The sequence below is a fragment of the Ningiella algicola genome (genome assembly GCF_028401415.2).
Lineage (GTDB): Bacteria > Pseudomonadota > Gammaproteobacteria > Enterobacterales > Alteromonadaceae > Glaciecola.
On sequence record NZ_CP171821.2, the window covers coordinates 1441506 to 1499176 of the forward strand.

A 57671-nucleotide genomic window follows, 5' to 3' on the forward strand; every position below is an offset into this window, starting at 1 on the left:
ATACCTCCATCCCCTTTAATTTCGGACATAAATTTAAACCGCACGAAACGGGCGCAATGGGATGGTTACCGGAACATGAACCTAATCCGAACCCATTGGGCGCAGGTGAACACATATTTACCGCCGTTGCCACCGATAGCGAGGGACAACAAGGCGAAGCGACAATGATTCTTACAGTTAACGGCTTGCCTGAGCCACCTATTGTGTCCTTTCCAAATGAAGTCGTGACTGTGTTTGAAGGCTACGAAAAACTTTCTATTACATTACCAGCAGAATCTCCTGTACCCGGAAGAACGATAGAATCTGTGACTCTATATCGAAACGGTGAGCTTGTGAGAGTCGACACACGTCCAGTCTGGAATTTCGGACATTCTTTCGCACCCTACGAATTTGGCGCGATGGGCTGGTTAGACAGACACGAACCGAACCCAAACCCCTTAGGCGTCGGCACACACACCTTTAGAGCCCTTGCAAGAGACAGCGCTGGCCTGGAAGGTGAAGCCTTTATGACCTTAATTGTAGAGCCCTTACCAGCGCCCACAGTGAATTTTAATGAATTTGATGTGGAACTCACCGAAGGCTACGAGGCCTTTTCGGTATCAGTGGATATTCAAACCTCGACCGATTCGGTAGAAGTGGTCAGTGCCCGTTTATACACTAACGAAGTTTTCGTTCGCGAAGTGTACGAAGCCCCATTTACATGGGGCCTTGAGCCATACGCTTCGGAACTAATAGGTTTAGCCCCCGGCACTCACGATTTTAAAGTGGTAGTGACTGACAGTAATGGTAAAACGAGCGAAGCTACAATGATGACAACGGTTATCGCTATCGGGGATTTAGACCGAGATGGCGATATTGATTCGCTGGATATTAAAAGCTTTTCAGTGGCTGTTAGCCGAGGCGAAATTACAGACTTGAGGTTTGATTTTAATAACAATGGAGTGATTGACCAAAGAGACCCTGTGATGCTTGGGCGAATGTGCACTAGAAGACGCTGTGCCCCCTAATCCCATATACTTCATTCGTAGCCGGGCACTAAAAGCCCGGCTTTTTTATTATGAGCGACCGCAAAAAAGTTATATTGATATCTTCGCTCTTATGAAAAACGTCTATTTAACCTGAATCCTGTTTAAGGAATGGTGCAAGCGCTTGTTTTACATCCTCAAATTAATTTTTACACTCAGTGCTGCTAGAATTGTGAAGGACAAGGCGCAAAAGTCACGTAATAGTTATTCTATTGCTGGCTTTTGCAACGCAGTAATTCACAATTCTAGCGGTGCTGAGCGCCGTTTCTTAAACAGGATTCAGGTTATTTAACCCTTATTCAGATTTATCGCTAATAACGACAGTGTAGTCACCCGCCGTGTATAAAGAAGAACCACTAGGCAGTGTAACCAATGCTGTAGTATTGTTTGGCACGGTAAAATACCACGTCACTTCTTCCCCACTGCGCGTCCAGCGACTTTTAATTTCTCCATATCCGGTCGTGTAAGACACCGTCACTTCATCCAAGCCGCTCACAAATTGAGGCTTGAGCGCGAAGTCTTGGAAACCAACACTATCAGGCAATGGGCGAATGCCGCCTAGGCCCTCATAAAACCAACCATCATAGCCTGCATGAAAAGGATGATTAAGCGAGAAAGTCGGTGCATTTGTGCCATCTGGGTCTTTTTTGGGGTCGTAATATCCCTTGCGCTCCCATAAGGTTGTTGCGTTAAGTTCTTCAAATAAGTAGCGGTAGCCTGGATAACCTTCGGCTTTGAAAATGTTAAACGCCGTATCTTCATAGCCGTAGTCACTTAAGGCTGTGTACAAATAGCTTTGCCCGAGCGCCCCTACTGATGCGTGACCATCCCATTGTTGGAGGACGTCATCATTGATTGACTTGGCAACAAGCGCACGCTTATCGTCAGGTGCGACGTCGAACATTATCGCCATGGCATTTGCGGTTTGGCTATTGTAGCTTGCGTTCTGGGCGTCAAATAGCTCAGTATTAATTTGCGACCGTATTTGATTAAACAGCGCAGCATAATACTCGGCTTGTTCTGGTTTATTGATGATGCGAGATATTTTTGCCATTAGGTTTGCTGAGTGGGCAAACAGTATCGAGCTGGTAAAGGTTGACGTGGTATGCTGAGGGCTGCACCGCCCGTTTACGCGCGGTGTACCGGGCGTTTTTACAGGGTCGCACCAGTCGCCGTAGCCTTTGCGAATAAGTGAGTTCTCAAGGTTTTCTTCACCTGCACTCATGTATTCCTGCATGCTTTCATATTGGTTTTCAAAGAGCTGCACGTCACCATGGTGGCGATAATGCTCCCATGCGATCATCACCTCTGCGGCTGCCCAATCGAAGTTTCCACCGTGGGTTCGTTTGCCTGGCACCACCGCCGGAGCAACAAATGTGGCGGTTTTGAAATCACCCAAGTATTTATGCCAAAAGTTGTCCATATTATAATTGTAGTTACCGGTGATCATCGCCGCGTGTGCGTCACCCGTCCACCCTGCTCGCTCCCGAATAGGACAATCCATCGGCACCGCCATTAGGTTACTCTCGTAGCCCCATAACGCCATATGATGGATACGATTGAGTAGGTCGTCTGAGCTTTCAAACTTGCCTGCAGTTTCAACCGCGCTTCTGACTAAATGTGCGGTAATAGCATCAAGCGCTGGTGCTTTTGTTAAACCGCGTATTTCTAGATATCTGAAGCCGTGCCAAGTAAATATAGGAGTCCAAGTAGGATTATCACGCATGACCTCATCACCTTTGGCAATATAGGTATCTACTTGTTTGAGCAAGGGTGCTCCTCCCCCGCTCTTTTGACTAATATTACCCGCCTTATCTATCCATTCTGCATAGCGAAGATGCACACTCTGTCCATTTGTTAAGGGTAACTTGGTGAAATCAATTGTTGGTACACCCGTAAAGTTTTGACCAAAGTCGAGCACCCAAACCTGCGGCTCGGGATTTAGCAGCTCGACCGGCACTAATTTCTTTATCGCTTTAATCGGCTCTAGTAACTGAGGTTCCAGGCGCTGTGTTGGCCACTGCTCTAGCACTTCAACCGCGCGCCAATCGCCCAGGTTCGCATCGTCAAGCTTACTATGCCAGTGAGTTACCTCAGCACGTGCATCATAAAGCTCTCCTGAAAACAGGCCCTCTTTTAATATTGGCGATGCATGGCTTAGCCAATCCTCATTCGAGCTTACGATTTGACGGCTACCGTCGTCGAATTCGAGCTCTAACTGTGCAATAAATTTAGGCTGCCCATACGCTAATGAGCGGGATGGCCGATCTTTTGGACTTGCATCAGGATTACTCCAGCGGCTAAAGGCAATTTCTTCGCTGTACCAACCGCTACCAAGATGAACAGCAATTGTGTTGTTTCCCTGCTGTAGCATATTCGTAACGGTATCGGTATTGTACAAAATGCGTTTGTCGTAATCTGTCTGACCCGGATCCATCAATCTATCGTCAACCTTGTCGCCGTTAAGGAAAATCTCATAGTAGCCTGCTGCCGTGCTGTGAAGGCGCGCGTCGACTAGCTTTTTATCGCCATCAATGGCAAAGCTATAGCGAAATAAAGTAGCGCCCGGTTGTACTTTTAACTGCTCCAAAACACGGGTTTGTAAATCGCGCTTTTGCTGCGTTAATTGGGAATTGCTATTTGGGTGAATGTCGGCAGCAAAGCGCATCCAATCATTAACAGGCGCTGAAGTGTCAGCGATATAAGGCTGAGCCGCTTGGATCCAGTTTGCTTGCCAATCAGATTGTTCAAGCAAGCCCATCTGCCATGAATCAATATCACTCCAAGCCTGGGCTTGTGACTCGCCATCTTGCCAAACTTTGACTCGCCAAAATGCCACATCGCTCGAAGCCGGTGGTTTTCCTTTATAAGCAATATTGATTGAACGGCGCTCAGCTACTTTGCCGCTATCCCATAAATCTGGCTTATTGCTTTTGAGTAAAGCCTCGCTGGTCGCGACTTGAATTTGATACGCCGATTGCGAAATCACATTGGCATGCCACGATAAGCGTGGTGTTTTGCTATGGATGTTTGGAGGCTCAGAATTTCCCTCAACGAGTAAATTCGACGCCTGCGTTTTTCTACTTTCAACAGACGAATCAGTAGATGCAGAGGAACAAGCAAGTAACACCGCGCAAACACATGAAATGGAAAAGACGCGAGCTAGCTGTATTAGATTTTTCGTTTTCATAATAATGATGAGTTTGCTATTGATTACGCATTACAGTACCAGAATAGTTGTTAATCATGAAGATATTTTGACACATTTTGATTACTTATGATTCAATATGATGTATATTTGTTTAACAAAAAATATACAATATTGACGCCAGATAACATGACAATACTGATTAAATGCGCGATTTTATAGGTAAAGAATTCAGATGAACGAGATAACGAAAATCTTCAGTGCCGCGGGACTCTCGCTTGCCTTACTTTTTGCCTGCAACAGCAAGATGCATACAAGCACGCAATTGTCTGGCTCACAGAGTGAGGTGCAAGCTTCAGCAATGGATATTGGTGAGCGCGTAGCAAAGTGGCAACTTGAGCATTTAGACAACTTTGACTACCTTGCCCCTCGATACCGAAAGGGCACGGCAGAGTTCAGAAACTGGATCCAAGCCACGTTTTACATCGGCCTTAGCCGCTGGACCGAAACCGTGAACGATGCTTTGTTACTTGATCATATAAATACTGTATCAAAAGTGCATGAGTATAGCCTAAGAAGCCGACGAGATAGACATGCAGATGACCATGCCATTGGCCAAACCTATTTATGGTTAGCCCAACAAACCAATCAGAGTGCACCTTACCTTCCGGTAAAAAAGGAGTTTGACCGAATTTTGGCTACCCCTTCAAAGGTTGGTCTTGAGATGGAGGAGGCAACACCAAAAGTATGGGGTTATGAAAGTCCATGCCAAGACAGATGGTGCTGGTCAGATGCGCTGTTTATGGCACCACGCACTTGGCTCAAGCTTTCGATTGTAACCGGGGACCCGCGCTATTTCGAATTTGCAGACACGGAATTTTGGGCAACTGTCGATTACTTATTTTCCGAAGAATACGGATTGTTTTATCGAGACAGCCGTTACTTTGACTCCGTCAGTGACAATGGCAAACCCGTGTTTTGGAGTCGTGGTAATGGCTGGGTATTTGCTGCCTTGCCACTGATTATTGATGATTTACCGCAAAACCACCCCTCTCGCAACAGATACATCGAACTGTATAAGAAACACGCAGCTGGCTTGCAAGGCATTCAAAATGACAACGGCTATTGGCCCGCTTCATTATTAGATCCCGAAAAAGTAAAAACACCTGAAGTCAGCGGAACCGCGTTTATCACCTTTGGTTTAGCATGGGGTGTAAACAAGGGCATTCTCAAAGACGCCAAATACGCACAGTCTGCCTTAAGCGGCTGGCGCGCGATTGAACAAGCGGTGCAAGAGAATGGACGCGTGAATTATGTGCAGCAGGTGGGCAAATCGCCAGACCCTGTCAGCAAAGAAGATACTCAGCTGTATGGCGTGGGCGCAGTCTTGCTTGCTGCATCGGAGATGACGAAGTGGGAGCAATAACATGACGCGCATCAGCACTTGCTTTTGGACTGGCTTAGCAAGTAAATCAGTCTTTACCACCATAGGCTTGATGCTATATGCTCCTTTTTTCAGTCAGGCGGCAGCGCCTGTCAATTATCACGAGCAAAATGGCTTAGTGGTGATTGAAGCTGAGCATTTTGCAAGTCAACATGTTGATGAAAAACGTCGCTGGTTAGTATTCTCAGAAGATACACCCGCTCATAATTATGCTGACAGTGATTTGAATCATGCTTTAGGTGCAAGCGGCGGACAATACATCGAGATCCTTCCCGATACACGCACAAACCATTTTGAAAGCTTAATCCGCGGCGAAAACTTCAGCAATATCGCAGGGCACATGGCTATTTTATCGTATCCCGTCTACTTTGAAACCACAGGCACTTACTACGTCTGGGCGCGAGCCTTTAGCACAGGCACCGAAGACAATGGTGTGCACATTGGTCTAAATGGCACCTGGCCACAAAGCGCCCAGCGCCTGCAATTATGCAAGGGCAAACATCAGTGGACATGGTCCTCTGCACAGCGCTTAAAAGATAATCACTGCGGAACGCCTCATACCATCACCCTTGAGATAGATCAGCCTGGCGTACATAACATTATGTTATCGATGCGCGAGGATGGCTTTGAGCTCGACCAGCTACTGCTGACTACTGACAAAAACTACATACCGACGGGCATACATCCTCATCCAACGCTGGCGACCCGCCCCGCCCTACTTGAAAAAACCATGCTGCATGAAATTAAACAGTACACGCGTATTTTCTTCGCCACAACAGACTTTACGATATTAAGTGATGATGACGAAGCGTCAGAAGCCGTGCCCGTGTATCCGCTTGAGCAGGCCAAAACGCTTGCCATTGACGCAAGTATAACCAAGCACCAAAACCAATATGCCTACTCGCAAGTGCGGCTTGAGCGAAGAGATGCGGGCATGCGCTCGCTTACTCTAGTTGCCGTGTCTAGCGTAAATACCACGTCAGACTACAAAGTCTTAGTGAATAACGAAGAGCTAGGAAGATTTGCTGTCGCAGCAAGTGAAGAAGAACCCAAGGAGCACTATTTCTTCATCGATGCGATAGCGCTAACAGAAGGCGACGTGATTACGGTGGCGTCAAAGACTGTAGTAGACAAATCTGCGCATCATTTGGAAACGAATAATGATGAAGCCAATAAACGCGTTTATGGCGCTCAATGGCGAGCGCTAGTGTTAGGCTCAGAGCAACACTAGCTTCATTAACATTAAAATAACGGGAATGCTTATGACATCAGAGCTACTACACCACCATAGAGTGAATATTGCTGCATTGCTCATCGTACTGATGTCAACGTCGTGCAGCGCGAAAAAAGAGCAAAGCAGCGTTGCGCCGCAAGAGACTGATAAACCAGTCAACGTCCTGTTTATCTTATCTGATGATCACCGCTATGACCTCATTGGCAAATATCACCCAATTATCCAAACGCCAAACTTGGATCAGCTTGCTAACAAGGGAACCGTGTTTAAAAACGCGTTTGTTACCACACCCATTTGCGCATCCAGTCGAGTAAGTATCTTAAGCGGCTTAACCGAACGAACTCATGACTTTACCTTCCGCCAGCCAAAAGCTGGGAAGATAGAGTCTGCTAATATGTATCCTAACATTGTTAAGCAAGGCGGTTATCAAACTTCGTTTGTTGGCAAGTACGAAATTGGTATCTCTGGCGATAATAACGAACGCTTCGACTATTTTAAGCCACTCCTGCAATCAAAAACGCAAAGCTATGAAGGAAAAGTGCTTCCTCAAAGCTACTATATTGCTGAGTTAGCCAATGACTTTATTGAACAGTCCAGTGGCTCAGGCAAACCCTGGGTGATGGCGGTAAATTTTTGGGACCCCCACGCTCACGACAAAGATAAAATTGACCAATACCACTACCCAGAAGAGTTTGAATCCATGTATCAGAATGTCTCGATACCGGCAGCGAAATTGTCAGATGATGCAAGCTTTGAAGCCCTACCAGAATTCTTAAAAAGCTCCATTGGGCGTGTGCGGTGGGAATACCGCTATGCGAATGAACAAATGTATCAGAAAATGGTTAAGCGCTACTACCGAGCCATTAGCGCCGTCGACAAAGCCGTGGGCATGATTTATGAGAAATTGGAGCAGACCGGTGTTGCCGACAATACCGTGGTCATTTACATGAGCGACAATGGTTATAATGTAAACGAGCGACAGCTTGCAGGAAAATGGTTTGGGTGGGAAGAGAGCCTTCGCGTACCGCTAATCATTTATGACCCGCGCAAACAACAGTCGCACGGCAAAGAAGTGCAAGAAATGGCACTTAATATCGATATTGCCTCAACCATAGTTGATTTGGTAGGTGTACAAGCCCCCTCTTCCTATCAGGGAAGAAGTTTAGTCCCCTTGCTCGACGATAAAAATGATCTGACGTGGCGAGAGGAGTTTTTCTTTGAACATATGTATCAACCAAAACGCGTGTCTATCCCGCCCACAGTAGGCCTTAGAACAGAGCGCTGGAAATATGTCGACTTTTATAAAAATGACTACCAACAGCTTTACGATTTACAAAACGATCCGAAAGAAAAAACCAACTTGATTGACTCACCTGAGCATCAACGTATTGTAAGTATGTTGAGTCGCCGAGTAGACGATTATATTCAACAATATGAGCAGCAAAGAAGCGACGAAGTGAGACAGCGCGAATCCTTTGTTAATACTAGAGACTAAAGCGCGCCAAAAGGCAAAACTATGCAAAGACGAGATATACTGAAGCTAGCAGCAAGCGTTACCGGCGCTGCCATCTTAGCTCCTTTAAGCAGTTCCATGCTATACGCCTCTGTCAAAAACACTAGTGGTCGTATTTTGCTGGGCAGTGAGACGCGAGAGGCCCCTGCGTTTTTTTCACCGGATAGCTTTGAGCAGCTTAGGCAAATCATGGATGTGATTTTACCAAGGACAGATACACCTTCAGCCTCTGATGTAAACACCCACTGGATCTTTGACAATATGTTTACGCGCGTATTTAAGCCGGATTACCGGAACGCCTTCTTAAAAAAGTTTGCGCAGCTTGAAGGCTACCTGAACAAGCAAAACTTTGCGGATTCAGATTCAAGCACACAACTAAGCATTATTCAGGCTATAGAAGCTCGCAGTGAAGAAAAGCGCGACGAGGTATATAGCGCCTACATAGACATTAAACAACAGACCATTTCATACTATTTAACAACTGAACAAATAGCAGAGAATCACCTTAACTACCTTCCGATTCCCGTGCAATACATCCCCTGTATTAGTGTGAAAGAGTTAGGCGGTAAGGCATGGGCAGAGTGATGGGTGAGCACAATATGACGAAAAAATTTGATGCCATTGTTATTGGCTCTGGGATTTCAGGCGGCTACAGTGCAATGGAGCTATGCCTCAAAGGCTATAAAACGCTGATGATTGAACGCGGTCGTATGGTAGAGCATGGAGATTACCCTACCGCCCATTTAGACAAATGGGACCTTCCTAATCAAGGCAAAGTGAGTCTAGAAGAAATTGAAAAACACTACTATAAACAAAACCGGCTACATTGGTGGGTAAACGAGGATGTTAAGCATTTTGTCAATAAAGATGACGAATACCCCTACGATGAAGATGAACGCTTTGATTGGATTAGAGGACATCTTGTTGGTGGACGCTCCGTTATGTGGGGGCGCCATTGTCCGCGCTGGAGCGACATCGACTTTGAAGCAAATAAAAAAGAAGGGATTGCCATTGACTGGCCTATTCGTTACGCCGATATTTCGCCTTGGTATGATTACGTTGAAACCTTTGTTGGTATTGCAGGGCAAGCAGAAGGTTTGAAACAAGCGCCTGACGGTAAATTTATCGCACCGTTTCCACTTAACTGCGTTGAACAGAAGATGCGTGAAGCGGTGAACGAAAAATATCCTGAACGCGTGGTGACACCTTGTCGTATCGCAAATTTAAGCGAATACAATCCACAGGTGCACAAAGGCACACGCGGTCAATGTATGAATCGCAACCGCTGTAAGCGAGGCTGTCCTTTTGGCGCTTACTTTAGCACCCAATCCGCGTCTTTACCCGTGGCTCGCGAAACGGGGAATCTTAGCCTCAAGTCTGATGCGATTGTGATGGAAGTGATTTACGATGCCGCGAAAAAACGTGCTAGCGGCGTCAAAGTTAAAGATGCTAATACCGGTGAAGTAAGTGTGTATGAAGCGCGGGTCATTTTTTGCAATGCCAGCACAGTAGGCACCGCAGCCATACTGCTTAACAGTCGCTCAGATACTTTTCCAAATGGTTTGGGTAATAGCAGTGGTGAGTTAGGCCATAATTTAATGGATCATCATTATGGTATGGGCGCTTCGGGTACACTGGCAGGCTTTGAAGACGACTATTACAAAGGCCGCAAACCAAAAGGCTTTTTTATTCCTCCTTTTACTAACATTGACGAAGAAACTCGACAAAAAGACTATCTACGTAACTTTAGCTATCAAGGGGGCGCCAGTCGCGGCCCAAATGCACCAGCGGGTTTGGTAGGCGCAAAGCTCAAAGACGAAATATTCAAACCTGGCAAATGGCGCATCAATATGGAGTGCTTTGGGGAGATTCTTCCCTATCATGATAATCGCATGTATCTGAATTTCGATAAACGCGATCAACACGGTATGCCCATCATTACCTTTGACGCCAAACTTCGCGAAAATGAAATTAAAATGCGTGAGCACGGCGTGCAGTGCGCGATTGAAATGCTAGAGGCTGCGGGCTGCACAGATATCAAAGGTCGCAATAATGTGACCGCAATTGGTGCATGCATTCACGAAATGGGCACGGCAAGAATGGGGCATGATCCCAGCACAAGCGTATTAAATCAGTGGAATCAAATGCACGATGTGCCGAATGTCTTTGTGACAGATGGTGCGTGTATGACAAGCGCTGGAACGCAGAATCCGAGTTTAACCTATATGGCCTTATCGGCGCGCGCGGTGGATTATGCGGATAAACAAATTAGAGCGAATAAGCTTTGAGAAAGGCTTACATAACCTGAATCCTGTTTAAGAAACGGCGCTCAGTACCGCTAGAATTGCGAATTACTGCGTTGCAAAAGCCAGCAATAGAATAACTATTACGTGACTGTTGCGCCTTGTCCTTCACAATTCTAGCAGCACTGAGTGTAAAAATTAATTTAAGTATGTAAAAACAAGCGCTTGCACCATTCCTTAAACAGAATTCAGGTTACATATTATGATTGATAAGGGTTTGGAAGTAAGCATTACTGACTACTTAATTTCTAATAAGGCCTCACGCATTAGTGCTTGATTAATCTCCTCTCTATATTCAGGGTTTAATTGTGTAGGAATGGGCGCGCCTGTTTGTGTTCGCCAATCATCAAGTTTCACTTTTAATTCATTTAGTTTTGAAGGCTGTTTAAGCGCTAGGTTATTGCTTTCGGCTACATCTACAGAAAGGTCATATAACTCGTACTCGTTGTTTTCGAAGTAATGAATTAACTTCCAGTTGCCACTTCGCATTGCGCTGCCCGGTCGTGTTCGAAATAGTGGATCCTGGGCCTGATCTGTTTTGCTGTTGCGAGCCTGTAAATATACTGGAAAATGCCAAAATAAGTCTCTTGATTTGAGTGCTTCCTGATTGAGCAATAAACCGCTTAAATCTTCACCATCTAATAGAAGTTTAGATTGAGGCTGATTCGATATGCTCAATAAGGTGGGGTAAAAGTCTGCATTGATGACCGGTGTAGCATTCGAGCCGGCTAATATTTTATCAGGCCAACTGATTAATAAAGGAACGCGCAATCCACCTTCATAATATGATCCCTTTCCCGCTCGAAGGGGCGAAGGGAAGGAAGACATCTTATAGCCACCATTGTCCGAGGTGAATATGACAATGGTGTTGTCGGCCAAGTCTTGAGTTTGCAACATATCTAAAATGCGGCCAACATTGTTGTCCATGTGTTCTACCATTGCAGCGTAGGTTGCTTGTTTCTTGTCAGTAATACCCTTGCCTAAATACTTTTCCACAATATCTGCGTCGGCTTGAAACGGAGTGTGCACGCTGTAGTAAGGGACATAGGCAAAAAATGGTTTACCCTTTGCTGATTTAACCCAATTAATTACCTCAGAAGTAAGTCGGCGAGTCAGGTATTCACCCTCTGGACCATCCTCTATATTTGGAAGCTTGTAGGGGCTATAATAATGAAACGTCATACCATTGCCGCTACCGGCAACGTTTTTATCAAACCCTTGAGTATCTGGATCTGCACCTAAGTGCCATTTACCAAAGTTACCAGTCGTATATCCGGCCTCTTTCAACGACTCGGCTAAGGTCACTACCTCTGGTTCAAGCCCTCTTTTATTGGTTATGGGTATTAACTTTCGAGTTTGCGCGTTGCCTCTAGCAGAGGGTGACACTGTGTAAATACCGTGACGTGGTCCGTACTGACCGGACAAAAGAACAGCGCGACTAGGCGCACAATTTGCCGCTCCCGCATAAGCGTTATCAAAACGTAAACTTTGCTTAGCTAATTCATCAATATTGGGGGTTTCGAATAAGGTCGTGGTTTGATTATAACCCACATCCGCCCAGCCTAAGTCGTCGACTACGATCATAAGGACATTGGGGGGTATTTGCGGTTTAGATTGAGCGCTTTTTTCTTCTGAAGAAATGGCGACGCTCATCCAACTGCTGATCAAAAAAACGAAAGACAATTGGAAAATACGTAAGCTAATATGGTCACCTTAATATCTTTCGTTTAACTTCAAAACGTGGATCGTTACCCTAATCGTCATAATAGCACATAAACGCTCAATAACAATCAAATGTGATTTTTTGGTAATTGTTCTTTGAAGATATCTCCTAAGCACATCATTGAACAGCCATATTCTAATTGCTGCAAGCTCTTTAGCCTACATCTGAGGTAAAAACCTCTGCACTGGGCATTCGCCCGAGGCGCTCATCTACCATTGCCTCATACTCCTCCTTGCTCAAACATCCTTTATAGGCGCCCGGTATTAGCATGTAATCAGGATTTGCTTCTTTCGAGGTGTAGTAAATATGAAAAATCATTTCTTTGAGCTTTCGGTAATTAGCTGAAATTTCTGAGGATGTATTCTCAAACGCTCTTTCATCCAATTGAGTAATCAAGGCTTCCCTATCTTGAAATGTGCTTTCCACATAGGCTGATTTAAATGTATTTAGCGAGAGCTGCTCAACTTGTCTTACAATAGCGCGATACTGCGCCTTAGTCTCTTTACCCGCCCAAGTCAGCATTAATGCATCTAGCACTGGAATAACATGTGCTTCGGTGGCGCCAGGAGTGTCGGTTTTCGGTATCATGATTTCAGCAATATCCGCGAGCACCGTTAACTCATGTGCGTTAAAAAACTGGCCAGGCTCAGTTACCTTTTGTAATGCGTTGCTGCTTTGAGTGGCAGGCAAACTGGCTAGCAATGGTGCCGATACAACATACACACTAGTGCCTAAAAAAACGCGTCGAGTTATTTTATGCTCTAACATTGAGTTTGTCCTTATACAAAGTATTTCTGAATTTGACATAGAATGCTCATGCTACAGCAGACCCTTTTTCATCAGTTTTGATGCGTAGTCTGCTGCTCTTGCAGTAATCGCCATGTACGTCAACGACGGATTTTGAGTCGCACACGACGACATACATGCTCCGTCGGTCACAAATAAATTTTCAACGTCATGACTTTGAGACCACTTATTAAGCACTGCTTTTGTGGGGTCGTCTCCCATACAAGCACCGCCCATTTCATGAATACGATCGCCAATTTGAATATGCTCGTCATCTGCTACCTGCTGAATCTTAATATCGTGACAACCTGCCACCTCAAGCATCTCTTTGACGTCAAGCGCAGCTTGCTTGATCATCTTACGCTCATTTTCCTTAATTTCAGCATCAATATGCAAAAGTGGAATACCCCATTGGTCTTTTTTGTCTGGGTGCAAAGTTGCGGTGTTTTCGTAATAAGGCAGCATTTCACCAAACATGATGGTAATAAAGCGCCACACTGAAGGAACGCGGCTATTTTCTTTCACACTTTTGCCAATGCCGGCTTCGCGCGCATTAGTGCCTGTGGTGCGTCGCTGCTGAGCCGTCGCTTGGTAGCCATAGCCTCTAATAAAGTCTACGTCTTGTGTTTTTTCATGGCGGTAATTAGGGATGTAAGTCGCAATGGGTCTTCGCCCAAAGGCCAACTTATCTTCAAACCCCGGCACGAGTGCGTTGCTTCTTACGCCGGTAAAATGATCCATGATGTAATGCCCTACCGCGCCACTTGAATTGGCAATACCGTTTGGAAATGCTTTTGACTTGGAATTGAGCAATATCTGGACTGAGCCGAAAGTAGATGCGCATAAAAACACTACGCGGGCATAATAAGTCCGTTTTTCCTTGGTATGTGCATCTATAATGGTCACACCTGAAGCGCGCTGAGTTTTCTCATCGAAGTTTACTGAGCTTACAATTGCGTCAGTAAGCGTCGTCAAGTTGCCGGTTCTCTCAGCAGCGGGTAAGGTGGCCGAGAGAGAACTAAAGTACGCACCAAAACTACAGCCGCGCTGACAATACGCGCGCGCTTGACATTGTCCACGTCCAAGTTTTCTTTGCTCCGCAGTGGGCTCTGTAATGTTCGCTGCTCTGCCAATAATGAGGTGGCGGTCTTTGTAAGCTTTTTTTAAATTATTAGAGATGAAGGTTTCCGCACAACTCATTTCCCAAGGTTTTTGAAAGACCCCGTCTGGCAGCACATCTAGTCCGTCTTTATTGGCTGAGATACCCACAAATGACTCAACATAATCGTACCAGGGCGCTAAATCCTTGTATCCAATAGGCCAAGCGATACCATAGCCATCTTTTGCGTTTGCCTCAAAATCTTTCGGCCCCCAGCGCAAAGACTGCCTACCCCATGTTAGCGATCGCCCGCCTAGTTGGTAACTGCGCACCCACTTAACCGGGCGATCTTCAGGGTAAGATATAGGATGTTCGCTATCATCGCTAAAAAACTGCTGCGTCGCGCCCTTAAAAAACCCTTTGCCGCTAATATTGGTATAGCGATCTTCTTCGGCAAAGCTCTCTGGTAACAGGTTTCGATTTTGAATATCCCAAGGCGCTTGCATGTCGGTATACTCTTCCCCTCTATGCTCAACCTTGCGACCGCGCTCAATGACAAGCGTTTTAAAGCCTTTTTCACAAAATTCTTTTGCAGCCCAACCGCCGGTAATGCCTGAGCCAACCACAATTACGTCGAAGCGATCTGTCATAAAGTATCTTCCGCTATATCTTGGGCACTCATGCTTCGTGAAATAGGTGGCAGAGCAGGCTATGCTCATATCCACAATGAGTAAACATGATTAAAGTTGAGCACTTATCATCAAGTAAAGCAAGTCAAAGTACCTGTTAATCTCTTTGTATTGAAAAAAATATTAACCAAAACGCAATTAACCGGTCCGTTAAGTAGAAAAGGCTCACTTTTATTTCTTAGATAAGACACTAGCCAAGATGTCATATACAATCATATTAACTCAGGATACGGAAGAACTGCCATGATTCGTTGTTTTTTTATCGCTTTAGCTCTTATATTTACGCTAAGCCATGATGCGTGCGCAAACGATGCATTAGAGACTGCTTCTATGCCCAAGTTAGGAGTGCAACTGCATTCCGTCAGAGATGCTGTCAGCGATGATTTTGAAGCCACCTTGACTGAATTAGCAAAGATGGGGTTTACAGGGGTTGAATTTGCTGGCCGATATGGACCTTACAAAGATGATCCACAAGGCCTCAAAAGCTTTTTGGACTCGCTGAATTTGCAAGTCAGCGGCGCGCATATGCCGCTGAGTCAATTACAGGGAAAAGTGGGGGAGCGCAACTTTGTATTTTTAAAACAACTTGGCGCAGGCCTGGTCATCGTCCCATTTGACAATCGCGCCAATGACCCCAGTCAAATAGACGCGCTTATTGCTGAATTAGCAAGTGCGCATGAGCAAGCAAAGCAACATGGTCTTAGGCTGGGTTACCATAATCACTCCCAAGAGTTCGAAACATTTAAAGGCGCAACATTTTGGGATTACATAGCGAAACAAACACCATCCGATTTTGCTTTGCAATTGGATGTAGGATGGGTCAATTTCACAAATATGGACGCCATCGATTTTGTTAAACGCTACCCAAAAAGGACGCTTAGCACACATTACAAGGTCAGAACCTATAAAGGTAGGCCAAGCACTGTGCCTCAAGGAACAAAAGTGATCATTGGCGAGGACAACTATCATTGGCGCGCTATGGTTCAGGCTAATGTTAATTACGGTGGCACGCAATGGATAATCATAGAGCAAGAAGAGTATCCTGAAGGATTGAGTCCTTTGCAATCAGTTCAAGCTTCGTTGGCAGGCATGAAAAGTATTATGGATGAAGTCTTGAAAGAGCAGACAAGCGCTCTGAGGTGATAAGTGCTATGAGCCAATAAGTTTGCACAAAGAATTGCGCATAAAAAAGCCTCTTTATTCACACACAAATAAAGAGGCTAACTAGGCACAACAAAGTCAAACACACTGTATCAATATACTAACTTGACTTTGAAACGAAAATTTAACATCTTTTTCACTCATTAACAATCATATATATTCATTTTCTGGATTGTTTTTCTTAATTGACGGTATAGGTGAGCACAGGGCTTTCGTCGTAACCAAGACGATGCGCAACGATTTGGAAGGTTTGTCCCGCTTGAGCCTCGAATGGCGCTTGATATAGGCGCCATGACACACTTTCTTCGGTTTTACTGACACGTTTTACGGATATTGTTGCGCCATTGGTTTGGCTTGAGATGGTCAGACGACCAGCTTTGAAGGCTACTACAGGTGCTTCGGTTTGTGGTTTAGTTTTTTCGCCCTTCCACAACTGATCAATAAGGACTTGTTCTTCCAAATTTGCTTGGTCTCCAATGTCATTCAACCACCGGATGTTTTCTTCTCTCAAAGTGCTAAGCACTTGTGCGTATTTTGGGTTATCTGCAAGATTATTTAGCTCATGTGGATCTTCAATCGTATCAAATAGCTCTTCCTCAGGCTTTGTTGCCCTAAACCACTGGGCTTGTGCTTGAGTCAACTTTCCCTCATCTCGCAAACGCAAGAGTTCTCGCATAGTCGGTATTTTTTCACGATATTCTACCGGTAGATAATAGGCCTGCTGAGGACGGTAATTACGAATGTATTTGAAGCGCTTATTTTTGACCGCCCGTATGCTGTCAGTAAAACCATCGAAACGGTCCGCAGCTGCATGAATGAAATCTCGCTCACCGTCGTGCTTGCCTGTAAACTCATCGAGGAAGTTATAACCATGCATGTGGTCGGGAGCCGCATGACCGCTTAGTGCAAGTGTTGATGGTGGAAAATCGATAAAACTAATAAGTTGGTCGTCGCTCGTGCCGGCATATTTCCCATCAGGAAAGCGGACAATCAGAGGCACTTTTAATCCGCTGTCGTAAATGAGGCGTTTTTGACGTGGCAAAGGGCCACCGTGATCGGCATAGAATACGATGATTGTATCCTCGTACAATCCATCCTCCTTTAACTGCTCTAGAACTGCCGATATTTGCTTGTCAGTTTCCACAAGATTATTGTACATTTTCCACATATCCTCTCGGACAAGTTCTGTATCCGGTAAGTAAGGCGGTATGTCAAATTGAGTGTCTTTGTTTAGGTGAACAGGCGTGTCAGCAGTTGAGGTCTTTACCGCGTGATGCTGGGGCAAGACCTTTATTCTTGCTCGATCGTCTGAAAAATAGTGCCTGAATTCAATCATTCTTATCCCATAGGGCTCAAATAAACCTGACTCATGGGTGGTAGTGAAATTCACTACAGCGAAAAACGGCGAACCCTCTGGACGGTTTCGCCAATGGGCATAAGGCCCACTTTCATCCCATGCAGCTCTAGGCGCGTTAAATTGGTAATCGGTCTTAAAGTTGTTGGTAGTATAATAGCCATGCTTGCGCATCAGTTGACTGAGCATCTTGGCTTCTGGGGGCGGAACGGCCTCGTATTTGGGTAATCCCGTTACCTCAGTGTAAGAGGACGTGCGCATATGATTAGCCCCAATCGCCGAAGGGTACATGCCAAGCGCTAAGGCTGCCCGGCTTGGCGCGCATACGCCAGACGTTGAATATACATTTGTGTACCTTACGCCTTCTTTAGCGAGCTGCGTAATAGCAGGAGTCTTGACAGTATGGTCACCGTAGGCGGGAAGTATCGGGCTCATGTCCTCCACTACCAACCATAAAATATTTGGCTTTGCCTCGGGCTTGTTATGCGCCCTCGTCAGTGCGCTAAGGCTGAGTAAAGTCACTAAGGTAAGGTAGGCTAGTAAACGTGAGTAGGTTCGCATATCTTGAGTAGATCCTCTGCGTCATGAACATGATTTGCTATGTCAGTAAATTGAACGCCCGACAAAAACAGCGATCAGCTTGAATAGAATTTACATAGTAAAATACCGTTTAAAGACAAACGCAATACTTTTCAGTCAATTTAGGTCATTATTACATCGAGAATAAGATGCAACTTTAGTTTATTTAGTGAAATATCGGCCGTATTTGTATGTTTGTCTTTACAAAACTTTTACACACTAAGCGCGCAAATATTGTGTTTAAACAAGTAGACTTAAGCTAAGGCTATGAATACTCAACCTGATGGAGCAATTGAATGAAGATGAGCCCCTTGATCCTTGCGTCTACCGCATTGCTCTGTACACTTATTATGTCGACGCCAACCTCAGCCGACATATTCACGGCCGACAGACAGTTCAACGAGGGAGAGTATGATGCAGCTAAACAAGGCTACCTAGCCGCGGCTGAATTGGGCAACCCTCATGCCTATTATCAACTCGCGAATATTTATCATAAAGGCTTAGGCACTGAAAAAGACCCGATTAATTCGATGCTATATTTTTATCTGGCGGCTGAACAAAAGTTTCATAATTCCGAGTCAGTCATCAATACAATTTTAGAATCACTGCCACATGAGAGCAAAGCATCCGTTAAGCGCTTGCTTGATGAGCATTTAGAGACGCATGGACAAGTCCGTATCAATGAAAAGTACTTTCCTGTCGTAAATGCAAATGCACTCAACACCCAATTAACGTTTGACGGCGAACCAAGCCTTGAAACTGCATTTTATCCTGAAGATATTGAGATAGAAGATTTTCTCCCACCTGAAATGAGCGGCGTAGGCACCTTTGGGTCTGACGGCAGCGATGAGTTTGTAGACGACTCGCTTGGTCTTGTCGTATCAACACCCAAAACACCCTTTTTGATTATTGATCACGACATAGAACCAGATGGCTCAATTCGGTATTACAGTGAAGTGCAAAAATTCGGTTATTACCAACCCTTAGTAGAGCAATTCAAGCAGTTTGGCCTACCTGTGCCAGCATTTAATGACGCTCCGACGCATTTTGCGAGTCGAAGCTATCTTGGCGCAGCCGCGTTTAACAAGTTTACCTTACATCAGAAGAACGAAGGGCTATATGAACAAGTCATCAAAAACCATCGGAAATTCAGGCAGAGTGATGACATAAATAACCGTTTCCATCTTGCGATGTTAATGCTCAACTTTCCTTGGGTAAATCAAACGGAAAATGAAGCTGAAAATATCCTCTTGAGCCTTTCTAAACTTGGACACTCCCCTGCTATGTACGAATATGGCTTTAAACTATATAGAGAGCAAAGAGAGATTGACCAAGCTGTATACTGGATATCAGAGGCAAGCAAATACGGACTCATGCGCGCCGAATATAGACTTGCGAAGATACTTCAATCAAGCCCATGGGTAACAAATGATGAAACAAAGGCGCTGTACTGGTTTGAGTCAGCTATGGCCAAAGGTAATACGCTCGCAAGAATACGTGCTGCAGAAATATTATTTACCACGGAAGATGAAACGCTTGCTAACTATGACTTGGCTATAGAGTACTTGGACGTTTTGGATGAAGTTACTCCCAAAAGCCCTGAATACTATTACTTAAATGCGCTTAAATACAAAAGCGGCTCCCATAGAAATATCAAACTCGCGGTCGAGAACCTGGAAACAGCCATAAGACGCGCTCAAATAGCGAATTGGGATGTTTCGCAGTGGCAAGAATTACTGCGTAAAATCACCACCGGCACAATATTCGTGACCGACTATGAAGCTGAAGTGGAAGGCGGTTAAGGATTGAGTAGGAGGAGAGTTTACACTCTCCGTCCTCTCACACCACCGGACGTACGTTCCGTATCACGGCGGTTCATGTTAAATACTTGAGACGATGATAATAGTCCATTAATGATATTAAACCTAGGCTGTCGAAGAACTTTTTAGGTAGTGCTTGATTCATGTGAGAAGCCCCTGAGTTGAACCAAGGTCCTCTGCCATTCGTCGCGCTTGTCGCCGCCCTCGCTTCATCAATACCCAATCCGATTAGTCTCTTAATGCGTGTGTGAACACGTTTCCATTGACGCCATAAAATCTTGCGTAGATGTCGGCGAAGCCAGCCATCCAAGTCAAGAAGTACCTTTTTGACGTCTATATGTCGGAAGTAAGTTATCCAGCCTCGCAGTTTCAGGTTCAGTTTTTCCACCGTACGGTGAATTGACCATCCTCTTGCACTGCGCAGTGTATGTTTTACGTCCTTTTTAAAACGCATTTGCACCGCAGGCGCTATTCGCAATCGAACATTTTGCTTGCGATGACAGACACTATACCCCAAGAACTTTCGTTGCCACGGTCGACCCACATCACTTTTCTCTTTGTTCACCTTTAATTTTAAGGTGCTCTCTAAGAAACTCGTCACGCTTTTCAATACACGATGTCCTGCACGCTCGCTTTTGACGTAGATATTACAGTCATCAGCATAGCGACAGAACTTATGCCCTCGGCGCTCAAGCTCTCTATCTAAGTCGGTCAATATGATGTTCGACAGTAACGGCGATAATGGTCCACCTTGAGGTGTCCCCATCACCCGTTGACTGGTTTTGTCATTCTGTGACACACCTGCCCTCAGATAAGCACGAATGAGTTTAAGCACCGCTTTATCCTTGACATGGCGCGCTATTCTCGACATCAATATGTCGTGATTAACATTGTCGAAGAACTTCTCCAAGTCGATATCGACCACCCATCTATAACCTTCCTCGATATAGGCTCGCGCTTGTTGAACAGCTTGCCCTGCATCGCGATGCGGCCTAAATCCATAACTATTCTCTGAGAACTGCTCCTCAAATATAGGACTTAATACCTGATGTATCGCTTGCTGAATCAATCTGTCCAACACCGTTGGGATGCCTAATTCGCGTTGCCCACCGCCTGCTTTAGGAATACTCACCTTAAGCACCGCTTGTGGACAATAACGCCCTGCCAATAAATCGGCTTTGTGGTCTTGCCAGCGTGTTTGCAGATACGCTTTAAGCGCATCTACACTCATACCGTCAACTCCTGCCGCCCCTTTATTGCGCATAACTCGCTGATAAGCACCTTGCATATTAGGTCTTGATAGTATCTTTTCGAGTAAGGTCATCGTCTCCTCATGAGAGTAAATCCTTGTGCGCCGCGTGGCTTGAAGCCTTATTCACCTACTCTTGCAGATACTGTCTGCACCCCTTGGCGATAATCAGCTATATCTCAGTAGCTGTTTCTGCTCCTTCTACCCTCATCGAGCACTTGGCTCTCAAACCATTTAACATGTTCAGCCCTTCAGTTGACGGCAATCAACCTACTATGGCCTCGGCTGACTTCTGTTTACCCATCTCAATACCTCTCGATATTAATAGCCAGTGGCAGATAAACAGACCTCCCAAGGTAATGCGCGTGACCTTCACACTTATGCCCGCCGTATCTACGTCCGCAGTTTCTGGACAAGTATTGGGCTTTGAAGATAATGGCCTTCTCACCCACTGCGACCGCCTCATATACGATTCCTGTTCGTCAGGCCAGTGCTTTGCTTTCGGCTTTCTTCAGATTTCACCTCACGATGAACACCCTTGCCGTTCAGCTAATTATTCCCCTTGTCGGGCTAATAGTGGACTTTCACCACCAAGTCATCTGATCGCCACCATGCGTATCAGAACAGCACCATTAAGGCGCTACGCGCCATACTTGGCGCACCACAAAAAAGAACGCCTGACAAAGAGTCAGGCGTTTATTAAGAGGCTGGCATTGAAGCTTTTAAGATTTAAGGGTCAACCTGCTCAAAGTATCATTATGCTTAGAAGCGGTAGTTCAGTGCCACTTGATAGATGCGGCCAGTGTAGGTGATCCTACTTACCGCTCTATCATCCGTCCCTAAGAATTCCTCTCCCACTTCATCCGTTAAGTTAAAGGCGCGCAGAAATACTTTTGTTTTGCTGTTGATTGCGTACGAACCTACAAAGTCTAGCCTACCTTGCGCAACACGCGTTCTAGCGTTTGTGCCTAAGAAGGAGTTTGCGCCACGTAAGACCTGATCATCTCGCCAGTTGTAAGACAGACGTAGGCTAACGCCGTCATTTTCCCAGTACCCAATAATGTTATAAGACTCTGGAGATACACGGGCTAACTGAACTTCGCTGCCTTTTTGCTCAAGTTTGGTGTAGTTGAATACGCCACCAAAGCCATTCCAGGGATAAGGTAGAAAATCTAATTTCTGCTGAACCGCTAATTCGAAGCCTTCAACGGTAATTTCATCATCAATATTGATGGGAGCGTTAATGACCACATCACGGAAAATTTCGTTTCCGTCATCGTCAATAGTTGGGGTCAGCTGTCGACAGCCAGTTAAGAGGCCTTGCTCGTCCTCTACTCGCTCAACCGGACCGACTAAGCCATCCACAATAGCGTTCGAGCTGTTTTCAGGGCAAAAACCATCTAACTGGTCAAAGAGATTCGTGATGTCTTTGCGGAAAAGTCCTAAAGATATCGCACTACCTTCACGGTTATACCACTCTAGCGAAAGATCATAGTTTGTTGCCTCATACGGCTTAACGGTCGCTGTAGGCAAGGTGACCGTAGCACTTTGCGCACCACCACGAACATTCGCTGTTGGACGCTGAGCGAGTAGGTTGGGCCTTACAATGCCCTCGTAATAAGCAGCTCTTAACAGGATGTCTTCAGTCAATTCAAAGGTGATGTTCATCATTGGCAAGGTGTGGCTGTAATCATCTTCAAAGTCAGTAAGCACTGCAACGCCGTTTCGACCTCTGCTATCTACTTGTGTTTCAAATCCAGTAAAGGTGTTATCGGTCTGCACATGCCTTAAACCAATATTACCTGTATAGAGCACAGGACCCAGCTCGCCAGAAAAGTCGCTCGCTAAATACACCGCCGTAACGTCTTGCTTAGCATCAAAGTTGAAGCCAATATTAGTGGGTAAACCTGAGTTACGATTCAAAGTATCCCAAAAGCCGGTTCTGTTTCTTTGCAATAAATCTGGAACAGCGGAAATGGCGCCAGACCCAATAACGAGATCTTCTGCATTTACAACCATACCATCCTGCAAGGCCGCTATGGTAGCTTCGTTGTTAAAGGTTACCCAACCATTTGTATTGTCAAATGTACCTGGGACATTACCATTGAAGTAATCATTTTGAGTCGCTGATAATACATCAGTTGTTCGCAAGCTATTGGAGATATTTCTCACGTTAATGCCTGCAGGACCTTGACGCTGGTCAACGCTATCAAGACTCTCTCGTGAAAAACGGACACCGAACTTCAGTGCATCAAAACGCAGTGCTTGGCCAAGACCAAAATCAATATAGCGCTGCCCATTAAACTCTGCGCTGCTCAAATCTCTGGTTAAATCGCGCACTCGACCATTCAATGATAACTGAAGGCGTCTCCCCTGATTTGCATCGGTCACCGAACTAATGACTGATGAAACTAAGGTTGGTACCGACCATGCTAGATTGTCGTACACATACGGCGTATCAAAACCGCCCTGAACAACAATATCGTCGAGATTACCCTGCCCGGAATTAATGCTTCCGTTAAATCCAGTGGGCACACTATCAATGTTGTTTCGACGCCCATTTTCATCTGTAAAGTTAAAAGTCGATCGCCAATCTTGATTGTGATTAAAGCCTATGCCTACATTTTCAAAATTGTTTTCAGCTTCTGAATGCGTAATTTTGCTGTCAAACGCCCAGTCATCTTTTACGTAGTCTGCATAAAGAATAATGCCTTGGGATTTCTCTTCGAAAGTGGTTTTTCGATTTTCGTTTTGCAATGTACCGTTTACAAAATCATAACTGGAAACACCAAAAACTTGACCTGCACCCGGCTCATCGGATAAAAGATCATAAGCAAAGGGGGCTGAATCTAAATCAAGCGTCACTCGACCATCAAAATTGTCTCGGTCACGGCGGTTTCTGTTAAAGCCAGGACTAAATGAGGTCGTCTCTTTGGTACCATCATCAAGGTCCCGCTGGGAAAACAGCACATGGGCACCGAGTTTTAAATCATCAGTGGCCCGATATTCAATGTTGCCGGTAAAAGATACGCGGCTTCCATCGCTGAATTCACTTACGTTCCTGCCTCGTATGGGTGCTCTTACTTGAGCGTTATCTGGAATTCCCCAGCGCTCTCTATATTCGGCAATATTGGTTGCTCTCACATCATCGCCGTCATCGTCAACAGTTACATAATCAATAATGTCAAAAGTATCACGTCTGAAAGTTTGCCCTGATGCAGCCAGCTTAAAAGCAACGGCTAATTTGTCTTCGATAAGATGCTTAACACCAGCCACCCTGAAGTTAGGGTCAGTTTCTCCGGTCAGCTCTTCATATCTTCCGCCAATAGACACATTGAAGTTACCGTCACGCTTTGATAAGGCTTGTTGCAACTGTTTATCAACAATACCGGCGACGCCGCCTTCTTGTAAATCAGCGGTCGGGCTCTTGATAACCGTTACACCATCAAAAACACTGGGCTCAAACGCAGCAAAGGGATTGGGCGAACCCACCGCATTTAAATTGCTTGCAGCAGATGGCGTGGAAAATGATTGACCAAAAGCCGTCGTTTTTACGAACCCACCCCCTAGACCGCGCAAGCTAATTGAGCTTTGGCGACCCTCTTGGTCATTGTTCAATTGAACACCCGGAATGGCTTGCAAGGCTTCACCCAAATCCAATGCAGGCAGTGCGTCAATATCGTTGGCAGAAATTGCGTCAACAATGGAAGCCGCAGCACGCTTAACGTTCAAGGCATTTTCTAGCGAGCTTCTTACGCCAGTAACTTCAATTACTTCTGTCTCTTTATTCTCTTCTACTGCGTTGTTTACTTCTTGCGCGAGCAAAGTAGGCGAGCTAATTGTTAAAAGCAAAGCTGCGGTTGCAGCAGGGATACCATAATGTCTAAATTGACTATTTTTTTGCGTGGTAGCCATAAAAACTCCGTGTGATTAATTGTGTCTTATCCGCTTGAGTGTGCAGAACCGATAATTTTTTCTTGTTTTTCGTTTTTGCATTCAGATAAACCAAATGACTTAATATGATTGATATGTAGTCAAATTCAATCTAAAGTTATCATAAGCACTCATTTGATGTAAACATTTATTTAAAAACTCATTAACAACTTGTATGCTTGAGGCTAGGGGAGCGTGGTTTTAGTACCTTTACGGATTTTTGTTTTAATCAGCGGCGGATGAGAACTAACAGCGCTTAAAATGAGTATTTCAATTCAGGTTTATTCAAACCCAGTGTTCCGTTCGATGTAATAATAAAAAAAGAGGACAACAAAATGATCATGACCGTTTCAACAGACGAGCAGGTTAACAAGGTATTAGGGCGTGTTGAAGGCTAAGCAATCCGGATATTGCTCAGCCTGATGACGCTCAAAGGATTACCCCTTTAATTTGATAGTCGCCTGGCGCCAAGCCTATCATCCTATCGCCATTCACCTGTTTACCATCTAATAATAAACTTGATTTATCTACATCAGGCAACACAATATCTGCGCGAGTATTTTTTGGCACGCTGACGTCGAGAATTAAGTTCTTATCAAGCAATTGCCAACGCACGTTCACCTCGCCGTTGATTGTACGATATCCCCCTTCCGCGTAATTAAGCTGCTCACCAAACTGAGGCTCGATGCGAATGCGCTTAAATCCGGGCTCAGCAGGCGTAATGCCTAAAATACCTTCGTAGAACCAGCGAGACACCGTCCCGTATGCGTAATGGTTAAGCGAATTCATTCCTTGCGGGTTAAACCCATCCTCAATTGAATAGCTATTCCAGCGCTCCCAGGTGGTCGTCGCGCCATTGTTGATGGAGTAAAACCATGATGGATAGCTTTCTTTGAATAATAAGTCGTATACGATGTCGCTACGCCCTGCTTCTTGTAGCACTTGAGTAAGAAGCGGCGTGCCTAAAAACCCTGTGCGCAAATGAGAATCAGCCTCTTCAATTAAAGCTATAAGTTTCGCTACTGCAATCTCACGTTTATCCTTTGGAAACAAGTCGTAGGCCAAGCCGAGTAAGTAAGTAGTTTGCGTTGGAATAGCCTCAATAAGATTGAGTTCATCGTCGAAAAACTTTTGCAAAAATGCTTGTTTAATATCGGCATGCAAGCGCGTGAGCGAAGCGATATCGTCCTGCTTGTTGAGTGCTTGTGCAGCATTCAAGGTCAATTCTACTGAGCGCGCAAAATAAGCGGTGCCGATTAAGCTAAAGTCAGTGTTCCCACGATTGCCATTTTCTCCATCCTCAAGATTTGATGGGTAAGGTTGCAGCCAGTCTCCAAAAGTATTCATATTGGAAATGAAGCTTACGCTTTTACTTTCGTGAAAGTTCAACCAGCCTTTCATCATCTGATAATTGTCAGCGAGGATAGTTTTATCGCCGGTTAATACGTAAAGCTCCCACGGAATAATAGTAACCGCGTCGCCCCAGCCTGATGAGGCGAAGTTAATCCACTCCACAAAAGGAATGTAAACCGGTATTTTCCCATCTTCGCCCTGCTCTTCTCGTGCACTTTGCAGCCAAGCCGACCAAAACCCGTACACATCTGCCATATACATGGAAGGTGTTACAAATACCTGTGCATCTCCTGTCCAACCCAGTCTTTCATCGCGCTGTGGGCAATCAAGCGGAATATCGAAAAAGTTACTTCTCATACCCCAAATAATGTTTTGAGTCAGTTTATTAAGCTTTTCGTGAGAGCTATTAAAGCTGGCGTGCACGCTAATATCAGAATGTTGTATCACCGCGGTTGCCCACTCTTTGCTTGGCGATACGCTGGCATCGTAGCCTGTGATTTCGATATATCGATAACCGTGATAGGTAAAGGTAGGCTGATACTCGATAATACCTGTCGTGTCTGGCAGATAGTAATTGGTGGATTTCGCACTGCGGTAATTGTCGGTATAAAACTCGCCTTTATTAAGTGCTTCTGCAAAACGAACCGTCACTTCTTGACCGGCAACAACAGGCAAGTTTAGCTTAGGCACCCCAACCATATTCTGGCCAAAGTCGAATATCACTTTCCCGTCTTGTGCGCTGACAATCTCGCTTACTGGCATAAGCTCAGTCACGCGAATAGGCGCATGGCGCTTAGGCGTAATTGCAATTTCATCCTCAAGACTCTGAGCAATAGCAGGTAACCAATTGCTGGCGTCAAATCCAGTCCCTGACCATCCAGGCATTTCTCTAGCTTGCTCGTATTTTTCACCATCGTAAATACTCGCGAAGCGAATTGGGCCTTCCAGGCTTGCTTGCCAAGATTCGTCCGACAATACCTTTTCGACGCGTCCGTCTGCATAAGTAATCTCTAACTGAGCCAATAAGCGCGCTGGTACTCTGTGTTCTCTATCAAAAAAATTATACATACGCATGGCATACCACCCGCCGGCGATACTAGAGCCAATCACATTTTCGCCTTGCACAAGACGCTGCGTAAGGTCATAGGTTAAAGACTCGATGCGCTTTGCGTAAGGTGTCCAGCCGGGTGTCATCACATCTTCATTCGACACTTTCTCGCCATTTATATATGGCGAAAAGAGCCCTTTTGCACTGACGTATAGACGTGCTTTGACGACTTCACCATCAACCATAAAGCTTCTGCGCAAATATTGCGGCGTGGCAAGCGTTTCTTGACTCGGTTCATTGCTCAATAAAGTGTCAGGATGACCAATCCATTTCGCTTGCCAATCATCGTTTTGTAGCAAACCTAACTCAATACTTTGAGGCTCACTCCATTGAGATACTTGGTCATCATCGCCCCATAAGCGGACTCGCCATACGATATCTTGTCTAGATTGCAGTGGCTCACCTTGATATCTTATCCATGAAGTCTTCTGTGAAAGGACTTTTTGCGGATCCCATAAGTCGGGTTGACTGCTTAGCAATTCGACACTGCTGGCCACTTGAAGTTGATAAGCACTTTGCGCATTCGACTGAGCGCTAGTTGCCATTTGCCACGAAAATCGAGGCTGTACTTCATAGTACCCTAATGGATTTTTAAAGCCCTCTCCCACCTTTAATTGAATCGGCGCTTTGCGTATTTCTGCTAGTTTAGATTCCGACTGTGAATGCTCGCAAGCGCTTATTGCCACCATACCAAGAAGCAATACTGCAGATTTTGCGAGAGTTAGAAGTCTTTTTTGTCGATTCAACATATTCACCTCTTTTGATTCTTTCTACTCCTTCTATCCTTTCGTAGGTGAAAGTCTAAATTGAATAGCCAAATAAGTTTGAAGCTAGCGATTATCCGCAAAGGCTTGCGCTTTCATGCTCAGTTCAGCGGCTTTAAATGCGTGTTTTTGTGTCATCGCGGTTTCAGTTCTGTTTATGCAGTCTAAAATTAAATTGCCGAAAAATGGAAAACTGGACTGCCCTAAACAGTCTATTTCATGTTCTCCTTTTTCATCGCTTAAGAATAATTTTGAAGCGGGTGCTTGACGGGCCACATCGTTGTACTTGCGACACTCTATTGAGCCTTTTGTGCCCATGATGAAGGTGCGGCCATCTCCCCAAGTTTGCTGTCCTTTTGGTGTAAACCAGTCAACACGCGCATAGAACGACGCGCCGTTGTCTGCTGTCATCGATACTTCGCCAAAATCTTCCAAGCCGGGCTTGTCAGGATTATTGAGATTGCTTACACGAGCAAAATTAATGCTAGCGTCATGCACGTTGGCATAACACAAGAACTGCTCAACCTGATGAGAGCCTATATCCGTAATTATCCCACCATAGCGGGTCTTATCAAAAAACCAGTCTGGGCGCGATTGTTTAGATAAGCGATGCGGTGCCAAACAAATAACCTGCAGCACCTTGCCAATCGCGCCAGATTTAATCAGTTCACCCGCTTTGTTGGCAGCATCATTGTGCAAACGTTCAGCATAATACACACTATAAATACCGCCGGTTTCGTTTACAGTCTGCTTAATTTGCGCGAGTTGTTCTAATGACGTGAAGGGCGATTTGTCAGTGAAATAGTCTTTTCCCGACAGTAGCACTTGTTTGCCAATGTCAGCGCGCAGATTAGGAATCGCTGCAGAAGCGACTAACTGCGTAACTTCATCTTCTAAAATTTGCTTGAAGCTTGACGCGACGATTGCTTGAGGAAACATCTTGCAAAATGCAGCAATACGCTGAGGGCTGCTATCATAAACATATTTCAAGGTCGCGCCAGCCTGCAGCAAGCCATTGGTTTGACCATTGATGTGCCCGTGATCCAAAAACGCTACGGAGAAATGAAACGTGTTTGGTGCCACAACGCTTTTTTGCTTTGCATTACTCGCTTTTGGTGCGTAATTTGCTCCGTCTTTAATATTGGGTTTTTGCACTGGCTATTCTCAATTCCTTACGAAACATTTATCCACACCGAGTAGGTCACACTTGCCAATACAGTAACAATACAAATGCCCATTGCAAGGTTAAATAAAAGCCTATTGGTGCCGGTAGGCATAGCTTTACCTAAATAGTCAGGCCGATTGTGCAACAGCGCCCAGCCTATGTAGGCCAGCGGCAGTAAAAAGCCACAAATTGCGGCAGTAGGCAGCACCACATATGGCCCCATCGACGCCCAGTAAAACACCCCTAAAACAGCTGGAGTAGGTGCAAGCAGGGCAAGTTTGTATTTATAACCACCCTCTTCCCATTTAAACATTGCCGCCGCAGCAGAACCACAGCATAGCATGTGCATCACCAGCGAACCCACGGCCATTCCAAGGATCCCAAACGCAAATATCAGGCGGCTAGTCACCTCATCAAGACCTGTTGACATAAACATCTTCCCTGCTTGCGTGGGACTCAGCTTACCTTGAATATCCACGCCGCCATCATAAAATGCGCCTGCTGCCGCAATAGATATCAGGCTTGTCACTAAAATGTAAGGCAGTACCAAGCCAATTCCGATGTCATAGCGAGAGAGCGTGACATGTTCAGCTGTCCACCTTTTGTGGAGCAAAGTAAAGCCATAGATAAATGTCATATTAATGCCTACTGCGCTGCCTAGTGCAGCCATCAATACCGTAACGCCTTGAGAATCACTGGGAAGCGATGAAGGGATATAACCGGCCAGAACCGCAGACCAGTCAATTTGTCCATTGAAGCTTGCGCTTAGTACGACCCATAAAAATGCCAGTATCACAAGGCCGCTTAAGAGCTTGATGCCCGTTTCAAAAATAGCGATAGTATTGACTCTCGTGCTTGCTTCATTCTCATTGCTGGCAGTACGTTTACCATAACTCCATGCAGTAAATGCGCACAAAGCCCATACTGCAATAGCCAGTAACATCAAATAGGCGTTGCGCCATCCCGTGTTTTCCTGATCTACCGAAAGGCCTGAAGAAACCAAGATAATTTCTTCTAACATGGCTGCACTGAGCGGGTAGTGCGCAAAACCCCAGATAATACTTGAAGCAAAAGCCGCAGTCGCCCATGCATATGCGATAGGTCTGTTGAGGTGTTTTTTCATAGACTCAAAGGGTGAGGCTTGCGTGTGCAGCGTTTGATATGACAAAACAAACAGCATCACGCATCCAATAAGCATTGCCACCGGCTGCACCCAAAGAAACTCATAGCCAAACAAGGCACCAATGGTTAAGGAGGTGACTGCACTACCGCCGCCAAGGGTCATTGCCCCTTGCAACCAGCCGGGCCCGCTTAAACGCAGGTAGGTCGGTATGCGAGAAAACCAAGGCTTGTTGCTAAGCGAAGCAAGCGCCAAAGCATCTGACTTTGCACTGTGTGTCATATGCAAACGCTCTCTGTTAATAGCACCAGATGTATCATCGATATGAAGCCGACATGTCGACATTTGCCTGTCTAGACGATTTCGCTCTTAAGGATGAACTTTGTATTTTTGTATCTAGATGCTGCTGATAATCGTGACGGTTCAAGGGCAAGTTAACTGGCAAATTCTTCCAAGTAGATAAAAGCATCGCATTGGCCATATCCAAAGACGCAAGACCGGCTGAGGCAGGTGCGATTAGAGCTTCCTCGTGCAAAATGGCATTGATGAAATTGTTCATAACAAGGGCGTGTTGATTTACATCCTCATCTATCAGCACAGGTTTTGAGCGTGAGTCAGGCATACCAAACATATCATTGGTTTGCTTGTTGAATGCAGCTGTACTTTGCATATTCTCAACTAACGTAAGCTTTCCAGCGTTAAAAATAAGCGCGCCTTTATCCCCTGCAATCTCAAGGCGATTTACGCCGGGTGCCTCGCCTGTCGAGGCAACGAATATCCCTGTTGCACCGTTTTGATATTTCAAATACGCCGTTACTTCATCTTCAACTTCTATATCGTGATACTTCCCGAACTCACAGAATCCGCGTATTTGTATAGGTAGACCACAAATCCACTGAAACACGTCCAAATTATGGATGGCTTGATTCACTAGCAAGCCTCCGCCCTCGCCTCTCCACGTGGCACGCCAATCGCTCACCTGGAAATAAATTTCAGGTCTAAACCAGTTGGTCATCGTCCAATGAGTGCGCTGAATATTGCCTAGGATTCCGCTTTCTACAATGCTTTTCATTTTCGTAAAGACTGGGGCAGTGCGCTGGTTCAGCATTAAGGCAAACTTGGTATCCTTTTTTTGATAAGTGATCAACTGTTCGCCTTCAAAGGAAGACAGGCCAATGGGCTTTTCTAGCATCACATGAATGTTGTTCTGAAGTGCATACTTTGCTATCTCAAAATGCGTCATGGTAGGTGTAGCGATAATTACCGCGTCTGCGAGTTTTGAATCGATTAAAGACTTATAATCCTGATAATGCGCTAGGCCGTATTCTTCACTAAGCTCGCTCCGCGTTCTCGAACATACTGCAACTAGTTCGACGCCTTGTACCTGTGCACTAATAATGTTTTCAATGTGCTGCTTAGCGATATTACCAAGACCAATCACGGCAATTTTTAAACATGTGTTTGTCATTGGTTCCTCGCTAGCCTCTTGCGTAAATCGCGTACAGACGATTCTAACTGACTGATTATGACTATATTTGATGTTTTTTCAAGTTGTAATTTACATTATTACAACATGCTATATAGCGCTTGCATTAGAGAACATGAACGCTGGAGCGCTAAGCATTTGCCCCCTCGCTGCACTGAGATAGGTGCAAAATCAAACGAATCGGCAAGCAATTTGTTCAACATTTATTGATTTATCAAACTACCTCCGTATAGTTATGCCGTATCTTGATTCGTTATGAGTGAAGTACGCGATGGAAGGACTGAGTGTTAGTTATTGCATGCTTTGCTATTTCACTTCTGACGCAATTTTCATCCAATGCAATCCATTCGAATTGATAAAGGCCATTATGAAGATCATTAAGTTATTTGCATTATGCAGCGCCCTTACAGTTGCAACAGCGTGCACTGACAATACAACTGTCACAAACGTAGGTAGCTCATCAACTGGCGAAGTTAAAACTGCGCAGTCTTTGCCTCAAGCGCAAGCGATCATTGATGCCATTGACGCCGCTGCAAAATGGCAGCTGGCACATATGACAGACTTTGCGTCTTATGTACCCTCTCTTGTACATCGCACTGAAGAGCCACGAGGATGGGTTCAGGGAACATTCTTTTTAGGTTTATCCAGATGGGCATTGGCGACAGATAATCAGGCCTATTTTGATTATTTGCGTAATCATGGTGAGGAGCAACAATGGCAACTAGGGCCGCGTGATTTTCACGCTGATGATCATGTTATCGCCCAGTATTATCTGCATATGTATGATAAAGACAAACAGCAAACGCAAATCGCGCCCACCATCGCCGTATTTGACAAAATACTTGCGAATCAGCCGGACATGTCACTCGACTTCGGCCCTGTCGGAAAATATCGAGATCAAGATTACGAACACGACTGCCAAAAAAGATGGTGCTGGTCAGATGCGCTTTTTATGTCGCCACCCGTTTGGTTTCATCTTACTCGCATTACCGGAGATGATAAATATGCTGTATATGCCCACAAAGAATTTCAGGCAGTCACCGACTACCTCTTTGATAGTAATGACAACTTATACGTGAGGGATAGTCGTTTTTTTGATCGCAGAGAAGCCAATGGAAAAAAAATATATTGGAGTCGCGGAAACGGTTGGGTCTTTGCCGGATTAACCAAAATACTCGACACACTGGAAAAAGACGACCCACGCTATGCCTACTATGCCGGTATCTTTAAGAAAATGGCCACAAGCCTAGCGCAAAAACAAGCAGATGATGGTTATTGGCCCGTATCACTTGCCGCTGGCGATATCTATAGTGTGGATGAGAGCAGCGGCACGGCATTTTTTGTCGCTGGACTTGCTTGGGGCGTCAATAATGGTTTGCTTGATGATGATGCTTATCTACCTATCATCAATAAAGGTTGGCAGGCACTGGTTAACGCGCAGCGCGACGATGGTATGCTCGGCTCTGTTCAGCAAATTGGTTTTGCGCCAGATAAAGTCTCCGAAGATGAGACGCAGCTCTACGGTGCGGGTGCATTTTTATTAGCCGGTGTTCAGATGCTTGAATTAGCGCAAAATTAGCGAAACAGCAACGCCCATCTCAAATAGAATATATAAACACGGAATAATACAACATGAAGCAAGCAGAATTTTTTATTAATGAAAACACCCAGTGGGAAACCGTTGAACTCGGTATAAAACGTAAAATACTTCCCTATACTGATGGTTTGATGGCGGTATGTGTCAGCTTTGACAAGGGTGCAGTTGGCACTGTACATAGCCACGACATTCATGACCAAATAGCGATTTGCTTACAAGGCTCGTTTGAAGTCGATTTAGATGGTGAAACACGCACAATTAAAGCCGGCGACGCCTTTTTAGCCGGCAAAGGGACACCACACGGGGTAGTCGCACTAGAAGAGGATAGTCGTTTGTTAGATACTTTTAACCCACATCGGGATGATTTTGTATCATAGTTATCGGTGAGTGTCTTCGGACTAATCCGTTAACACCCTTCGAGTTTTAAGCGGATACCATTCATTCAATTTGGCAGACAAACGGTCAACTAAATCAGGACGTTTTTCTGCCAAATTTTTGGTCTCGTATTCATCATTTCGTAAGTTAAATAAGCGTGGCGCACCCAATACATCTTCATGGTATTTTTGATAACTGATATTTTTACCGTCGTAGCTTAATATCAGCTTCCAATCCCCTTCTATCACCCATCGGTACATGAGCGTTGATTCAGGATCATTAAGGTCGTCCATATCATGTGCGAAGCCTTCTCCATAAATCGCCTCTCGTTCAATTGGAAGCGCTTGTTGCATATTTTCAAAGAGGTTTAGTCCTGGCAGTTCACTTGGCACATCAAGCCCGACCGCGCCCAAAATAGTAGGTACGATGTCGATGCTGCTGACCAATTCGGGGCGCATTTGAGGCGCTAATTGATTAGGCAAAGAAAACATAATGGGTGTTCTCACGCCGGAATCGTCAGGGCTTTGCTTGGAGCGAGGTAAAAAACGATTGGTCTGTTCAGGATTGGTGATCCAACCGTTATCCGCAATATACACAATTAAAGTATTATCGCGCAGCTTGCGGCTTTCGAGAAAGTCGATTAGCTGCCCGTTTGTTTCGTCAAACCACTCGACCATTGCGTAATATTTCGCAATGGGCAGCGGTAATCCTCTATTGTCGTATTTTTTCAGTAAACGCTCGGGTGGATTGTGCGGACTATGAGGAAGATATGGCGCATACCAAACAAAAAAGGGCTGGTCATTGATGATGGTTTCATCAATAAATGTTGTGATTTCATCCAATCCTTCCCTGCCAATCTTTAAACCATCATCGCCATGGCGCCCACCTTTTTGCGGAAAACCGCTTGTCATACCTTGATCAAATCCGCCACGGCTATAATTTCCTTCCCACCACTTTCCGGTTTGCAATGAGCGATAACCTTTGGCTTTAAGCATGGAAGGGAGCGTATCCACTGAATCAATTTTCGCGATGATTTCAGCGCGCTGCGCCTGATATTGCTCGCCTGTTTTTCCGCCAGGCAAATTGCGCGATGGATCATTACCTGTAATGCCGTGCTGATGCGCATAAAGCCCAGTAATAATGGTTGCCAGTGAAGGGCGACACAAGGAGGTGGGTATATAACCACGAGTGAAAGTCACGCCCTGTGATGCCAGTTGATCCAAAGCTGGCGTTTGCACAATATCATGCCCCATAAAACTGTAATCATTCCAGGCATGATCATCTGACAAAATCATTACGATATTCAGCAGCTTTTCTTGCTTGCTTTCACCGCTGAGCGATTCAACACTTCTCTCTTGTTGCTCTGACGTTTCATGTAAATTGGAGCTAGCACATCCCGACAATAGCCATGCTGCCATGAATACGTATGGCGCACAGTAGACTATGTCTAAGGGCTTCTTAAACCATGCTTTGCAATTTGTATTATTCATGCACTATCCCTTGAGTCGATAACTTGTCGTATTATTCAATTTAAAAATGGGCGGCTAGATGAGCGTGTTTCGCTCGGAAAATCATAGGGCACAGCTTGCGTGACCCTGCCAGTTGCTGCCCACTCAGTACCGCGAAGGAAAGTGGTGATAAAACCAACGCTCTCATATGATTCTTGCTGATGCCCAAGTGTGGTATGGAACACTCTGCCCTTGCCATAATTGAGCACCATCAAAATAGGCTCATGTTTTCCCGTACCTTTTTCTGCTTTTGGGCAAAGTGCTGAGGCCAATATCATCATATTGTCAGCAGGCCCGCGCAAATTGCCATAGCACTCATCTTTGGTGTGCATCCACACCTTTGGAAAACCTTGTAAAATCGGATGTTCGTTGCGCTGAGTAATTTGAAATTCATGTTTGGTTCCGTGCGCCCCTGCAGCGCCTTTGGATGTATCTCTAATTAGCTTCCCATCGTCGCTAAAATACACATAGGGCCCCCAACGCTCATCTCGTCCACCCCAACCACCAAGCCCCGTCATTTGGTTGTACTGTGTCCACTGCGCAAAGCTGTTATTGGCTGCATGCACCGACACCAGCGCACCGCCATTTTGGATATAACTTTCAAATGCACTTTGCGTCTGCTGAGGCCAGTCTGCGGCACGATATCCAAAGTTAGACACCACAACGTCGTATCGCACAAAAGGCGGAGCAAAGGTCGCGTCTGTAGCAGGCTCCTCGACTAATTGATGTTCTGGCGTATTGTACATCTTAAGGTAATGCAGCTCTGATTCGCCCCGCCAAATGAGCTTGGTGCGATAAACGTCAACATCAAACAAGCCGCTCTCTTCTAAATACGTTTTCATCATCACCGTTGCTTTTGGCCATACCGCATGATTATTTTGGCCATCAACAATCAGCACCTTTATTTTTTGTGTGTTTATCGCTTCATTTTCTGTCGATGTCGTTACATTAAACACACTCTGTTGCGCACACGATGACAGGCTTGCAATAAGCACGATAGCAATCGTTAGGGCGATGAACATTTTCATATAGGTATCTTGTATGGCGCTTCGTTGCTGTATGGCATGTTCTAAAGAGTAAAAGACATTACTCTTTAGAACAGAAAGCTAACACTACTGCCATTTAGCCATTTCAGACGCGGCTAATAACACTGCACCAACGCCGTATAACTGTGAGTCAGTCTTTTTCACTGGATCAGGTGATTTGCCTACATGCTGCACCCAATTTACTCGGCCGTTTGGTTCGACAGCGCGAGTTATAGCAGCCCACCCTTTCTCAACAATTTCTTTAGACTCTGGGTCGGTTAAGTATCCATTATTGACGCCCCAAGCCAGACCGTAGGTAATAAAGCCCGTGCCGCTTACTTCTGGCGTTTTTACTTTATTCGGATCTCTTAAGGAGGCCGGCCAGTAGCCCTCTGGAGTTTGTAACTTTAGTAAGGCTGCCGCGTTCTTTTTATACAGTTCAATATAGCGGTCTCTTGAAGGATGGTCTTCGGGTAAGTCATCAATAATGAGTGGGATAGCTGCAAAGACCCAACCATTTCCACGTCCCCAAAATACCGGCTCTCCGTTGTCGCTTTTCATTTCAAAATAGCGGCTATCGCGGAAAAACAGGCCATATTCTTCAGAAAAGAGATAATCAGATGCCGCCCAAAACTCGCTATCAGCATATTCAAAATATTTAGGGTCGCCCGTTATATTGGACAACTTTAACCAAGTGCGCGGCGCCATAAATAAAGCGTCGGCCCAGCACCATCGCAATTGACAGTTTCCCTCTTGATGGACTTTGCCAGAACCACTGGACGTACTATCGAGCATTTCTAATCCCACGTCCGGTTTGTTCGCCAAAATCCAGTCAAAATGTTCCTGAGTAGGCGCGTAAGCTTCTTGATTTCCTGTCTGTTCAGTTAACCATAAATAGGTTTGGCCAATGGTATGGTCGTCAGCATGGTATGGGCGTTCCGTTAAAAGTCCGTATTCCTCCTCCATCGCCATCTTTTGGAGGTGCGCCATAAAGGCTTCGTTCTCTGCCGTCTCAAGCCACTTTGTTAAGCCAATATAAAAAGCCGCTTGGATCCAGAACTTGGCATTTTCAGACTTCAGGCGATGTGACTCAGGGATATACCTTAAGTTTCCGAGCTGTTCAATCTGCCAAGCACCACTTCTTGAAGCAATGTCATAGGCTGATTCTCTAATTGCTTTGGCGCTCGTTAAGTCAGTCTCTGTACTTTCAACTTGCTCTGACGCAGGTGTTACAGCATCCACAGAAACTAGACTTTGCTCTTCTTTCTGATCGCTACAGGCACCCAGTATTACACTTATCGCAATGGCGATCGAAACCGTCTTTTTATTCATCTTAAATCCCGTTGTTAAGGTTGCGAAATCATTCGTTAAATCATTGTAATTTTTTAAATACCGACGCGTCTTTCTCTAAGGTTGCATCACTCAATGGTCGACCCACTGGACCAGCATCGCCTAATAAATAGATTTTTCGATGCGGCGTGCTTGTTGATCGTTCACCAACAATCACTCTAGCATCTGGATGTGCGTTTTTTATAAGGGCGGTGATTGCAAAGGTCGCATTTGGCCGTCTAAGCAATTCTTTTGTTTTTAAAAAAGATTGGCCGCCATTATCGCTACTCCATATTGATACGAGCCCATCACTACCGTCTTCTTCAGAGAGGTAATACTGAATATTGTCGGGCGAGCTGACAATAAAATCGCCGCGCGAATCGCCAAAGGTTTGACTGTTTACTTTCACGCCATCTGACCATTTTTCGCCATCCCATCTGATGTGATGAGTAAGCTTAGGACCGCCGGTTTTCTGGCCTAAATCTTTCCCATAATTCATTGCAATATGAGGAGAACCGCTGTCGTCTAACTTCACAGTGCCGTTAAAGGTCCATAAATCGCCGGTATCTAAGGCCAGTGTTTTTTGTTCAGCCTCTTCCCGCGTTAAGGGCATGTTTAGTGACTCACCTTTTATATTTCGCCAGACACCTGTTTTGGTATTAAACATCATGAAGTGGGCATCATGTCGCTCGGTCGTGTGACCTCTACCATTGACACCCGCGCCGCCATCCCAACACACGTGGTAGTCAAAGCCGACGATGATATCGTCACCATTGCCCTTACTAGCCCACGCATACCAGCTATCCATAGCGCGAATATCGCTGCGGCGTTTGTGTTTTAAAAACGAGACGGGCTCACTATAGCTGCGACCATTGTCTGTCGATTTTTGATACACCCAGTCGCTGCGGTGGGCACCATGACGATAAAATAAATAGATGTCACCGTTGTCCATTTTAATCGCTTGGTTGTATGTGCCGAACACTGAGATGTTGTCGACCTCTTCCCACTCAGTGATATCTAAAGGGCGCTTGGAAATTGAGTTTTTATTGGCACCGTGATGAACGTTACCAAGAGGATTTTTACCATGATGCTTATCGCCGCCATGCCCGCCATAAAAGATATGGATGTAGCCCTCATCATCAATTAATAAAGTTGGTTTACCATGGTTATCAAATTTAGTTCGGCCTTCTCGGCGTCCGAGTTCACTGGTGCCTGCTCTAAATGGTCCCTGCCACTCTTGCGTTTGGTGGTTGAACGCAGCTACATAAGGGTCTTCAAAAGGCCCTTGATAAGATACATAGGTCACACCCTTGTGATACTCGCCCGCTGGGTACTGTACAACAGCAAGGGGATTTCCCGTGCCGTTGTCTACAAAATATTCGGCATATTCCATCGCCGCATCAGGCGTTCGTGCATTGGCGCTTATTTGCTTTGCGCAGCCGCTTAAGACCATGAAAAAGACCAGTAAAGCCACAGTAGAAAGAAGATGAGCTACCTTGGATACCTTAACCTTAAAGCAGAAAGACCTATTTTTCATTTTATTCGCCATGTTTTGGGTAGCGCAAACGCTAGACTCTTCAATAGTGTTATGAATTAAATATCCCGCGCGCCCATACCCTAATTTTTGTATTTCTCAAACAGTTCCAAAAACTCTTCAGCAATCGATGTATGCATTTCTACCAAATTATTGGATTCACCTGGGTCTTCGCTAATGTTGTACAGCTCAAGTGGTGCATCGAAACCATATCGCACAGCTTTAAACTCACCGCGCCTTGCGGCTTGATAGGTATCTCCGATAATGCCTGAATTAGGGTCGCCCACTTGCTTTGAGAACTCCCAATACAAAGTGCGTTCATCCATCTGCACAGGTGTGTCGTTTAGCAGCCCTTTAATAGAAACACCATTGGTACGCACCCTTGGCACAAGGTCTAAATTTACCCCAGCAATATCTGCAACAGTGGGCAACACATCGTGAAATGCCCAAGGCGTATTATCCACTCGACCTTGTTTTATTTTGTCTGGCCATTGCACAATCATTGGAACATGAATGCCGCCATCATAAAGGTCTCGCTTTTGACCTTTGTAAGGATGAGATGCTTTAAAAAATACAGGATCAGCCCCACCCTCGTCGTGCGGTCCGTTATCAGATGTGAACACAATGATGGTGTTATCTAGCTCGCCTTGTTCCTCTAAAGCTTGGATGATTTGTCCTACATACTCATCTAAAGCGCTTACCATACCCGCCATTACCGCGTTAGGCTTATCGACTGGGTCCGGGTAATACCAGGCATATTTGTCGGTAGGTTCACCGTTTTGCATGCCCAGATAGGGGGTCTCTTCAAAATCGTATTGGTCGCTGAATCGTTCAGGAACAGCCAAGTCAGCGTGGGGTATGGTATAAGCCAGCATGATGAAGAAAGGATTGTCGCGCTCTTGTTTTATATAGTCGATAGTTTCATTGGTGAATAACTCAGGCGCATAAGCACCCTTTTTACCGCCTTCATTGGCCTCAATTCTTTCCTTTACACCGTCTCTCCAAAGTATGTGAGGATACTGCCGATGGCCTTCCAAAATAGAGTACATCCCGTACCAAGTATCAAAGCCCATTGCTAATGGGTCAGTCACGCCCATTTTTGAGCCAATGGAATACTTACCAAACAATGCAGTGTCATAGCTGGCGTGCTTAAGCACATGTGCTAGCGTAATATCAATCTCTTCTAGCTGAACCGTATTGGAGTTGTTTGCCATAAATCGGCCATCACGCCCAGTGAATAACGAGACCCGAGATGGCGAACAAACGGTGTTACCTGAATAAGCTTGGTCAAAGCGGATCCCATTGTTCGCCATTTCATCCAAATTAGGCGTTTTGATGGGTGTGTTGCCGTAAGCGCCTACCTGATTAAAACCTAGATCATCAGTGAGGATAAACAGAATGTTGGGTTTGTCTGCGGCGACTACGGAAGAACACGACCAAGTCAGCATTGCCAAAAGCAATACCCTTACTCCTTTAAAACGCTGTATTTTCATATCTGTCCTCACCATCAGATTTCTTGTTTCAATGCACATTTTGACGCTTTTGCCTTGATCGTTTTGTCTCGCTTTTTTTCAAACTACGTCGACTAGTTGAATAGCAAGTGCATACTGTTAACATGAAGTTTACATGAATTACGACAACACAAAAAGACTTAAATTGAAATATTTTGATTGTAAATGACTATTTATCTCGAATAGTGCTTAGTACTTTGTGATCGAAAAGACCTCTGCATTTTGTTTATATGTATCAATAATCGATGAGTGTTGAGGTTCTAAATTCTATGTAGATGCAGTCTTTAGATGCTAGGGTCGGCCAAATTAATGCTCTTTGCTAAGCGAGCGAGGTCAGAAGCTGCGCGAGGTGCATTTTGATTATGCGGAAAAAACTCAGCGCCGATATATCCACTGTAACCTAATTCTCTAAGTCGAGTGAGCACGCGACCATATGCCACCTCTCCTGTTCCAGGCTGATTTCTATCAGGAGAGTCTGCCAATTGAATATAGGCGACTTGGTCAAAACCATTTTCTAGGTTGGTAATCAAATTTCCATTAGTGCGCTGCATATGAAAAAAGTCCCAATTGAGTTTCACGCTGGGAGAATCAATCTTTCGGCAAATCGATAAGGCGGGCTCATTGCCATATATAAAATGGCCTTTGTGCGTAAAGGGGTTATACGGTTCAATGGTGGCCACCATATTGGCCGCCTCAAGTTTCGGTGCAGCCTGCGCGAGCATGTTTGTGTAGTTTTCGATCATTTGTTCGAGGCTAAGCCCTTCTATCAGCTTATGACCGGTCACATTGAAATTCGTTATTCTGAGCGTTTTACCTGATTCAATGGCAATATCAAGCCATACCCAGAATGCTTGCTCGTTTGCTGGATCAGCGAAATTTGGAGGGCTGGGCGAGTAACTCGTCACCCTCATATCCAGTTCTCTTGCCTTCTGGTAAATCGCTAACGGCGTTTTGCCATTTTTGGGCTGATTCGGATTCCACATTTCGATGGCAGAAAACCCAAGCGCTTTCGCAGCCCCTATTCTGTCTAAGAATGGCATTGGGCGAAACCACTGCTCTATATTGCACGCAAAGGATTTCAGCCATCTTTGGCGTTCTTGCAAGCTCACAATTTCGCTACGCGCGGGTGCCGTTGCAGCTGTCTGTGAGCCAGTGCAAGCTGCAAGACCTACGCCCGCGCCAAAAAGCAAAGAGGCAGAAACAAATTTTCGCCTATCCATTAAAGCACTCCCTTATTCATTAGTTTAGCCGCATAGTCTGCGGCGCGTGCAGTAATGGCCATATAGGTCAGTGACGGATTTTGTGACGCAGAGGAGGACATGGCCGCGCCGTCGGTAACGAACAAATTAGGCACGTCGTGACTCTGTGCCCATCCATTTAAGACCGATGTGTTTGCGTCTTTTCCCATGCATGCACCACCCATTTCGTGCGTGCGTGCGCCGATGGTGATATGTGTATCTTGACTGACTTTATTGACTTGAATATCGGTACAACCACCGGCTTCCAAAATTTCTTTGACATCTACAGCGGCTTGTTCTGTCATCTTTCGTTCGTTTTCACCCACTTTGGCATCAATATGCAGAAGCGGCATGCCCCAGTTATCAGTTTTGCTCGGCTGTAAAGTCGCTTGATTGTCATAGTACGGTAGCACTTCTCCATACATAAAGGCGCTAAAACGCCAGTCACTTACTTGCCTTGCTTGGGCTTTTGCCTCCTTGCCAATGCCTATTTGCTTCGCAGTTGTCCCCGTATTGCTTCTATTAGTAGCATATGTTTGAAGGCCGTAACCGCGAACAAAGTCAACATCATCTGTTTTTTCAAAGCGAAAGTTAGGGATATATGTCCCGATGGGGCGCCGGCCAAAGGTATATTTATCGAGCATACCCGGCACCTTTGCAAAGGCTCGCACGCCCGTAAAATGATCCATGATATAACGCCCCACTGCGCCGCTAGAATTGGCAATGCCGCTGGGAAATGTCTTCGATTTTGAGTTTAGTAAAACCTGAACAGAGCCTAAGGCCGAAGCACACAGAAATACCACCCTTGCTCGGTAGCGCTTTTTCTTCTTTGTATGCGCATCAATCACAGTGACGCCGGACGCTTTGTTGCTGAGCTCGTCATAATCGACATGAGATGCAATCGCGTCAGTTACCACGGTCAAATTTCCAGTAAGTTCTGCTGCAGGGAGGCTCGCAGATAACGAACTATAATAAGCGCCAAATGTGCACCCGCGCTTACAGTAATTGCGCGCCTGACATTGCCCCCTACCAAGCTTGCGTTGTTCGTCGGTGGGTTCAGTGAGGTTTGCAACACGGGCCATTATCAAGCGTCGGTCGCTATATTTTTTCGCAATGTTGTTTGCGACAAATCTTTCTGCGCAGCTCATTTCCCAGGCTTTTTGACAAACACTATCGGGCACACTATCAAGCCCATCATCATTACCCGATACACCTATGAAGCGCTCCACGTGCTCATACCATGGCGCTAAATCGTCATAACCAATAGGCCATGCGACCCCATGCCCATCTTTTGAATTCGCTTCAAAATCTGCCCGGCTCCACCGATACACTTGCCGTGCCCACGTGATCGAACGCCCGCCTAATTGATATCCTCGCGTCCACATAAAAGGTTTATCATCTGGGAAGGAGTATGGGTGCTCTTTTTCGTCGACGAAAAAGTGCATAAAATCAGACTTATAACTACCAAATTTTTCTTTGAATAACTGATAACGGCCTTGCTCATCGTATGATTCAGTGCCTAAGCTTCGGTTTTCAAGCTCCCATGGTGCTTGCATGTCCTTGTACTCAGGCCCCCGATGTTCGATGTGCCTACCGCGCTCAATCACCAGCGTCTTAAAGCCCTTTTCACAAAACTCTTTGGCCGCTAAACCACCGGTTATACCCGATCCTACAACAATGACATCATATGACTGGTTAATATCTATGCTCACGCGTACTGATTTCCTTTTTTACTTAGCGAGACATCCATCCGCCGTCAACAAGCATAATATGGCCATTCATATAATTAGATGCTTGGCTAGATAAGAAAACAACCGCACCCGCCAAGTCTTCAGGTTTACCCCATTTACCACAAGGAATTCGGGCAGTAATGCTGGCGTTTCTTTCTTCATCTTGCCTTAGGTTGTAGGTGTTATCCGTTTCAAAATAACCAGGGGCGATAGCGTTAACTTGAACGCCTGCACTGGCCCATTCATTCGCTAAGGCTTTAGTAAGCTGCGCTACGCCGCCTTTACTAGCTGCATAGGCAGGGACGGTAATGCCACCCGAAAAACTGAGTAAGGAGGCAATATTAATAATTTTACCCGAGCCTTGCTCCAACATGTGCTTGCCTACTTGGCGACAAAACTTAAACACCCCATTTAAATTAACATTTATTACTTCATTCCAATCATCGTCGGAAAATTCATGCGCAGGACTTCGCTTGATGGTGCCTGCATTGTTCACCAGAATATCGATTTTCCCGTAGGCTGATAACGTATCGTCAATTACCTGAGTAATTTGCTGTCCGTCGGACTGGTCGCAACCTAGCGCCATGGACGGAATATTTTTTGACTTTAAGATTTCTAGTGTCTGTGACAGATTACCAACTCTTGACCCTACTACCACAACTGTCGCACCCGCCTCGCCCAAGGCAATCGCCATGGCCTGACCTAAACCGCGACTTGCTCCAGTCACAATAGCGACCTTGTTTTTAAGTCCAAACTTTTCATTCAAATAAGCTTGCATTTCACCATCCACTTAACAATTTTGCAACACTATTGCCTAGATTAGATTTACTTAGCTCTCAGCACAAGCCGAGTAGCCAAGCGCTCTTTGGTACACGAGTGTAACCCGCCACATTATGATTGTAAATGATTGGTAAATGGTTCTATTTCATAAATTCTTATGCATTTATAGTCATTAATTACCACTTTAAATCAAATTAAGCTAAGATATATTTTGTCTATACATAACTAAAGTTGCCGACTAAACTATGGAACAAAATATAACTAACAGTGATATTGCGGAGAAAGGTTTACCAATGTTAGAGAAACATAGGCAACAATTGATAAAAGATATTCTCGATCAACAGCAGTTTGCGAGCGTACGCAGTTTAACCGAAAAACTTAACACCTCTGAAGCGACCATACGCCGCGATATTACGAAGATGGCAAAACGCAACGAAATCACAAAGATTCGAGGCGGTGCAGAATCAATCAACAGTATGCCGAAGAAAAAACATATTGCCAGTTCGGCATTTATGGTAGACAAGACCAAGCGCTCTGAAACCAAAAAGCGCATTGCAAAAAGAGCTGTTGAGTTATGCTCCGATAGCGAATCCATTATAATTAATGGCGGCAGTTCGACATACATGATGGGCGAGTTTCTGCCCGAGCTCGATGTAAACATACTGACGAATTCATTTGTGCTTGCCAACTACCTCACGGAAAATAGCGACAATCAAGTCACCCTGCCTGGTGGAGAAATTTATCGTGAGCAAGGCATCATATTAAGCTCCTATGACAACGACTGTACTGAATACTACTATGGCAGTATGATGTTTATGGGCACGCCTGGCATAGGCAAGTTTGGTGTAATGGAGTCTGATCCGCTGTTAATTCGCTCAGAGCAGAAATTGCGCAAGCAGGCTGAGAAGCTCGTTATTTTGGCAGACAGCTCGAAAATTGGTGAACGCAGTAATTTTGTATTCTGTCCTTTATCGGAAGTCGACATTTTAATAACTGACTCAAAAGCTTCGCCAGAGCAACTTCGCTTTTTCAAAGACAATGGTATTGAAGTTATCGTGGTTGAAGCGCTGGACGAGTAGGTGAAGTTTAGATCTAGTTATCACAGATGACCAAATAACGAAGGTCTTAGCTCAAAAGAGATAGCCATTTATCTCTATAGACAGATAGACCATCTAGCTGCGTGCACTCTGCTTTTTTTAATTCAATGTTTGCGTCTATCGTTTGCCAATGACTAAGATAGGCTGCACCTAACACCGTACCGGTTGCATCAAGCGATAATGACACATCCTGATCACTCCTAAGTTGATTCAGCACTGCGCACAAAAGCGGATTCTTTAAGAACGCTCCCTCAATAATGACATCACCTCGTGCTTGTAAGCTGCTAAGTTGATAATCAATCATTAAGGCACAATAAAGCGTAGCAAGTGCACTTCCACTTACCTTGTCAACATGCCCAATAAATTGTGGCTGGCGCCCACCGAAGGGACCCGAGCCCTCGCTAAAGTCGGGTAAAGCAAACACTTGATTATGGATAATTGCTTTAAGATCGCACTCGTCAAACTGTTCACCTAGCCACGAGCCGGCTTGCTCGCAAATACTTTCAAATTCGCGCCCCCCCATAAATCTCGCGCAAGCAATGGGCTCACCTAAAGCGTCTACGTTCGCCAACATATCGCGAGATGCATCGAGCTTCTCTAAGGGTGTCTGAGATGCCATTAAGATAGTCCATGTGCCCGTTGAGATGACGGTAAACGGGGACGCTCCTTTGGCCAAGCGATATCTCAAAAAGCTTGCATTACTATCGTGAATGCCGCTGAAAAATTGACAATCTTCATCTAATCCTAATGAGCTGCGTAAATGCTCGTGTATCACACCACAGTTAAACCAAGCCGGTTTCATGGGAGGAACTAGATCACGGCAATCCAGCGCATCAACGAGGCTTGAGAAACTATTATTTTTTACCGACCATAAGTCAGTATGGCAACCAAAAGACGTGACTTCAGAGACAAGCGTGCCGGTGAAGCGCCACGCCCAATACTGAGGGTACATGAGTATATGGCTTGCTTGACTAAACTTCTTTGGGAATTTCTGCTTGAGCCAGAAAAGCTGCCGCCCAAGGTTAAGTCCAGCCGGTAGACTTGGAGAAAATGACTCATTAAATGGCGGTCGAATTTGTTCATACCCTTCGCTTTGCGCATGCGTTGCGCCATATTCGTAATCCAGAACAGGCAAGACCAATCCATTCTCTTCAGATGAATCTCTATCAATGAGCGCGGCACTTGCCCCGTGGGTGGTGATGGTAATGTGCGTAATCAAAAATGAGGGGGTGAATGCTTTTATCGACTCACACAACCAGTGCCAAATGCCATCGATGTTGGCGCTTGGATAAGCGGTCTGATGATTGACCGTATTTGGCATTTGATTCGCATGCACAGACTTGAAATTTGCATCAAGCACATGCAGTTTCACGTGCGTTTTGCCAATATCGATGATGAGCGTATAAACTTGGCGTTCGTTAATCATAATTTAGCCATCGTACATTCTATGTTCAGTCCTTTGTTAGCATTCGCTCAGGCCTCTGGATTAGCCTTATCGAGTGAAGCAATGTGAGCATATGTGGCCGTGATAAAGTAAACCAAGGTAGGGACAATTAGCCAGGTAGTGATTGTCTGGACATCCTGAGTCATATAAGCAGACACGCCCATATATGCGCAATAGAGCAAGGCTCCCCAAGATACATATTTAGCGATAGTTGCCGTCATGGGCGTTGTAATTTTTCTCGCTTGAGCAGGCGCAGCAGTTTGCAAGTACTCTCGCTCTGCAGCTTGCCTTTTAGACTCCGCTGCCTCGGCTGCCTCAGCTTCAGGATACGCCTCTTTCGCGCCCATTGCTGAGGCGAGAACGATATATAAAACCGTAGAGAAAATCCAAAGGGGAATGAGGATAAAGAACAAATGCAGTAATCCGGTCTGTTCCACAGCAACACCTACTACCATTGATACTATCCAAGTAATAACGGCTGCTAGGTTAGTCGTGTTGCCTTTATAGGATGACCAGTAACGCGTGAGCCCTATTTTTGAGAAAATCCAATGCTCGGTCACAATAATGGCGCCTACTGGAGCTAACAACAGCCCCATGTAGCCGACAAATCCGAGTAATCCAGAAAACACAAATGGCGAACATGCGATAATGGTCGTTATTATTCCTACAACGGTGGTAACTCTAGTGCGTCCCCAAGTATGATTCAGAGAGCTAAAAGCAAGACCTGCGCGATAAATGGTCGGATTTGACGTTGTCCAACCGGCAATAATGACCGCTAAAATGCCCGATGCGCCTAAGGCGGTAAAGGCAACAGAACCGGGGTCAATGGCGGTAATGGTCGTGCCCAATAGAATTGCAGCTCCTGCGCCCATAATGCCTGCACAAATCCAAGCCATGTAGTGCCCTATGAACATGCCGAGCGCCGAGAAATAACCGTAATTCGGATTTTTTGCGAAGCGCAATAAAGTCATGTCTCCAAGGCTGCCGTGCATGGCCAAATTGGCTACCCAAGCGAAAGCGGCGACATGCCAAATCCCAATTTCACCATCAGTATCTTTCCATATTGATTCACTAGCCACTTTAAGAAAGTCACCAAAACTACCGATACTGTCGACGCCTGAGGTAACCGCTACCGTGGTCGGCAACATGACCAAGGCGCCTACAACGAACATCAGAATCATCCACGGCGCGCACACCTCAGCGAAGGCAGCTAATTTCTTAAAGCCTTTTACGGCCATATAAACGACCACAGCGCCAACACCCAAAACCACCAATACAAAGCGATAGTCAGAAGGGAAATAACCAATTTGATCCTCAATACCAAAAAGCACCCTAACCGCTGACGCAGATACCGTGATCATCGCACCCGCCAGCACGCAAAACAGCGCGCCATTGACCACACTGTAGAGTTTTATGGTGCCCGGACCTGCGATTTTTTCCAAATACGCATAAAGGGTTAAGCGAGTATCCGTCGCAATTGGGGCGGTGATTAAGCCCCATGTCAGTACCGCTAATAAATTACCAAATAACAAGCCTAAGAGGATGTCTCCCGCGCCCACGCCCCATGAAACAAACAACGCACCAATTACAAACTCGGTGCCCGCAACGTGCTCACCTGCGTAGCTTGCGGCAAAAGGTTTGGGTCCTTGCAACATTTGTGGCGAAACGGCTTGAGTTTCAAATTCTTGTGCTGTAGACATCTTGTTCTCCGAACTCTCAATGCACAAAGCATTTTGTTGTTATTGTTGTTATGTCATTCGTTCTTAAATGCTTGGATTCAAGCCCTATACGATACCTGAGCCACTGCCGCCGCTGTTAGGACGAACTTTGGCAACTGACTTGCGGTAACCTGACGCACGATAACAAGCAATGGGGTCTATTGCCCCACCTTTGCGCAAGCGTGCCTTTTGAAGTATGGGTGATACATCGATAGTAAAGGCATGTTTGAGCGTGTTACTTGCCATAATGGCATCGTTATCTGTTTGATATTGAGTGAGTTTTTCACGATTCACCAACAATGCGGACACGTACGAACGCTGAACGCTTGCGGCTGAATTCATCAAGCTTTCAATTGGGTCTGTCACGTTATGGGATTGGTCGAGCATGTAGTTGGGATTAAAGGCGTCTTGTTTGCGATATTCTGCATCTACCAACTCATTAAATATTAGAAACTGCTGATACGGATGCAAACTGCCGCTATCTAAATCATCATCACCATATTTGGAGTCATTAAAGTGGAAGCCTCCCAATTTTTTAAACTGAATAAGACGAGACACAATCATCTCGATATTCACATTGGGAGCATGATGCCCTAAATCCACCAGAGACTTCGCTTGGGGCCCTAACTCCATAGCGGCCAAAATATTGCTTCCCCAGTCTTGAATAATGGTAGAGTAAAATGCGGGCTCGAACATTTTGTGTTCAATGTGCAGTTCCCAGTCGCTTGGCAAGCCTGCGTAGATTTCTTTCATACTTTCTAGATAGCGCTCAAAGGCATGCTGGAAGTGCTGCTGACCTGGATGATTAGAGCCGTCACCTACCCAAACCGTCAGCGTTTTCGACCCTAAGACTTGCCCCCATTGAATGCAATCTAAATTGTGCGAAATCGCTAAATCTCGGCTCGCTTTACTGGTATTGCTTAAGCTACCGTATTTGAAGCTATGCTCCTGTCCGGCCTGATCTTGAAAGGTATTTGAATTGATAGAATCCCACTTTAGGTCAAGCGCGTCCGATGCTTCTTTTAGCTCAGAAAAGTCGTCGACTTTATCCCATGGGAAATGCGGTGAGACACGCTCCGTCGCTTGCGATAAATCATTGATTACAGCACTGTCTTCGAGCTTTTCGAAAATATTACGTGGTTCACCCTCGCCAGGAAATCGCGCGAAACGCGTCCCGCCAGTTCCGGTTCCCCAAGACGGCACAGCAATCTGAAAAGCCTCTGCTTTTGCCAGCACCGCCTCGATATTGATGTTTTCTCGCGCCAGTTTATTGCCCAGTGCTTCATAATCTTCTTTTACGTGAGCTTCGATGCTAGCGTTTTGCTCTGCAATAAACGCTTTGTCGATACGTTGTTGAGTCATTCTTATGTTCCTAATTCGGTGTGTTGATTTAGCGTATATACAGGCTTTCGATGAGACTACTAGCGCAAAAACGCTTCATGCAAACCGCCATCAACACTTATAATTTGCCCAGTGGTTTTGCTTAACTGCCCCGACACTAATAAGTAAGCTGCTTCAGCCTGATCAGCTGGTGTAATTGGCTGCTTTGTTAAGGTTCGCTGGGCGTAAAACATCGCTAGCTTGTCACGTAAATCATCATCTGACTCGTCGCTTGAGTGCTCAACACGATATTTTGTTAAGGATGCTATGACGCGATCTCGCGGGAACATTGTGCTGCCTTTGACTACGGTCGCCGGTGCTAAGCCATTAACGTTAACCAGCGGAGCAAGTTCGATAGCTAACTCACGCACTAAATGATTAGCGGCGGCTTTTGAGGTGTCATAGGCAAGTGAGCCCTTTTTGGAAACGGCGGCGTTGACGCTGGTTGTTAATACCATCGCGCCATGTAACTTTTGCGCTTGCCAAATTTTATTTGCCTCGGTTCCTACGATGTATCCACCTTTTACATTCACTGCAAAACTCACATCAAACTGTTGGTCGTCGCTCATGCCAGACTGACCAGGCGCAAGAAATACGCCGGCAGTAACGATGACTTTATCAATGCCACCGTAAGCTAAGATAACCTCGTCAAACATCGCTTTAACGCTTTCTCGATTGGTAATATCAACCGATTGCGCAATAGCCGGGCCGCAACCAGAAATACCAGAACCCGCTACACCAATGCCCTGACCGTAAATCGAAGTGAGCTCATCTGCCGTTTTTTGTGCGGCTTCATGGCGCAAATCGGCACAGACTACATGAGCGCCCTCTTTCGCAACTCTTAGCGCAGTTTCTTTACCGATACCGTCACCCGCGCCAATCACCACCACCACGTCGCGAGCAAGCGGGGCTTCTTTGGGCATTCGCTGTAATTTGGCTTCCTCTAATGCCCAATACTCAATATCAAAGGCTTCTTGTTGAGGTAATGCCGTATAGTCGCTTATTGCTTCTGCACCGCGCATCACTTCTATGGCACAGTTGTAAAATTCTGTGGTTACCCGCGATTCAGATTTGTTTTTACCCCAACCAATAATGCCAACACCAGGGATAAGAATAACGGTCGGACTTGGGTCGCGCATGGCTGGCGAATCGTCCCGCTTACAGGCCTCATAATAGGCTTGATATTCGACCCTATAATTTTCGATACCCACATTTAGCTTGTCGATTAAGGCATCAAAATCGTCGTTTTTTGGATCAAAATCAACATACAGTGGTTGGATTTTCGTGCGCAAGAAATGATCCGGGCAAGACGTCCCTAATTTAGCCAAACGAGGAGCGTCAACACTATTAACGAATCTTAGCGCGGCTTCATCTGTTTGCACGGTGGCAATAAATTTAACTTTGTTTGAGATGATTCCTCTGGCCACCGGTAAAAACCTGGTTAACAGTTCTGTGCGCGCAGCCTCTGCTAAACTCTCGACTTTAGCGCCACCAAAGGTTTGTTCGCCTTTGTCATGCTCTTCTATATATCGCGCCGCAGTTTCAATTACCCATAACGAGGTTTCATAACAGCTCTTACTCTCAGATTCCCAATTGGTATGACCGTGTTGGCCGAGTAAAATACCCACACTATCAGGTTTCTCAGCGTAAGCTTGCTCACACACTAGCGCTGCCTCCCAACCTGGGCGCATCCACGGCACATATGCCATTTTACCGCCCCAGACCTTCTCGGTCAGTGCTTCTTGGTCTTTACAGGAAGCGATAGAAATCACCGCATTAGGATGCAAGTGGTCAACGTGCTTGTCAGCGATCATTGAATGCAGGGGGGTATCAATTGACGATGCACGAGGGTTTAGGCAAAAGTTACAGTGTTTGTACATGCCAATCATTGCATCTTCGCCAGGCGACTTATAGCCCTTATCATCGCGAAGTTGATAAGTGTTATCAAGCGCAGTTAATTTATCTTGGTAGAGCGAAGAGAAGTTTTCTAACTTTGCTGTACGTAAATCACCGCCGGAGCCTTTTACCCATAGCACTTGCACTTGTTCACCGGTAAGAGGATCCGTTTCCATTATTTTCGCAGATGTGTTGCCCCCGCCTGTATTGGTGATGCGTTGGTCTGCGCCTAAAATATTAGACCGATAGACTAAACTCTCAACTTCGCTAAGCTTTTCTGCGTACTCATCATCCCAGTGATAATCAACGTGTTTGTACTGCTCTTTTTTGTCAGACATCGAATCTTTTTCCCACGGGTCTTATTCATGTAATTTTACATTTGTAACGCCATATTAACGACTAAACAAACATAGTCAAGCAATTTAAATCAAATTCAATCACGCTTACAATGCAATACTATTTTTTATAGCAAAGCTTAACATCGTCCAAGAAATTAGAAGAATCAATATCGCCGTTGGACGCCACTAATGGTGTGATCCGCACATGCAGCTTGGTTTCATTTTTTGGTGGAGAAAAACTTCCACGGTGTACCTGCCAACCTGACTTCCCGGTCGATACTTGTGCAATTTCTTTAAAACCATCATCATACTTGACTGAAAACGCGATGGTGTCCACGCCTTGCCGTCCGCGATGCGCCAATTCCCATTCAAAGGTCTTATTTGGTTCAACCATGACGATCTGCTCGTGGTGGTTGCCATCCATTTCTACAAACACTCTACCGTGATAAGCGTTTATCCCTAAAAACCCAGATTGGCCTACCTCAATCTCACCACCTTTTGAAATGCCACCCTGCTGAAGTGAAATGCCTCCTGTTGTAAACCAAGCTGGAAAATCAATTTGAGGGTGAGCATCTAAGAAATACACGCCAGAGTTTTCCCGTCCTAAATCGCTAATCATATCAAAGGCGTTGTTATATCTGGAATTGGCACTTTCTTCAAAGCTGCCATTCACCAGCAAGTTTGAACTACCTGAAAGGCATGCACTTTTAGTTTGCGCATATACTGGTGCACTGGAAAACACCGCTGCAAGGCAAACGGTGCTAATTATTATTACTCGTGAGGACTTATTGAATCTATTAATCGTATCGAACATCATTGGGAACTCCGTCTGAATGGGTTTATCTTAATACGCGCTAATAAACAAAAAAGGATGCTAGTAATACTAAGTCCTCAGGCGATGATGACCATACTTTAACGAACAGGTCATTCAGTCGCAGTGAATGAAGAATAATGAGCGAATTTGACTGTTCAAGGATGGCAGTAAATGGTATGTTTACTAGTCCTAAATACTTAATCGATATCTTAACACTAACCTAATAGGTCCTTTGGCAAAATGATTTAGGCCACTGCCTTTATGACTCACATGGGAGACCAAATGAAAATAGCTTTGATGATGGAATTTAGCCAAGCCGGTAAAAATAGTATCGTGTTTGATCAACTAAACAGCGTAGCAAGCGAACAAGGGCACGAAGTGTTCAATGTTGGCATGAAGGACGACAATGACCATCGCCTTACTTATATCCACCTTGGCATTATTTCTGCCCTGCTGCTAAACAGCAAAGCGGTTGATTTCGTAGTGGCGGGTTGTGGAACAGGACAAGGTGCGCTTATGTCATTAAATGCATACCCTGGCGTGGCCTGCGGTTATTGTATCGACCCTGCTGATGCTTATTTATTTGCACAAATCAATAATGGCAACGCACTTGCCCTTCCCTTTGCAAAAGGATTCGGATGGGGAGCGGAATTAAACCTACGCTATGTCTTTGAAAAAGCATTTACCGGCGAAACAGGCTTAGGCTATCCACCCGAGCGCAGAGAGTCTCAAGTAAGCAATGCAGGTATTTTAACCAATGTAAAACTTGCTACGAGCAAGCCGTTTCTAGACGGCTTGAAAGCCCTGGATCCAGAGCTTGTTAAGCAAGCTGTAGGCTCTGCGCATTTTCAAGCGTGTTTCTTCGATGGCTGCCAAGACGACGATTTGAAAACCTTTGTTCGCTCATTCACATAAGCGCAGCTAAATACATTCGATATGGGGAATTAAGTTTGGCGGTTCCCCTTTGTTATAGGCTGTTGTCATCAATTTCAGCGGAGACCTAAGCAGGCAGCACAACGGCGTGCTTGGGAATCAATTTATATAGAAAACCAATAGATGCTCTCAACTCACTCATTGAAAAACCTATCGCTTGTGTATCTTCAAACTCAGCAAATTTATTATGTCGCATCACAGACTAGCGCATGTTTGTTTTGTCCGTTTTCGAAAATGTAATTTTCGGAATCGAACAGTTTTTCTAAACAAGATTTCCAATCTCAAAAATATTATCCATAATTATCAATTACTTATAATTTAAAAGTAATTGGCATAATCCTCGCTATGTCCGAATAAACACAAGCGCTTTGTAGTAGCAATCCTACACGGATGTGAAATCTGAGTTAAGGAACAGTCATGGACATACCAATTGATGACAAAAAATCCTCTATCAATAAAAGACGTGTGCTGCGAGCAGGTGCTTTCTGTATGCTTCTAATTGCCCTTATCGCCGCATTTACCCAACTTCAGCCAGCCTTACCGAGTATTGATGAATCTGAGCTGTGGATTAGCGAAGTTCAGCATGGCAATTTCACGCGTCAGGTTCGAGGTGTTGGGGTGTTAGCGCCTTCTGAAATACGATGGATTGCGGCAAATACAGCAGGTCGCGTTGAGCGAGTGCTGGTAAAGCCTGGCGCAGTCGTAACCCAGGGCACCGTCATTGCGCAATTGTCTAATCCACTCCTCATCGGAGAATTGCAGCGCGCGCGCTGGGAGTTGGATGCTGCACAAGCGAATTTACTTGCGCTAAAAGCGCAGCTTCAAGAGCAAAGTCTTGAGCAAAAGCTGTTAATTACCCAAGCAAAAATGGATCTCCAAGCCGCTCAACTTAAAGAGCAGGCTGAAAAGCCTTTAGCGAAACAGCATATTATTTCGGATTTAGAGTTTGCAAAAACGGAGCTCAACACCAAACAAAGCCAAGCCATTCTGGATATCCGCCTCGAAACACAGCAACACAGAACTCAGCTAACCAGTGCAAAATTAGCAGCAGAACAAGCACAAGTCAGAAAGTTCAGCAATATGCTGGAGCATTTTGAAGAACAAATTGAAGCCTTAACCATTACGGCAGATATTGCTGGCGTGCTTCAACAAATTTCCGTTGACGTTGGACAGCGCGTGGAAATAGGCAGCAATATTGCCAGAATAGCGAGACCCGATTCACTTTTGGCCGAGCTTCAAGTGCAGGAGAATTTAGTACAGGACTTACAGCTGGGTTTACCAGTATCAGTGGATACCCGAAACGGCATCGTTGCAGGCAAGGTGGCAAGAATCGACCCCAGAGTCATTAATGGCAATGTGCAAATTGATGTTGAGCTAATCGAGCAGCTGCCCAGTGGCGCTCGCCCTGATCTTAGCGTGATAGGCACTATTGTGGTGGAACAAATCAGTGATGCCCTATACATCGACCGGCCAAATGGTGCGAGCGCGCAGTCGGACGTACAGCTGTTTAAGCTGGATGCATCTGAACAGTATGCAAGCTTAGAAAATATTCATTTGGGCAAGGCATCTGTTTCCAGTATACAGGTGCTATCTGGTCTTAAGCGTGGCGATCAGGTTGTTGTATCAGATATGGGTGAATACCAGCAGCATAGTCAAATCAAAATAATTCAGTAGAGAAGACGTTTGGAGAGAGTCATGAATCAATCTAGCCCAATTATCAGCTTGGAAAACGTGAGCAAAGTGTATCGCACGGGCGAAATAGAAACCCACGCGCTGTCGAACATTCAGTTTGACATTAACGAAGGTGAGTTTCTATCAATTTCCGGGCCATCGGGCTGTGGTAAGTCGACGCTACTCTCAATGTTGGGACTATTAGACGTGCCAACAACCGGACAATACTTAATTAATGGAAAAGCGACCGAAAGCTTAAACCTCGATCAACGAGCAAAACTACGTTGTGAATCAATTGGCTTTGTTTTTCAAGCCTTCAATTTGATTGGCGATTTATCAGTGTTCGAAAATGTTGAACTGCCTTTGCAATATCACAAAGGCTTATCTAAAACGCAGCGGCGCACTAAAGCCTCCACTGCACTTGAAAAAGTAGGCATGAGTCATCGTGAACGACATTTTCCCAGTCAGCTCTCAGGGGGGCAACAGCAGCGCGTTGCAGTTGCTCGCGCGCTCGTCAACGATCCAAGCTTGCTGTTGGCCGACGAGCCAACCGGAAACTTAGACTCTAAAAACGGTGAAGCGGTGATTCAACTACTCAAAGAACTCAACGAACAAGGCACGACAATCTGCATGGTAACTCATGACAATCGATATTCAGACATAGCCAATCGTGTTGTTCAACTTTTTGATGGAAAACTAGTAGACGAACAACTGTCTCCTCATCCGATGGCAAACGCCGCACTCTCATAAACGCAACATATCTAAGGAGAGCAGTATGGAAACCTTTATTTCAGACATGAAGTTTGGACTGAGAAACCTCCGGTCGAAACCTCTTTATACCTTTATTGCACTATTAACACTGAGCATTGGCATTGGCGCCACAACTGCTATGTATACCTTGGTTAACAATGTTTTGTTACAGCCATTACCCTTCCCTAATTCAAACGAATTAGTGCTGGTGCAAACCGTAAACAAAAAGACTGGCGCGGTGAATCGCTCATTCTCAATCGACTTCTATGAGCGATTGAAAGCCTCACCTTCCCAACTGAGACAGTTAGTATTTTATGCTTATGACCAAGCTACGCTTGAAATTGCCGAGCAACAAAAGCCCTTAACGCTAATGCTAACCAGTAACAACTTTATGCAAACTATAGGGGTTCAACCTTTACTTGGGCGATGGTACAGCAAAAATGATATCAATCAGCAAAGTGTTCTCATTAGCTACGATGTTTGGCAAGGCGAACTAAAAGGCGTTGAGAACGTGCTCAGCAAAACGATTCGGCTGAACAAACAAGAGTTTTCTATCATCGGCGTGATGCCAAAGGGGTTTTCTACGCTGGGATATGCTAGCGCGGCGTTTTGGATGCCAATTGATAAGCTAGAAAGGCCTGTAAACCTTGCAGGAAGACTTGAAAGCGGAATCACAATTGACCAGGCAAAGCGCCAATCTGGTGCGTGGCAGCGAATTGTTGATAACACCTCCGAAGACTCACAAAGCGTATTTGAAATCGATTATGTGTCGGTTTTAGATGAATTGGTTAAAGACAGCCGCCCTGCACTTTATCTGTTGTTAGCCTCGGTAATCGCAGTGTTTTTAATTGCCGTACTTAATGTTGTAAACCTAAGTTTTGCGCAGTTTAGTAACCGCACTCAAGAACTTGCAGTTAGGGTATCTGTGGGTGCAACACGCACCCGAT

At 45.3% G+C, this 57671-nt stretch carries 39 protein-coding genes (2 of these 39 cut by a window edge); 15 read left to right on the forward strand and 24 right to left on the reverse strand.

Features of this window, described 5'->3' with window-relative positions; translation table 11 throughout:
* Positions 1–1007, forward strand: partial view of a BNR-4 repeat-containing protein gene (locus PN836_RS06410; protein ID WP_395345504.1) — the end only. 1930 nt of this gene lie to the left of the window's left edge; the window shows 1007 of its 2937 coding nt (coding positions 1931–2937); its start codon lies beyond the left edge, outside the window; its stop codon occupies positions 1005–1007.
* A 313-nt stretch (positions 1008–1320) separates the two neighbouring features.
* Here PN836_RS06410 and PN836_RS06415 read toward each other — a convergent pair whose 3' ends face one another.
* Positions 1321–4215 carry a family 78 glycoside hydrolase catalytic domain gene (locus PN836_RS06415; protein WP_395344418.1) on the reverse strand — a complete coding sequence of 965 codons (2895 nt, stop codon included), beginning with the start codon at positions 4213–4215 and terminating at the stop codon, positions 1321–1323.
* Between the two features lie 193 nt (positions 4216–4408).
* On the opposite strand from PN836_RS06415, the gene PN836_RS06420 reads away from it, so the two are divergent.
* From PN836_RS06420 to PN836_RS06440, 5 genes are read left to right on the forward strand one after another with little or no spacing between them, the layout of a single operon-like run.
* On the forward strand, positions 4409–5599 hold the full coding sequence (locus tag PN836_RS06420; RefSeq protein WP_395344419.1) for a glycoside hydrolase family 88/105 protein: 1191 nt from the start codon (positions 4409–4411) through the stop codon (positions 5597–5599).
* Position 5600: 1 nt separating this feature from the next.
* Positions 5601–6848 (forward strand): hypothetical protein, encoded by a 1248-nt coding sequence (locus tag PN836_RS06425; RefSeq protein WP_395344420.1) that lies wholly within the window; start codon positions 5601–5603, stop codon positions 6846–6848.
* Between the two features lie 31 nt (positions 6849–6879).
* Positions 6880–8346: a sulfatase-like hydrolase/transferase gene (locus tag PN836_RS06430; RefSeq protein ID WP_395344421.1), complete on the forward strand. Its 1467-nt coding sequence runs from the start codon at positions 6880–6882 to the stop codon at positions 8344–8346.
* 21 nt (positions 8347–8367) lie between these two features.
* Positions 8368–8949 (forward strand): gluconate 2-dehydrogenase subunit 3 family protein, encoded by a 582-nt coding sequence (locus PN836_RS06435; RefSeq protein ID WP_395344422.1) that lies wholly within the window; start codon positions 8368–8370, stop codon positions 8947–8949.
* Positions 8937–10652, forward strand: coding sequence for a GMC oxidoreductase (locus PN836_RS06440; RefSeq protein ID WP_395344423.1), 1716 nt, complete (start codon positions 8937–8939; stop codon positions 10650–10652). Before PN836_RS06435 ends, PN836_RS06440 begins: the two co-directional genes overlap by 13 nt.
* Before the next feature lie 252 nt (positions 10653–10904).
* Here PN836_RS06440 and PN836_RS06445 read toward each other — a convergent pair whose 3' ends face one another.
* The 3 genes from PN836_RS06445 to PN836_RS06455 form a co-directional block, all read right to left on the reverse strand.
* Entirely contained in the window at positions 10905–12320 is a 1416-nt protein-coding gene (locus PN836_RS06445) for a sulfatase (RefSeq protein ID WP_395344424.1), read from the reverse strand.
* A 223-nt stretch (positions 12321–12543) separates the two neighbouring features.
* Positions 12544–13158 (reverse strand): gluconate 2-dehydrogenase subunit 3 family protein, encoded by a 615-nt coding sequence (locus tag PN836_RS06450; protein WP_395344425.1) that lies wholly within the window; start codon positions 13156–13158, stop codon positions 12544–12546.
* A gap of 51 nt (positions 13159–13209) precedes the next feature.
* Positions 13210–14925: a GMC oxidoreductase gene (locus PN836_RS06455; protein WP_395344426.1), complete on the reverse strand. Its 1716-nt coding sequence runs from the start codon at positions 14923–14925 to the stop codon at positions 13210–13212.
* A gap of 369 nt (positions 14926–15294) precedes the next feature.
* Here PN836_RS06455 and PN836_RS06460 point away from each other — a divergent pair, with 369 nt between their 5' ends.
* Entirely contained in the window at positions 15295–16107 is an 813-nt protein-coding gene (locus PN836_RS06460; protein WP_395344427.1) for a sugar phosphate isomerase/epimerase family protein, read from the forward strand.
* A 199-nt stretch (positions 16108–16306) separates the two neighbouring features.
* On the opposite strand, the gene PN836_RS06465 is transcribed toward PN836_RS06460, so the two are convergent.
* Complete coding sequence (locus PN836_RS06465) at positions 16307–18040, reverse strand: sulfatase (RefSeq protein WP_395344428.1); 1734 nt, start codon at positions 18038–18040, stop codon at positions 16307–16309.
* A 314-nt stretch (positions 18041–18354) separates the two neighbouring features.
* Between PN836_RS06465 and PN836_RS06470 the strand changes: the two genes are divergently transcribed.
* On the forward strand, positions 18355–19860 hold the full coding sequence (locus PN836_RS06470) for a sel1 repeat family protein (RefSeq protein ID WP_415926390.1): 1506 nt from the start codon (positions 18355–18357) through the stop codon (positions 19858–19860).
* A 73-nt stretch (positions 19861–19933) separates the two neighbouring features.
* On the opposite strand, the gene ltrA is transcribed toward PN836_RS06470, so the two are convergent.
* The 6 genes from ltrA to PN836_RS06500 form a co-directional block, all read right to left on the reverse strand.
* The gene (gene ltrA / locus PN836_RS06475; protein WP_395342555.1) at positions 19934–21202 is read right to left on the reverse strand and encodes a group II intron reverse transcriptase/maturase; all 1269 of its coding nucleotides are present in this window, start codon (positions 21200–21202) and stop codon (positions 19934–19936) included.
* A gap of 687 nt (positions 21203–21889) precedes the next feature.
* Positions 21890–25042, reverse strand: a complete 3153-nt coding sequence (locus tag PN836_RS06480) for a TonB-dependent receptor (RefSeq protein ID WP_395344431.1) — start codon at positions 25040–25042, stop codon at positions 21890–21892.
* Positions 25043–25489: 447 nt separating this feature from the next.
* Entirely contained in the window at positions 25490–28270 is a 2781-nt protein-coding gene (locus PN836_RS06485; protein ID WP_395344432.1) for a family 78 glycoside hydrolase catalytic domain, read from the reverse strand.
* A gap of 81 nt (positions 28271–28351) precedes the next feature.
* Positions 28352–29440, reverse strand: a complete 1089-nt coding sequence (locus tag PN836_RS06490; protein ID WP_395344433.1) for a Gfo/Idh/MocA family protein — start codon at positions 29438–29440, stop codon at positions 28352–28354.
* Between the two features lie 17 nt (positions 29441–29457).
* On the reverse strand, positions 29458–30852 hold the full coding sequence (locus tag PN836_RS06495) for a hypothetical protein (RefSeq protein ID WP_395344434.1): 1395 nt from the start codon (positions 30850–30852) through the stop codon (positions 29458–29460).
* A 34-nt stretch (positions 30853–30886) separates the two neighbouring features.
* Complete coding sequence (locus PN836_RS06500) at positions 30887–32038, reverse strand: Gfo/Idh/MocA family protein (RefSeq protein ID WP_395344435.1); 1152 nt, start codon at positions 32036–32038, stop codon at positions 30887–30889.
* A 385-nt stretch (positions 32039–32423) separates the two neighbouring features.
* On the opposite strand from PN836_RS06500, the gene PN836_RS06505 reads away from it, so the two are divergent.
* Complete coding sequence (locus PN836_RS06505; RefSeq protein WP_395344436.1) at positions 32424–33635, forward strand: glycoside hydrolase family 88/105 protein; 1212 nt, start codon at positions 32424–32426, stop codon at positions 33633–33635.
* A 53-nt stretch (positions 33636–33688) separates the two neighbouring features.
* Entirely contained in the window at positions 33689–34030 is a 342-nt protein-coding gene (locus tag PN836_RS06510) for a cupin domain-containing protein (protein WP_395344437.1), read from the forward strand.
* A gap of 21 nt (positions 34031–34051) precedes the next feature.
* Here the strand turns inward: PN836_RS06510 and PN836_RS06515 are convergent, their stop codons facing one another.
* From PN836_RS06515 to kduD, 8 genes are all read right to left on the reverse strand, one after another.
* On the reverse strand, positions 34052–35518 hold the full coding sequence (locus PN836_RS06515) for a sulfatase (protein ID WP_395344438.1): 1467 nt from the start codon (positions 35516–35518) through the stop codon (positions 34052–34054).
* A 35-nt stretch (positions 35519–35553) separates the two neighbouring features.
* Positions 35554–36564, reverse strand: coding sequence for a ThuA domain-containing protein (locus PN836_RS06520; RefSeq protein ID WP_395344439.1), 1011 nt, complete (start codon positions 36562–36564; stop codon positions 35554–35556).
* Positions 36565–36648: 84 nt separating this feature from the next.
* The gene (locus tag PN836_RS06525; RefSeq protein ID WP_395344440.1) at positions 36649–37893 is read right to left on the reverse strand and encodes a glycoside hydrolase family 88/105 protein; all 1245 of its coding nucleotides are present in this window, start codon (positions 37891–37893) and stop codon (positions 36649–36651) included.
* Positions 37894–37933: 40 nt separating this feature from the next.
* The gene (locus PN836_RS06530) at positions 37934–39427 is read right to left on the reverse strand and encodes a BNR-4 repeat-containing protein (protein WP_395344441.1); all 1494 of its coding nucleotides are present in this window, start codon (positions 39425–39427) and stop codon (positions 37934–37936) included.
* Between the two features lie 80 nt (positions 39428–39507).
* The gene (locus PN836_RS06535; protein WP_395344442.1) at positions 39508–40917 is read right to left on the reverse strand and encodes a sulfatase-like hydrolase/transferase; all 1410 of its coding nucleotides are present in this window, start codon (positions 40915–40917) and stop codon (positions 39508–39510) included.
* A gap of 302 nt (positions 40918–41219) precedes the next feature.
* Positions 41220–42155 carry a TIM barrel protein gene (locus PN836_RS06540; protein ID WP_395344443.1) on the reverse strand — a complete coding sequence of 312 codons (936 nt, stop codon included), beginning with the start codon at positions 42153–42155 and terminating at the stop codon, positions 41220–41222.
* Entirely contained in the window at positions 42155–43885 is a 1731-nt protein-coding gene (locus PN836_RS06545) for a GMC oxidoreductase (protein WP_395344444.1), read from the reverse strand. Before PN836_RS06545 ends, PN836_RS06540 begins: the two co-directional genes overlap by 1 nt.
* A gap of 22 nt (positions 43886–43907) precedes the next feature.
* Positions 43908–44681 carry a 2-dehydro-3-deoxy-D-gluconate 5-dehydrogenase KduD gene (gene kduD / locus PN836_RS06550; protein WP_395344445.1) on the reverse strand — a complete coding sequence of 258 codons (774 nt, stop codon included), beginning with the start codon at positions 44679–44681 and terminating at the stop codon, positions 43908–43910.
* Between the two features lie 295 nt (positions 44682–44976).
* Here kduD and PN836_RS06555 point away from each other — a divergent pair, with 295 nt between their 5' ends.
* Positions 44977–45762: a DeoR/GlpR family DNA-binding transcription regulator gene (locus PN836_RS06555; RefSeq protein WP_395344446.1), complete on the forward strand. Its 786-nt coding sequence runs from the start codon at positions 44977–44979 to the stop codon at positions 45760–45762.
* A gap of 46 nt (positions 45763–45808) precedes the next feature.
* On the opposite strand, the gene PN836_RS06560 is transcribed toward PN836_RS06555, so the two are convergent.
* The 5 genes from PN836_RS06560 to PN836_RS06580 all read right to left on the reverse strand — a co-directional run bounded on the left by PN836_RS06560 (position 45809) and on the right by PN836_RS06580 (position 53373).
* Complete coding sequence (locus PN836_RS06560) at positions 45809–47206, reverse strand: FGGY-family carbohydrate kinase (protein WP_395344447.1); 1398 nt, start codon at positions 47204–47206, stop codon at positions 45809–45811.
* Positions 47207–47253: 47 nt separating this feature from the next.
* Positions 47254–48924, reverse strand: coding sequence for a nucleoside transporter (locus PN836_RS06565; protein ID WP_395344448.1), 1671 nt, complete (start codon positions 48922–48924; stop codon positions 47254–47256).
* A gap of 84 nt (positions 48925–49008) precedes the next feature.
* A complete protein-coding gene (rhaI, locus tag PN836_RS06570; protein ID WP_395344449.1) occupies positions 49009–50304 on the reverse strand; it encodes an L-rhamnose catabolism isomerase in 1296 nt (431 codons plus the stop codon).
* A 59-nt stretch (positions 50305–50363) separates the two neighbouring features.
* Positions 50364–52556, reverse strand: a complete 2193-nt coding sequence (locus tag PN836_RS06575) for a bifunctional rhamnulose-1-phosphate aldolase/short-chain dehydrogenase (RefSeq protein ID WP_395344450.1) — start codon at positions 52554–52556, stop codon at positions 50364–50366.
* A 118-nt stretch (positions 52557–52674) separates the two neighbouring features.
* Positions 52675–53373 carry a hypothetical protein gene (locus tag PN836_RS06580; RefSeq protein WP_395344451.1) on the reverse strand — a complete coding sequence of 233 codons (699 nt, stop codon included), beginning with the start codon at positions 53371–53373 and terminating at the stop codon, positions 52675–52677.
* 279 nt (positions 53374–53652) lie between these two features.
* Between PN836_RS06580 and PN836_RS06585 the strand changes: the two genes are divergently transcribed.
* The 4 genes from PN836_RS06585 to PN836_RS06600 all read left to right on the forward strand — a co-directional run.
* The gene (locus PN836_RS06585; protein WP_395344452.1) at positions 53653–54285 is read left to right on the forward strand and encodes an RpiB/LacA/LacB family sugar-phosphate isomerase; all 633 of its coding nucleotides are present in this window, start codon (positions 53653–53655) and stop codon (positions 54283–54285) included.
* A gap of 435 nt (positions 54286–54720) precedes the next feature.
* On the forward strand, positions 54721–55977 hold the full coding sequence (locus tag PN836_RS06590; protein ID WP_395344453.1) for an efflux RND transporter periplasmic adaptor subunit: 1257 nt from the start codon (positions 54721–54723) through the stop codon (positions 55975–55977).
* Between the two features lie 21 nt (positions 55978–55998).
* Positions 55999–56724, forward strand: coding sequence for an ABC transporter ATP-binding protein (locus tag PN836_RS06595; protein ID WP_395344454.1), 726 nt, complete (start codon positions 55999–56001; stop codon positions 56722–56724).
* A gap of 25 nt (positions 56725–56749) precedes the next feature.
* On the forward strand, positions 56750–57671 hold the 5' end (the start) of the coding sequence (locus tag PN836_RS06600) for an ABC transporter permease (RefSeq protein ID WP_395344455.1). 1472 nt of this gene lie beyond the right edge of the window; only the first 922 of its 2394 coding nucleotides appear in the window; its start codon is at positions 56750–56752; its stop codon lies off the right edge, out of view.

Coding starts and splice junctions, on each gene's coding strand:
- PN836_RS06590 (WP_395344453.1), top strand. CDS start 54,721: ATGGACATACCAATTGATGACAAAAAATCCTCTATCAATAAAAGACGT.
- kduD (WP_395344445.1), bottom strand. CDS start 44,681: ATGCAAGCTTATTTGAATGAAAAGTTTGGACTTAAAAACAAGGTCGCT.
- PN836_RS06440 (WP_395344423.1), top strand. CDS start 8,937: ATGGGCAGAGTGATGGGTGAGCACAATATGACGAAAAAATTTGATGCC.
- PN836_RS06455 (WP_395344426.1), bottom strand. CDS start 14,925: ATGACAGATCGCTTCGACGTAATTGTGGTTGGCTCAGGCATTACCGGC.
- PN836_RS06520 (WP_395344439.1), bottom strand. CDS start 36,564: ATGAAAATGTTCATCGCCCTAACGATTGCTATCGTGCTTATTGCAAGC.
- PN836_RS06560 (WP_395344447.1), bottom strand. CDS start 47,206: ATGATTAACGAACGCCAAGTTTATACGCTCATCATCGATATTGGCAAA.
- PN836_RS06430 (WP_395344421.1), top strand. CDS start 6,880: ATGACATCAGAGCTACTACACCACCATAGAGTGAATATTGCTGCATTG.
- PN836_RS06470 (WP_415926390.1), top strand. CDS start 18,355: ATGAAGATGAGCCCCTTGATCCTTGCGTCTACCGCATTGCTCTGTACA.
- PN836_RS06480 (WP_395344431.1), bottom strand. CDS start 25,042: ATGGCTACCACGCAAAAAAATAGTCAATTTAGACATTATGGTATCCCT.
- PN836_RS06465 (WP_395344428.1), bottom strand. CDS start 18,040: ATGCGAACCTACTCACGTTTACTAGCCTACCTTACCTTAGTGACTTTA.
- PN836_RS06585 (WP_395344452.1), top strand. CDS start 53,653: ATGAAAATAGCTTTGATGATGGAATTTAGCCAAGCCGGTAAAAATAGT.
- PN836_RS06505 (WP_395344436.1), top strand. CDS start 32,424: ATGAAGATCATTAAGTTATTTGCATTATGCAGCGCCCTTACAGTTGCA.
- PN836_RS06530 (WP_395344441.1), bottom strand. CDS start 39,427: ATGAAAAATAGGTCTTTCTGCTTTAAGGTTAAGGTATCCAAGGTAGCT.
- PN836_RS06575 (WP_395344450.1), bottom strand. CDS start 52,556: ATGTCTGACAAAAAAGAGCAGTACAAACACGTTGATTATCACTGGGAT.
- PN836_RS06565 (WP_395344448.1), bottom strand. CDS start 48,924: ATGTCTACAGCACAAGAATTTGAAACTCAAGCCGTTTCGCCACAAATG.
- rhaI (WP_395344449.1), bottom strand. CDS start 50,304: ATGACTCAACAACGTATCGACAAAGCGTTTATTGCAGAGCAAAACGCT.
- PN836_RS06525 (WP_395344440.1), bottom strand. CDS start 37,893: ATGAATAAAAAGACGGTTTCGATCGCCATTGCGATAAGTGTAATACTG.
- PN836_RS06500 (WP_395344435.1), bottom strand. CDS start 32,038: ATGACAAACACATGTTTAAAAATTGCCGTGATTGGTCTTGGTAATATC.
- PN836_RS06515 (WP_395344438.1), bottom strand. CDS start 35,518: ATGAATAATACAAATTGCAAAGCATGGTTTAAGAAGCCCTTAGACATA.
- PN836_RS06450 (WP_395344425.1), bottom strand. CDS start 13,158: ATGTTAGAGCATAAAATAACTCGACGCGTTTTTTTAGGCACTAGTGTG.
- PN836_RS06510 (WP_395344437.1), top strand. CDS start 33,689: ATGAAGCAAGCAGAATTTTTTATTAATGAAAACACCCAGTGGGAAACC.
- PN836_RS06535 (WP_395344442.1), bottom strand. CDS start 40,917: ATGAAAATACAGCGTTTTAAAGGAGTAAGGGTATTGCTTTTGGCAATG.
- PN836_RS06420 (WP_395344419.1), top strand. CDS start 4,409: ATGAACGAGATAACGAAAATCTTCAGTGCCGCGGGACTCTCGCTTGCC.
- ltrA (WP_395342555.1), bottom strand. CDS start 21,202: ATGACCTTACTCGAAAAGATACTATCAAGACCTAATATGCAAGGTGCT.
- PN836_RS06540 (WP_395344443.1), bottom strand. CDS start 42,155: ATGGATAGGCGAAAATTTGTTTCTGCCTCTTTGCTTTTTGGCGCGGGC.
- PN836_RS06595 (WP_395344454.1), top strand. CDS start 55,999: ATGAATCAATCTAGCCCAATTATCAGCTTGGAAAACGTGAGCAAAGTG.
- PN836_RS06435 (WP_395344422.1), top strand. CDS start 8,368: ATGCAAAGACGAGATATACTGAAGCTAGCAGCAAGCGTTACCGGCGCT.
- PN836_RS06580 (WP_395344451.1), bottom strand. CDS start 53,373: ATGATGTTCGATACGATTAATAGATTCAATAAGTCCTCACGAGTAATA.
- PN836_RS06555 (WP_395344446.1), top strand. CDS start 44,977: ATGTTAGAGAAACATAGGCAACAATTGATAAAAGATATTCTCGATCAA.
- PN836_RS06445 (WP_395344424.1), bottom strand. CDS start 12,320: ATGAGCGTCGCCATTTCTTCAGAAGAAAAAAGCGCTCAATCTAAACCG.
- PN836_RS06460 (WP_395344427.1), top strand. CDS start 15,295: ATGCCCAAGTTAGGAGTGCAACTGCATTCCGTCAGAGATGCTGTCAGC.
- PN836_RS06415 (WP_395344418.1), bottom strand. CDS start 4,215: ATGAAAACGAAAAATCTAATACAGCTAGCTCGCGTCTTTTCCATTTCA.
- PN836_RS06425 (WP_395344420.1), top strand. CDS start 5,601: ATGACGCGCATCAGCACTTGCTTTTGGACTGGCTTAGCAAGTAAATCA.
- PN836_RS06495 (WP_395344434.1), bottom strand. CDS start 30,852: ATGACACACAGTGCAAAGTCAGATGCTTTGGCGCTTGCTTCGCTTAGC.
- PN836_RS06485 (WP_395344432.1), bottom strand. CDS start 28,270: ATGTTGAATCGACAAAAAAGACTTCTAACTCTCGCAAAATCTGCAGTA.